The organism is Sphingomonas sp. ABOLH (genome assembly GCF_003951715.1).
GTDB classification, from domain to species: Bacteria; Pseudomonadota; Alphaproteobacteria; order Sphingomonadales; family Sphingomonadaceae; genus Sphingomonas; species Sphingomonas hankookensis_A.
The window spans coordinates 1-57671 of the sequence record NZ_QQWV01000018.1 but is presented as its reverse complement, the minus strand read 5'-3'; the positions used below and the strand labels follow the sequence as shown (position 1 = coordinate 57671).

Here is a 57671-nt window from a genome sequence, read left to right as displayed (position 1 = left end):
ATGGCGAGGGCTGGCAGGACGCCGCCCATCCGGTCGCATGGTTCGGCCGGCGCGAGCGCGACGTCCACGACATCTGGCACATCCTGACCGGCTATACCGCTGAGGAACATCTGGGCGAGGCGTGCCTCGTCGCCTTCTCCTATGCCCAGACCGGCGGGTTGGGCTGGGCGGCGATCGGTCTGGGCGCGGCGCTCAAGTCGCTGCGGATCACCGGCGAGCGGGCCTTCGCCAAGGCGGTATGGGAAGGATATCGCCACGGCCGCAAGGCGCGCTGGCTGCATGCCGAGGATTATGAGGCGCTGCTGGCCGAGCCGCTCGACGCGGCGCGCAGGCGGCTGAATATCGCCGAGCCGGTGGCCTATCACGCGGCGCAGAAGCGGCTGCGCGAGCAGGGGCTGGCGGGGATTTAAGGGCGGAACGACACCCACCACGGCACCCCGGACTTGATCCGGGGTCTCGCTTCTTCTTCTATCCCGACCGCAGCAAAAAGCGGGACACCGGGTCGAGTCCGGGATGGCGAATGTGGGAGGGACGGCCTTACTTCGCCAGCGCCGCGCTCGCCTGCGCGTCGCCCCGGTCGCGAACCGCTTTCGCGCGCGCTTCGGCCTGCTTCTCGACCAGCTTGGCTTCCTCGCGGATCGCCTCGGCGCGGACCTTCAATCGTTCGGCGTCATAGCCACCGGCCTGTCCCGCCTGATTGACCAGCCCTTCCGCCTCGACCTTCATCTGCGCGGTCTGGTTTTCGGCGGCCGCCTCGATCGCATCGGCTTCGGCATCGGCCTGATCGCGCAGCTGGTCCGCGCGCTGCTGTTCGGGGCTTTGCGAGCCGCAGGCAGTCAGCGCGAAGGCGGCGGCGGCCATCAGGACGAAACGGGGCATCGGCGGTTCCTGTCGTAAGTCGAACCATCCAAATCCCCGAACCTGCGGAAAGTTGCGTTCGTATAACAAAGCGGCGGCCGCCCAAGGGTTTCGCGGCGGCCTTCGCACCGCTAACGATCACGGACCGATGCTGACCCGCCTGACCCTCACCGATTTTCGCAACCATGCGGACGGCACCATCGAACCGGGTGCGGGTTTCGTCGTGCTGAGCGGACCCAATGGCGCGGGCAAGACCAATGTGCTGGAGGCGGTGTCGCTGCTGGCGCCGGGTCGCGGGCTGCGCCGCGCCGCCCTGTCCGACATGGCGCGCGAGGGCGGGGCGGGCGGCTTCGGCGTCGCAGCCGATCTGGGCGACGATGTCCGGATCGGCACGGGGACGCAGGCGGGTGCGCCCGAACGGCGGATCGTGCGGATCAACGGCGCGGGCGCGGCGGCAACCGCGCTGGCCGAATGGCTGTCGGTACTGTGGCTGACCCCGGCGATGGACCGGCTGTTCGTCGAGCCGGCCGGGGAGCGCCGCCGCTTCCTCGACCGGATGACGCTAGCGCTGAACCCGGCCCATGCGACGCAGGCGACGCGCTACGATGCGGCGATGCGCCAGCGCAACCGGCTGCTGGCGGAGGAAGGGTCGCCCGATCCCGACTGGCTGGCGGCGCTGGAGGCGCGGATGGTCGAACATGGGCTGGCGCTGGGTGCGGCGCGGGCGGAGTGCGTTGCGATGCTGGGCGACCGGATCGCTGCCTTGCCGGCGACCGATTTCCCGCGCGCCGCGCTGGCGCTGGAGGGGTGGCATGGCGATGCGGCGCTGTTCGCGCGCGAACTGGCGGCGGGGCGTGCGCGCGACGCGGCGGCGGGGCGGGCGCTCAGCGGACCGCACCGCGCCGACCTGATCGTCACCGACCGCGACCGGGGGATGGCGGCGGCGCGCTGTTCGACCGGCGAGCAGAAGGCGCTGTTGCTGGGGCTCGTGCTGGCGCATGCCGAGCTGGTGGCAGAGCGTGCCGGGCGGCGGCCGATCCTGTTGCTGGACGAGGTTGCCGCGCATCTCGACCCCGGCCGGCGCGCGGCGCTGTTCGCACGGGCTTGCGGCGCGGGGCAGGTATGGCTGACCGGGACCGAGGCCGCTTTGTTCAGCGACATTCCGGGCGATGCCACCCGCTATCATGTCGCGGACGGGCGGATCGAGCGGGTGTAGCGCGTGCGGGGCATGCAGCGAACCGGTGCCCCGTCGTCACCCCGGACTCGATCCGGGGTCCCCCTTCTTCTTCTCCACCGCCGTAAAAAGCGGGACCCCGGGTCAAGCCCGGGGTGACGGAAATGACTGTTACGTCGACCGCGTCGATGCCGATCATCGACGGGCAAGTCGCAACTAGTAAAAGCGCAACTCGGCCGGCACGCGTTCCGGTTCGCCGCCGTGCAGCCGGATCAACGCAGCCTCGATCACCCGCCCCAACGCGGCGGTGTGGAACGGCTTGGCGACGCAGCCCAGGATCAGCGGATGGTCGGAGCTGTCGGGGCAATTGCCGCTCAGGAACAGGCAGGGAATGCCGCGTTCCGCCAGCGTCGTCGCCACGTCGCGACCGCAATCGCCGCGCGCCAGCCGCACGTCGCACAGCGCCAGGTCGGGACGATCGGCATCGGCCAGCGCCAGCGCATCGGCGCGGGTATCGGCGATGCCGGTGACGACATGGCCGTGCAGGACCAGCGCGTCCTCGACCAGCATCGCGACCAGCGCTTCGTCCTCGACCAGCAGGATGCGCAAGGGGTCAGCCATAATGCGGCACCGGCACGGCGATGGTCAGCCGGTCGCCGCCGTCGCGCGCCACCTCGGCCCGCAGCTGCCGTGCCAGCCCGCGGACCAGCCGCCCCTCGTCCAGTGCCGGGCGCGCCGCTCCCATGCCCGGCCCGGTCAGCGTGATGCGCAGCAGATCGGCCGCCATGTCGATCGCGACATGGGTCACGATATCGGGATCGGCGGCTAGGAAGGCGTGGGTCAGCAGCGCGACCGCCGCCGCCTGTTCGACCGGCAGGGTCGGGGTGCCGCTCACCGTGACCTCGACCACTTCGTCGTCGCTGCGATCGACGAGCGATTCGATCAGCGCGGCGATATCGATCCGGCTCGGGCTGTCGGTCGCATAAAGCGGGCGATGCGCGGCGGCGAGCACTTCGAGCCGTTCGGCCGCCCCTGCCAGCGCGGTGCGCGCGGCATCGTCGCTGCTGTCCGCCGCGCCCAGCCGGACGACCGCCACCGCCGCCTGCAACGCGTTGCGTACGCGGTGGTTGAGTTCGCCCAGCAGCCGTTCGCGCGACGCGATCCCCTCGCGCAGCTCCGCCTCGATCTTCAGCCGGTATTTGGCCAGCGCGACATAATGGCAGATGGTGTGGAGGAAGGTCAGTTCGTCGGCGTCGAACTGATCGGTCCAGCGCCGCCCGAAGCCCAGCGTGCCGAGCAGTTCGCTGCCATGCACCAGCGGGGTACAGGCATAGGCGTCGATGCCCAGCAGGCGCACGAAATCGGTCAGCGGGTCGTCGGACGACTGGATGCCGAACGCCTGGATCGGGCGGCGCTGGCGCGCGGCGCAACCGCAGACTGCCTGACCCACGGCCAGTTCCGCGCCCGATGCCGCTTCCGCCTCGGTCAGTCCGGCATGGGCGACCAGCGTCAGCACTTCGCCGTCGAGCCGATAGTTGAAGAATACGTCGAGCCGCAGTTCCTCGGCGATCAGCGCGAAGAGGTCGTCGACCATCCCCGCCGGGTCCTCCGCCGCGAGCAGCCGGTCGGCGGCCTCGCCCAGCAGACGCAGGTGACGGCGGGGCAATTCTTCGACGGGAATGTCGGCCGATACGGTTTCGGACATGCGGTGGTTCTAGGCGCGAGAATCCGCCGTTGCCAGCGCGAATTGGCGGTGGCGTACAGCATCTTCTTGACCTGCGTCAGGGTTTCGCCTATTTGCCGCAGCGCAGCGACGCTTTTTCAGGCAGCGTGATCGGACCTTATGGTCTCGGCTCCGCGTCGCTTAACCCGGCTTCCCTAGTCACGCGGGTCGCAATTTTTTGCCCCGCCATCCGTGCGCCATTGTCGTCGGCGTCCACGGCTGCCGGACCTATTTGCAGGAACTGTCATGTCCTTCCAGTCGCTTGGCCTGTCGAAGTCGATCCTCGACGCGCTCGCCGCCAAGAATTACGAAACCCCCACCCCGATCCAGCGCGATGCCATCCCGCTCGTGCTCGAAGGGCGCGACCTGCTGGGCATCGCCCAGACCGGCACCGGCAAGACCGCCGCGTTCGTGCTGCCCTCGATCGACCTGTTGGTGAAGGCCAATGTCCGCCGCCGCCCGATGCGCTGCCGCATGCTGGTGCTGGCCCCGACCCGCGAACTGGTCAGCCAGATCGCCGACAATGCCCGCGCCTATGCCAAGCACAGTAAGCTGACCGTCGCGACCGTGTTCGGCGGCGTGCCGGTGCCGCGCAACATCCGCGATGTGGCGGCAGGCGTCGACATCCTCGTCGCGACGCCGGGCCGGTTGCTCGACCTGATCGACCAGAAGTGCCTGGGGCTGGGCGAGCTCGAGATCCTCGTCCTCGACGAAGCCGACCAGATGCTCGACCTGGGCTTCATCCACGCGCTGCGCCGCATCGTGTCGATGGTGCCGAAATCGCGCCAGACGCTGTTCTTCTCGGCGACGATGCCCAAGGACATTCGCGAGCTGGCCGACAAGTATCTGACCGATCCGGCGACCGTGCAGGTGACGCCGGTATCGTCGACCGCCGAACGCGTCGAGCAGTACGTTACCTTCGTCCAGCAGGCGGAGAAGCAGACGCTGCTGACCATGTTCTTCCGCAATACAAAGATTGACCGAGCCCTGGTATTCACCCGCACCAAACACGGCGCCGACCGCGTCGTGAAGCTGCTGGCGGCCAACGGCATCGCGTCGAACGCGATCCACGGCAACAAGTCGCAGCCGCAGCGTGAGCGGGCGCTGGCGGCGTTCCGCGACGGCACGGTGCCGATCCTGGTCGCCACCGACATCGCCGCGCGCGGCATCGACGTGTCGGGCGTCAGCCATGTGGTGAACTTCGAACTGCCCAACGTCTCGGAGCAGTACGTCCACCGCATCGGGCGCACCGCACGCGCGGGTGCGTCGGGTGTGGCGTTCAGCTTCTGCGCGGACGACGAGCGGCCGTACCTCAAGGGCATCGAGCGGCTGACCAAGCAGAAGGTCGAGGTCGTGCCGCTGCCCGACGATTTCCTGCAGCAGAGCGCGCAGATCAAGGCGAGCCGCGCGCCCTATGCCCCGGATCGGCCCGAGCGCCTGCCCAGCGAGCGCGGGCCCGCGCGGCCGCGTGCGACCCATGCCCATGGCGCCAAGCCGGTCCATGGTCGCGGCGGTCCGGTCGGCAATCCGGCACGCGGCGGCGGTCAGCCGCAGCGCGGTGAGGGGCAGGGCGGTGGCGGTCGTCCGCCGCGTGAAGCCGGTGCCGGCGGTGGCGGGCGTCCCGGTGGCGGTGGCCGTCCGGGTGGCGGCGGCGGTCGCGGCCGTGGCGGCCGTGGTCGCGGCGGCGCTCCGCGCGCAACGGCGTAATCCCAGACCCTCCCCGCCGTGCGGGGAGGGGGACCGCCGCGAAGCGGTGGTGGAGGGGGGGTGTCGGCGAAACGCGATCGTGCCGTATGCGGACCCCCCCCTCCACCAGCCTGCGGCTGGTCCCCCTCCCCGTGCCGGGGAGGAGTTACAGCTCCCTGAGCGCCCGCGCCGGCCGCGCGCTCAGGATCGGCAGCGCCCCCAACAACCCGATCCCCACCGTTACCCCGACCCCGACCGCCAGCGTCGCGGCGATCGCGCCGTAGTCGGGCAGCCAGTCGAACGCGAACAGCTCGACCACGACATACCAGGCGCCCGCAATCCCGATCGCCGCCGCCAGCGCGGCGAGGATGACCGCCAGCAGCAGATATTCCAGCGCCTGCGCCGCCAATATCTGTCCGCGCGTCGCGCCGAGCGTCTTCAGGATCACCGAATCATAGGTCCGCGTCTCGCGCGCGGCGGCGATCGCGCCGACCAGAACGGCGATGCCGGCAAGGATCGCGATGCCCGCTGCCGCTGCGATGGCGGTCGCCATCTGCGAGACGATGGTGCGGACCTGCCCGATCACCTCGCGCACCTCCACGACCGAGGTCGAGGGGAAGCCGGCGGACAGCGCGCGGACGACGTCGCGCTCGCGGCCCGGAGGCATGGTAATCGTCGCCGCGAGATTGTGCGGCACGTCGGACAGCGCGTTGGGGCTGAACACCATCACGAAATTGAAGCCCATCGTGTCCCACGCGATCTTGCGCAGCGAGGCGATGCGCGCGGTGCGTTCCTGTCCGGCGACGCTGATCGTGAGCGGATCGCCCAGCTTCAGGTCCAGCGCCTGCGCCATGCGTTCGTCGACCGAGACGAGCGGCGGGCCGGTATAGTCGGCCGGCCACCATGTGCCCGCGACCAGTTCGCTGCCCGGCGGGAGGGTGGCGGCGAAGGTCAGGCCGCGTTCGCCGCGCAGTGCCCAGGCGCCTTCGGGAATGGTCTTCAGGTCGGCGACGCGGGTGGTGCCATAGGCGGTGATGGTGCCGCGCATCAGGGGCACGGTCTGGACGTCGCCGTCGGGCTGGATGTTGGCGATGGTGTCGCGAAACGATGATTCGCGGGTCGGGGGCACGTCGAGGGCAAAAAGCGCGGGTGCGCGCGCCGGAACGGTCCGTTGGATGTTGGCGTCCAGGCTGGTGCGGATGGCGGCCAGCAGCACGAACAGGGTGAGGCCGAGGCCCAGCGCCACGACCAGCGCGCCGGTGCGGGCGCCGGGGCGGTGGAGCGCGGCCACGGCGAGGCGCCATAGTGGCCTGCGCGAGCGGGGCAGGCGGGCGGCCAGCCTGCGGATCAGCCAGCCAAGTGCCGACAATAGCAGGAGAAGTCCGCCCGCCGCGCCGAGGAATGCCGCGCCGAACCAAGGGCGTTCGCTAGTCGCGAGCACCAGCGCGACGATGCCGGCAAAGGCCGCGCCCATCCACGCCGCCGCCTTCCACCGGGGGGCGGAGCGCCCGTCATGGACCCCGCGCAGCAGCCCGGCGGCGGGCACCGCGCCTGCCGCCAACAACGGCGGGGCGGCAAAGGCCAGCGCGATCAGCAGGCCATAGGCGGCGGCCTGAACCAGCGGCAGCGGATGGATCGCGAAGGCCGGCGCGACCGGCAGGACATCGCCCGCCAGCGCCACGATCAGCGGCACGGCCGCGATTCCGATCGCCAGCCCGATCGCGATGCCGATGGCGGAAACGGCAACGATCTGAAGCAGATAGACCCGCGCGATCAGGCCGGAGGTGGCGCCCAGCACCTTTAGCGTGGCGATGCTGGAGCGACGGGTGGCGAGGTAGCTCGACACGCCGTTGCCGACCCCGATGCCGGCGATGACCAGCGCGGTCAGCCCGACCAGCACGAGGAATTCCCCCATCCGCGTCAGGAAGCGTTCGGCACCGGGCGAGGCGCGGTCGCGGGTGCGGCTGTCCCAGCCCTGCGCGGGATAACGCTTTGTAAATGCAGCGATAGCCTGCGCCGGATCGTAGCGGCTGGCGATGCGGTATTTGCTCTCGTACAGGCTGCCCGGCGCGATCAGGCCGGTGCGTTGTAGCCCGTCGAGCGACACCAATGCCACCGCGCCCAGCGTGAAGCCTTCGCTCAGCCGGTCGGGTTCGTCGGCGATGATCCCGGCGACGGTGAAGCACGCCGTGCCGTAGCGGACGGAACCGCCGACGCGCAGTTTCAGCCGTTCGACCAGTGCCGGTCCGACATAGGTCTCGGTCGGCGACAGCGGACGGGCGGCGCCGTTTTGCAGGGTGAGCGTGCCGTAGAGCGGATAGGCGGTGTCGACCGCCTTCAGCTCGATCGGGGCGGTCTGGCCGTCGAAGTTGACACCCATCGACTGCATGCGCAGCGTTTCGGACACGCGGCCGAGCTTCGCCATCGCCCGGCGCTCGGCGGGATCGGCGGGTCGCTGCGACACGGAGAGTTCGAGATCGCCGCCCAGCAGGCTCTGCCCGCGTGCGGCGAGTTCGCCGGTGATGGAGCGGGTAAGGCTGCCGATCGCCGCCAGCGCGCCGACGCCGAGGATCAGGCAGACGAGGAGGAGGCGCAGGCCGCGGAAGCGCGCGTCGAGTTCGCGGCGGGCGAACGTCCATGCGAGGCGCCAGTCGGTCATGCGGCGGCTTCGCAAGGGTCTGCTTCACCGTATCCCCGCGCAGGCGGGAATCCAGAGCCGCCTAGACCACCGGTTGTTTTGCTTGGCTCTGGACCCCCGCCTACGCGGGGGTACGGGTTCGTTTTGAAACAGGTCGGAGCCTTTAGCACCGCGCCCGTCATACCCCGCTATCCCGCGCGATGCGGCCGTCGGCCAGTTCGACCACCCGGTCGCAGCGTTCGGCGAGCGCCGGGTCGTGGGTGATGACCAGCAGGGTCGCCTTGGTCGCGGCGCGGCGTTCGAACAGCAGGTCCATGATCGCATGGCCGGTCGCGCGGTCGAGATTGCCGGTCGGTTCGTCGGCGAAGACCAGCGCCGGCCGCCCGGCGAGCGCGCGGGCGATGGCCACGCGCTGCTGCTCGCCGCCCGACAGCTGCGTCGGATAATGGTGGAGGCGGTGGCCAAGGCCGACCGACGCCAGTTCGGCCTCGGCCCGCGCAAAGGCGTCGGCGACGCCGGCCAACTCCATCGGCACCGCGACATTTTCGAGCGCGGTCATGGTGGGGAGGAGGTGGAACGCCTGCAACACGATGCCGATCCGCCCCCGCCGGGCACGCGCCAGATCATCCTCGCCCATCGTGCCGAAATCGGCCCCGGCGACCCGCACCTGCCCGCCGCTCGCACGTTCGAGGCCGGAAAGGACCGCCATCAGCGACGACTTGCCCGAACCGGAGGCTCCCAAGAGTGCGACGCTGGTCCCTGAGGGGACGGCCAGGTCGATGCCGTGGAGAATGCGGGTGGCAGCGTCGCCGGTGCCCAGCGTCAGGGTGACACCGCGCGCGTCGATGACCATATCGTTCGAAACGGATTGCATGAAAGGTTGTCGCCGGTGACGAAGCAGGGACCCATATATGCTGGCGGCATCGCGCTTCTCCAAGGCGCTTTGCTGCTGTCGGGCTGTGGCGGGCCGGATTTGTCGGAAACGAACGACGCGACGGCGGTGAACGTCGCCACCGACGCGACTCCGATACCGGCCGGATCGCAGGCGCCGGTCGCGGGGCCGGAGCGGCTGGTGCTGGCGTTCGGCGACAGCCTGTATGCCGGCTACGGCCTCGGGCGCGGCGACAGCCTGCCCGACGACCTGCAGGACGCCTTGCGTGCCGACGGGATCAATGCGCGGGTGGTGAATGCCGGGATTTCGGGCGACACGAGTGCGGCGGGGCGGCAGCGGCTGGCCTTCACGCTCGACAAGCTCGACCGCAAGCCCGACCTCGTCCTGCTGGGGCTGGGCGGCAACGACCTGCTCAGGCAGATTCCGCCGGCCGAGACCCGGGCGAATTTCGTCTCTATGCTGGACGAACTCAAGAAGCGCGACATTCCGGTGGTGCTGACCGGCATGATGGTGCCGCCCAATCTGGGGCCGGACTATGCCGCGCAGTTCAACCGCATCTGGCCGGACCTGGCAAAGCAATATGACGCGACGCTCGATCCGTTCATCCTGGCCGGGGTCATCGGCAACCGGGCGCTGATGCTGCCCGACGGCATCCACCCGAATGCGCAAGGGGTCGACCGGATCGTGGCGCGGCTGGGCCCGGTGGTGGCGGGGCGGTTGCGGGGGTAGGGCTTCCCGTTTTGCCGTGCGGACCGGCGGTTGCGGGAATTTGGAAGCGAGAACAGGTTTTGGGAAATAACAACCCGCAGGCGGCCGTGAGCGCGACCGGCGCGGCCGGATTCTCGTTGTTGGTTCCCAATCGGGAATGAAGGGTGGGGCTTCAATGCTTGCCGAGGCGGGGGTATCTCCGGACTATGACAGATGTTGCGAGGGTCGATCTTGAGTTGAATGATTGCCGGGCGGTCGCGGGGTATGCGGCGCTGTGCGCTCATTCTGTCCTTTCGGTTTTCGAGCAACTGCACCCAAACGATCAGCGGCTGCACGATGCCATTGACGCCGCGCAACTGTTCGCGGGAGGCGCAAAACGAACCAAGGTCCTCCGGGACAGGGCTTGGTCTGCGTTACGGGCTGCGGGCGAAGCGGCCGAAAACGGCGAGATTGCTGCTAGCGAGGCAGCGCGGGCCGCCGTTGCGGCCGCCGGCGCTGCCTACCTGCATCCGCTGGCTAAGGCGACTCAGGTAAAGCACATTCTTGGATCGGCGGCTCATGCAGTGCGGGCAATCGAACTTATACGCCCGAGCAATGCGGAATTGCATTTAACGATGTTGGTTGGCCTCGCCACGTCGCAGGTGTCGGAGGTTCTCCGCCGCTATCCAGCCGCCCCTTCGAAAGGCGGTCGCATTGGCGAACTGGTTCGCGAGATCGACGCGGCGCTTCGTTGATCGGTATGTGACCAGCAGACGCAGATTTCCCGAAAATCGATCCTTTGCGGGAAACCCGCCCCTACCCGAACGGCCGGTCGATCGATGGCTGCGGCTGGGTGAACCACTGCGCGCCGGTGTCGGTGACGTGGAAATGATCCTCCAGCCGGATGCCGAATCGGTCGGGGACGACGATCATCGGTTCGTTGGAAAAGCACATGCCGGGCTGGAGCGGGGTCGTGTCGCCGCGCACCAGATAGGCGGGTTCGTGGATCGACAGGCCGATGCCATGGCCCGTGCGGTGCGGCAGGCCGGGCAGGCGGTAGTCGGGGCCGAGCCCTTCGCGTACCAGCACCGCGCGCGCGGCGGCGTCGACCGCTTGCGCCGGCACGCCGGGGGCGGCGGCGGCGAAGGCGGCGGCCTGCGCGGCATGTTCGATGTCCCAGATAGCGCGGATGTCGTCATCGACCGCACCGAAGGCATAGGTGCGGGTGATGTCGCTGTGATAGCCCTCCACCCGGCAACCGGTGTCGATCAGCACCAGCTCGCCTTCGTTCAGCGCGCGGTCGCCGGGCAGGCCGTGGGGAAAGGCGGTGGCGCGGCCGAACTGGACGATGCAGAAGGTGGAGCCCCCGCCGCCGATCGCGCGGTGCGCGTCGTCGATGAAGCGGACGACCTCGCTGGCGAGGATGCCGGGGCGCAGGATGCGGGCGGCGGCGGCGTGGACCGCCAGCGTCATGTCCTTGGCCTGTTGCAGCAGGGCGAGTTCGGCGGGCGACTTGATCCGGCGGCAGCCATCGATCGCGGGCGCGCCATCGGTCAGGATCAGGCCATGGGCGGCCAGCTTCTGCCCCCAGGCGAAGGGCAGCAGCGGATCGACGGCCAGCGTCGCGCCGGCGGGAAGCGCATCGCGGACCAGCGCGGTCGGGTCCTCATCCTCCTCCCACAGCAGCAGGTCGGCGGCGATGGTCAGGTCCGCCTCCAGCGTGCCGCGCTCGAACGCCGGGCAGAGGATGCGCGGGCGACCGGTAACGGGCAGCAGCAGCGCGACCATCCGTTCGCTGGCTCCCCAGGGAATCCCGGTGAAATAGCGCAGCGAATCGCCGGTATGGACCAGCAGCGCCTGCGCACCCGACGCTTCGGTCAGCGCGCGGGCACGCTCGATCCGGGCGAGGCGTTCGGCGGGGGTGATGGCGGGGGCGGGCGTGGCCCATGGGGCGATCGCCGCCAGTTGCTGCGCCGCGTTCGATCCGCCGATGGTCATGGTCCGCCCTTTCGATCCCGTTCGGCCTCGCTGTAGCGGCGTGCGCGCGGCATTGCCACGCCGGGTGCGCATATCCTAGCTGGGCGCGACGCTACCGGAGACCGAATGCATGCTGACCGACCGCCGTACGATGATGATGCAGGGCGCGCTGCTGGGGGTCGGGCTGGCGAGCGGAGGGCTGGCCGGGGCGCAGAGCAAGGCCGCGTTTCCGAGCAGGCGCCCGGCGTCCGCCGACCGCCGCTTCGTCAGCAAGGCGGTCGAGCAGGAGATTGCGCGCGTCAGCCGTATGATCGCCGATCCGGAACTGGCGTGGCTGTTCGCCAACGCCTATCCCAACACGCTCGACACCACGGTGCGGATGGGGACGGTCGACGGCAAGCCGGACAGCTTCGTCATCACCGGCGACATCCCCTGCCTGTGGCTGCGCGATTCGGCGGCGCAGGTGAAGTCGTACCTGCATCTGGCACCGAGCGACGCGAAGCTGCGTGAGCTGTTCCGCGGGCTGATCGCGCGGCATGCGCGCAGCGTGCTGATCGACCCCTATGCCAACGCCTTCATGGAGGACCCGACCGCGCGGACGTCGCTGTCGTGGGCGAAGGAGGATGTGACCGACATGAAGCCCGGCGTGGCCGAGCGGAAATGGGAGATCGATTCGCTGTGCTATTCGATGCGGCTGAGCCACGGATATTGGACGACGACGCGCGATGCGACGCCGTTCGATGCCGAGTGGTCGCAGGCGATGCGCGCGATCGTCCGCACCTTCCGCGAACAGCAGCGCAAGGACGGACCGGGCCCCTACAAGTTCCAGCGCGCCAGCCGCCAGCCGACCGAGACGCTGCTGGCCGGTTATGGCGCGCCGACGCGCAAGAACGGGATGATCCATTCGGGTTTCCGCCCGTCGGACGATGCCTGCCAGTATCTGCTGTTCGTGCCGGCCAATCTGTTCGCGGTGACGACGCTGCGCGAGATGGCACAGGTCGCGAACGAAGCGCGCAACGATGCGGCGCTGGCCAACGATGCGACCGCGCTGGCGAACGAGGTCGCGGCCGCCGTGGCGCAGCACGGGACGATGCGGCTGGCCGATGGCAGCGACGTATGGGCCTATGAAGTCGACGGCTATGGCAATGCGATCTTCATGGACGACGCCAATGTTCCGTCGCTGTCCAGCCTGGCATGGCTCGGCTGCGTGCCCGCGAGCGATGCGCGGTGGCAGCGGACCGCGAAGGCGGCGTGGAGCGAGGCGAACCCGTGGTTCTTCAAGGGGCGCGCGGGCGAGGGGATCGGCGGGCCGCATCAGGGGATGGACTATATCTGGCCGATGTCGCTGATCGTGCGGGGATTGAGCGCGACCGACGATGCGACGATCCTGCAATGCCTCGCCACGTTGAAGCGCACCCATGCGGGTACGGGCTTCATCCACGAGGCGTTCGAGAAGGACGATCCGGCGAAGTTCAGCCGCGACTGGTTCGCCTGGGCCAATGGCCTGTTCGGCGAGTTCATCCTGCATCTGGCGGCGACGAGGCCGAAGCTGTTGCAGGCGCCGCTGGAGAATGTCCGGGTCTGAGGGGGCACCATCATCGACTGCCGATCGGCATGCATGAAACCGTCGCCCCAGCGAAGGCTGGGGCCTCTTGCGGTTCCTGCTGCGCGCTACAACCGAGAGATCCCAGCCTTCGCTGGGATGACGCTCGGGTGAGGTCGATCAGGCTCCAAGAAGCGCGCACCCCCCCCCGATCACGGCCGTAGGCCCACACCCTGCGCGTTGTAGGCGTCGCGAAATTCCTTGGCGAACATGTCGAGGAACGCTTCGTCCGAGCCCTGCGCCACGCCGCCGAACTCGCGTTCATAGGCCTGCCACAGCGCGGCGTCGCGCGCCGAGGGGAGGACGCGTTCGAGCACGCCGCCGTCCTTGGCCCGCGCGCGGATCGCCGACGGCGCGAAGCGTTCGAGCGTGGTGCGCAGCGCCCCCTGCATCGCGCGCAGCGTCGCGACCTGATGCGATTGCAGGTCGCGAAACGCATCCTCGACCGCGCGGTCGGGGGGCATGAAACCGGGCTGTTCGGTGCCCAGCAGCATCGCCAGCGCATCGTCGGGGCTGCGCGCGAATTTCAGCGGGTTGTGGCCTTCGGGACTATAGGCGGTGGCCTCGGCCCCCAGTTGCGCCTTCGCCCGTGCGCGGGCCTCCAGCATCACCACCAGCCCTGCCACCAGCTTGCGGAACAGCAATGCGCCGCGTTCGGCGGCGTCGGGCGACAGCTTCGCCGGATCAAGCCCGAGCGCGGCGAGGAAGGCATCGCCGGCGCCGGTCGCAGGCGGCGGCGGGGGCGCGGCCGGCGTTGGAGTAGCCTGCGGGGCCGGTGGCGGCGGGTTGAGGCCCAACGGATCGCGTGGCGGTTCGACCGGCTGGCCGAAGCCCCCACGCGCCCAATCGACGACATTGCCCTCCGCGATGCGGCCCCACAGATCGTCGGGGGAGGGCGCGGGCGGGCGGTCGGGTGCGGCGCTGGACCAGGCGGAGGCCGGATCGGGCGCGGGCATCGCGCTGTCCCAGGTCGATACCACCGGCGCGGCGGGGGTGGCAGGGGCGGGCGCCGGCCAGCCCGATGCGCGCTCGGGCGGCGGACCCCAGCCGGTCGCCGGGGCGCGATGTGCTTCGGGGCGGGCGAGCGACGGGCCGGTCTGCGGTTGCCAGCCGGCATTGCCGCCGCTGCGGGTCGCGGCGGGGAGCGGGCCCCAGCCGGCGCTGGCCCCGCCGCCGGTGTCGGCGGGTGCCCAGCCGTCATGGGGCGAGGATGGAGCGGGCGGCGCGGTGTCGTTCCACCCGCTCCACCCGGTCGCCGCGCCGCCGGAATCGATCCGGGCGAGGATGGTGAACGGGCCGGCGGTGAAGCGGTCGCCGTCGCGGATCAGATGGTCGGGCGACACGCGCTGGCCGCTATCGGCCAGGAAGGTGCCGTTGGTACTGCGATCGGTCAGGCGATAGTCGCTGCCGTCGAAGCGGATGTCGAAATGGCGCGACGACAGATGCCGGGTCGGATCGGCCAGCATCCAGTCGCATCCCTCCGCCCGGCCGATCGTGGCGGAGCGACGGTCGATGGCGAGCGGCGCGGCGGTGGCGGGGCCGGCGACGACCGACAGGGTCAGCGTCATCGGCTGCCATCACCCGCCGCCGGGCCGAGCGCTTCGGGCGCGCCGAACGAACCGCCGCCATCGGGATTGATGTCGGTCCGCCCGCCATTCAGCAGCAGCGTGGCCGAACCATTGATCCGCGTGTCGGGCGCGTTGACGACCGCCTGATCGTTCGCCTGCACGTTGATCGTCGGCGACTGGATGGTGATGCTGTCGGGACCGATGGTGATCTTCGAATTCTTCACGCGGATGGTGATCGCCGTCTTGGATTCGATCGACAGCGCGCCATCGACCAGCAGGCCGTCGGTGCCGATGACATGCGTCTCGCGCTTGCCCTGCACCTCGGTCTTGCTGTCGCCGACGACGGTGCGGGTTTCGTTGCGACCGATGGTGCTGGTATCGTCGCGACCGATATTGGTGGTGCGGTCCAGCCCGACGCGACGGTCCTGGTTGTGGCCGACATGGCGCGATTCATCGAAGCGGACGCGGCTGTTCATGTCGCGCTCTGCATGGATGAACAGTTCCTCCTGCCCACCCTTGTCCTCGAACCGGATTTCGTTCGACGTGCGCGTCTGCCCGCTGTCGAGCGCCTCGGTCTCCGGATAGTCGCCCGATGCGCCATAGGTCAGCGTGCGCCACACCGCGCGCGTCTTGTTGGCGGGCAGGTCGTAGACCGGCATGTGCGACCGGTTGAACACGCGGCCCATCACGATCGGCCGGTCGGGATCGCCGTCGAGGAAATCTACCAGCACCTCGTGCCCGACGCGCGGCAGGATGACGTTGCCCAGCCCCCCGGTCTGCGACACGCGGATCCAGCAGGTCGATCGTTCGCCCGGCGTGTCGGCACGGTCCCAGGGGAAGCGGACCTTCACCCGGCCATATTCGTCGGTGTAGATCGTCTCGCCGGTCGGCCCGGTAACCATCGCGGTTTCGAGACCGGTGGTGCGGGGGCGCGGCGTCTGCGGCGGCGACTGGTACACGGTGTCGGCCGGGATCGCCTCGAACCGGACGTTGTACGGCTCCTCATCCTCCTGCTCGCCCGAGCGATAGGCTTCCGCGGCGATCGAATGGGTCGCGGCGATCACCATGTACGATCCGTTCAGCCGGTCGGCGGGATGATCGGCCACGTCGAGCCGCTGTCCGGTGGTGATGCCCGATGCCTGGCTGGTGCCGGTGAACACGCGACGGTTGGCGCGCTGTGCATCGAGCAGCGTCTGCCCACGCTCGCGCCCGACCTGTTCCTGGTCGCCGCGCCCGGTCTTTTCGCGGACATGGCGGCCGGGATAGACGAAGATTTCGCGGTCGTCGCGCGGGTGGCCGCCCTGTCCGGCGGACTCGCTGGCGAGCGGCTGGTCGGGCGATTCGAAGTCGTAGTCGCGCACCGTCACCCGTGCCTGCCCACTCGATGCGACGCGTTCGACCCAGCTCTGCAATATGTCGCGCGGGGCGTCGAAGCGGCTCTTCGAATTGGCGGTGAACACCGACATCGCGTTGGCATTGAAGCGCAGCTGCGGCGGGTTGCCCGGCTGGTGCGACGCCGGCCCCTCGCACAGCACCATCACGTGCCGGTCGGCATCGTGGCGGAAGAAATAGTAGATGCCTTCCTCTTCCATCAGCCGCGACACGAAGTCGAAATCGCTCTCGCGATACTGGACGGTATAGCCCCGCGTGATGCGCGGCTTGGCGAGGCGGGTATAGTCGACGTCCTGGATGCCGGCGCCCTCGATCACCTCCTGGATGATCTCGACCGCGGTCTTGTCCTGAAAGATCGCCATCTGGCGGTTCTGCGCCAGATAGTAGGTCCAGGGTTCGATGCGGAGCCGGTAATGATGGCCGTCGGGCTTTTCCTCGACATATTCGCCCGCCGTCACCAGGCCGTGGAAGCGGCGGAGCAGTTCGCCATCCTCCAGCACGGCGAGGCCGGCGGGCTTGCCGAGATGGGGATAGAGGTCGAGTTCGAGCGGCGAAATGATCGTCGCCTGTACCAGAAAGGGACGGCCGAGCCGTTCCTCGCTTTCGATCCGTTGCAGCACGACCTGTTCGTCGCCCACGTCGATCGACATCTGGGTAAGCCGTTGCCCTGCGTCCGCCACCGGTTACTCCTGTGTGCGACAGCCTGCGATCCGCGGCTGTGAACTGCTTGGTTCTCCACCGCAAACCTATCGGTCTGGCCGTCGCCGTACAATGCCTTGCCAAATCAAACGGTCGTTTCGGGATTGTGATCCATCGCGAATCGCGGCTAGAATATGGCAACAGGGCGGGGGCCTAATCGTATCGGAACCGATAAGGGGACGAGACTATGACGCTACGTATCGCACTGGTTTCCATGGCAGCGCTGATCGCGACTCCGGCACTGGCCGGACAGGCGCCGGCCGCGCGGACACCGACGGTAGAGGGCTATTTGTGCACCTTTGCCGGCAAATGCGACGGGGCGACGCCCGACCGGGTCACCCGCGACGCACCGGACACGCGCGGCTTCCGCCTCGCCCGGCCAGGCGAGGGGTCGGAGGCGTCGTCGGCGACCCCCGCACCGGTCGCGCGGACCCAGCGCCGGCCGGCGCGCGGCGCGGTCGCCGAACGCTCGGGGCGTAGTGGCCGCAGCGTCGGCACGCGCGCCTATGCCGCCGCCGCCGCGCCGACCGCCAACCCCGGTTCGGGCCGCCGGGCCGACCTGATGATCGGGTTCGAACTCAATTCCGACCGGCTGACCCCGCAGGGCGAGGCGGCGGCGCAGGTCTTCGCCCGGTCGCTGCTGATGCCCGAACTGCAGGGCCGCCGCTTCCGGATCGAGGGGCATACCGACGAGCGCGGCGGGCGCGGCATCAACGTGCCGCTGTCGGTCCGCCGGGCGCAGCGGGTCGCCGACTATCTGATCGCGCGCGGCGTCGCACCGTCGCGGCTGGAGACGCGCGGATTCGGATCGTCGCAGCCGCTGCCCGGACGCAGCGCCACCAGTCCCGCCAACCGCCGGGTCGAAGCCGAGCTGATCTCCTGATCGCGCCGGCGGCGGCCGTGACCATGATCGACCGGGAAACCCTGTTGCAGCCGGTGTCGGACGACGCGCCGGCCGGCCCCGACCTGTCCTACGACCCCGCGCGGGAAGTGATCGAACAGGCGTTCGCATCGCCACCGGACGAGGTCGACTGGGACGCGACGATCCGCGCGATCGTCGCGCAGATGGGCGAGACCCGCGACCTGTGGCTGGCGGTGTATCTGGCGCGGGCCGGCGCGCGCGCCGGGCGGCTGGCGGTGGTCGGCGACGCGCTCGACCTGCTGGCGGGCTATGTCGAGCGCTTCTGGGACAGCGTGCATCCGAGCGTCGAGGAATATGGCGTCGAGGGGCGGCGCGGGGCATGCGAATCGCTGGTGCGGATCGGCGAGTTTCTCGCCCCGCTGCGCCGGGTGCCGCTGATCGACCATCCGCGGCTCGGCAGCTTTTCCGGCGGCGATTTCGAACGCTTTGCCGCGGAGGGCGCGGCGGCCGACGGCTATGGCCCGTTCCGCGCGGCGCTGGCCGATACGCCGGTCGACCGCATCGTCGAGGAACGCGAACAACTGGAAGCGCTCCGTGCCGCGATCCTGCGCACCGACCGGGTGTTGTCCGAACGGTCGGAAGCGGTCGGGCAGACCGGCACCAACTTCGCCGCGACCTATGACACGATCGATTCGATCCTCGACGCGATGCGCAGCTTCGGCGCCGCCGAACCGGCCGAACCCGCGGCAGGGGACGCGGGCGATTCGCCCGCAATTGCAATCACATCACCTGCATCGGCGCCAGGGCGGATCGCGTCGCGCGACGATGTGGCAAGGGCAATCGATTCCATCATCGACTATTACGGACGTGCCGAACCATCCAGCCCGATTCCGATAGCACTCGTCCGAATCAAGGGGTGGATCACAATGGACTTCGTTTCGATCCTAGATGACATTGCACCAGGGAGCCGAAACGAGGCCTTGAGCGTATTACGTTCCAGAAACGAAACGGACGGGGGATCCGACCTCATGTGATTGCGGTGCGACAGCAGGGCGCCGGGTCAGAGTTCTGGTCCGGCCGAAACGTCAGAAGGGATGCGGATACATGGCGATCAAGAGCGGGCAGCGTTTCATCAGGGAAAATCGCAAGCCCCGGGTGCATATCGAATACGAAGTGGAAACTTACGGCGCGCGCCAGAAAGTCGAACTTCCTTTCGTCATGGGCGTGATGTCCGACCTGTCGGGCAAGAGCCTGAAGGACAAGAAGGCCGCCGAATCCCGCGAATTCGTCGATTTCGACATGGACAATTTCGACCAGCGGATGGAGGCGATCGCTCCGCGCGTCGCCTTTGCCGTCGACAACACGCTGACCGGCGAGGGCAAGCTGGCGGTCGACCTGACGCTCAATTCGATGAATGACTTTTCGCCCGGACAGATCGCCAAGCGTATCGAACCGCTCGCCAAGCTGCTGGAGGCCCGCACCCAGCTGGAGGACCTGCTGTCGTACATGGACGGCAAGCACGGGGCGCAGGACCTGCTCGACAAGGTGCTGAACGACCCGGCGCTGCTGAAGGCGCTGCTCGCCGAACGCGCGGCGGCCCGGAGCGAGGCTGACGGCGCCCCGTCGGCACCCCAGGCCTGAACCCCGGTAGCGAACAGGAGCGGACCATGGCCCAGGAAGCCTTCAGCCAGAGCAACGACACCGCGCCCGCCACTTCGGAAGAAGTGAGCGATTTCCAGGCGCTGCTGCAAAAGGAATTCAAGCCCGCGACCGAGGAACGCCGGTCGCGCATCGAACAGGCGGTGCAGACGCTGGCCGAACAGGCGCTGTCGAACGCGCAGATCGTCGGCGGCGACGTGTTCGCGACGGTCGACGCGATGCGCGCGGCGATCGACCGCAAGCTGACCGAACAGATCAACCAGATCATCCACCATCCCGAATTCCAGGCGATGGAATCGGCATGGCGCGGCCTCAACTACCTCGTCATGAACACCTCGACCGGCAAAGACATGAAAATCCGCGTGATGAACATGTCGAAGGAAGAGGCGCGGCGGATGTTCCGCCAGTATCGCGACGCGGCGTGGGATCAGAGCCCGCTGTTCAAGAAGATCTACGAGAACGAGTTCGGCCAGCTGGGCGGACAGCCCTATGGCGCGTTCGTCTGCGACTACAGCTTCGACCATAGCGCCCCCGATCTGGAGGTCATGCGCGGGCTGTCGCGGATCGGGGCCGCGGCCCATGCGCCGTTCATCGCCGCCGCCGCGCCGTCGCTGCTGGGCATGGACAGCTGGACCGAGCTGTCGAACCCGCGTGATCTGGGCAAGCTGTTCGACGCGACCGATTACGGCGCATGGCGTTCGTTCCGCGCGTCGGAGGACAGCCGCTATCTGGCGCTGACCCTGCCGCGCTTCCTCGGGCGTCCGCTATACGGTGCCAAGACCGAACCGGTCGAGGAATTCGATTTCGAGGAGGATGCCGGCGGCGCGCACGACCATCATCTGTGGTTGAACGCCGCCTATGCGATGGGCACGCGCATTACCGAAGCGTTCAACACCTATGGCTGGACCACCCGCATCCGCGGCGTGGAATCGGGCGGCACCGTGGAGGAGCTGCCGACGGCGGCCTTCCCGACCGACGAGGGCGGCATCGATTACAAATGCCCGACCGAAATCGCCATTTCCGACCGGCGCGAGGCGGAGCTGTCCGCCGCCGGGCTGATGGCGCTGGTCCATCGCAAGAATACCGACCAGGCGACGTTCATCGGCGCGCAGACCGTCCACCGGCCCGCCGCCTATGACAAGAAGGAAGCGACCGCCAACGCCAATCTGTCGGCGCGCCTGCCCTATATCTTCGCCAGCTGCCGCTTTGCACATTATCTGAAGTGCATGGTGCGCGACTGGGTCGGCGGATCGCGGGAAGCCGAACAGCTTCAGCGCGATCTCAACAATTGGGTCCTCCAATATGTCGACGGTTCGCCGACGACGTCGAACGAGGAGACCAAGGCCCGCCTGCCATTGAAGCAGGCCAAGATCGAGGTGATCCCAGACGAGGAGAACCCGGGATATTACAAGGGGAAGTTCATGTTCGTGCCGCACTACCAGCTCGAAGGGATGGATGTGGCGCTAAGCATGGTTTCACGCTTGCCCAAGTCCTGACGTAACCTTTTTCCGTCCGGGCTTTCACGGTTTGTAACGGGAGTAAGTCAATGGCAGTCGATCTGTTTCTCAAAATTGACGGTGTCCAGGGTGAATCGTCCAAGAAGAACCACCAGGGCGAAATCGATATCATCTCGTTCGATTTCGGCGCGGTGCAGCATGGTTCGTTCCACAGCGGCGGCGCCGGCGGTGGTTCGGGCAAGGCCGAAATCTCCGACATCCGCATCCAGAAGGAAGTCGACAAGTCGTCGCCGCTGCTGTTCAAGCATTGCGCTTCGGGCAAGCACATCAAGGAAGCGATCATCTATTCGCAGAAGGCGGGCGACGGCAACAACCCGCTGACCTATTACAAGATCAAGCTCGAAGACATCATCGTGTCCGACATCCATAACAACGGGGCGTCGGGCGGCGATGCGATCATGGAATCGGTCACGTTCAACTGTGCGAAGGTGACGTTCGACTATCAGGCGCAGAACGCGCAGGGTGGCAAGGACGGCGGCGTCGTCACCGCCTATTACGACATCCGCCAGAACGAGGCGGGCTGACGCGATGGCGGCGGTCGTCGATACTGGTTCGCAGGCCGACGACCTGCTGCGTGCCGGCGACTTCGACGGGGCGCGCCGCGTCCTGGTCGAAGTCGTCAAGGCCGATCCGGGCCATGTCCCGACCCGGCTGTTCCTGTGGCAGTTGCTGGCGGTGCAGGGCGACTGGGCCAAGGCCAAGACCCATCTCGCCGCGCTGGCGCAATTGTCGCCCGAGGCGCAGATGCTGTCGGTCGTTTATGGACAGGCGATCGATGCGGAGGCGACGCGCGCGGCGGTGATGGCCGGTCGCGAACGCGCAATCATTCATGGCGGATCGGACTGGGCCGATGGGGTGGCAGAGGCGCTGCAATTGGCGGCGACCGGTGCCGCCGAACAGGCCGACGACGTCCGCGCGGCGGCGTTCGACGACGCGCCGAACACGCCGGGCACGCTGGACGGCGTGGCGGTCGACTGGATCGCCGATGCCGACCCGCGCTTCGGCCCGGTGATCGAGGCGATCATCGGCGGGCGGTATGGATTGCTGCCGTTCGATGCGGTGGCGAAGATCACGTCGGAAGGGCCGAAGGACCTGCGCGACATCGTGTGGTATCCGGTCGAGCTGACGCTGAAGGCCGGACCGCGCATCGCCGCGCTGCTGCCCGCGCGCTATCCCGACCTGTCCGCCGATCCGGCTGAGCTGGCGGCCAGGGCGACCGGATGGCGCGATGACGGGCATGGCGTGGGTCAGCGGCTGTGGACCGCGTCGGATGGCGAGGATCGCGGGCTGTTGTCGGTCCGCTCGGTCGAGCTCGGCTGACCCCGTGGCGGTGCAGCAACGGCTGACGCCGACGCTTTACGACAAGCTGGTCGCCGATCTCGATATCTCGGGAATGCGCGACGATGACGAGGCGGTGCCGGCGGTCGCGCGCGAGAAATTCCGCTATTATTCGGTGCCCAAGCTGGAACGGTTCAACGAAACCGCGCTACGCGCCACGATTCGGCGCGATCTGGCGTGGCTGTTCAACACCACCAGTCTCGAATCGCTGGTCGACCTCGAACCCTATCCGCACGTTCGGGAATCCGTGCTCAACTATGGGCTGAGCGACCTTGCCGGCCGCACGCTCGACCGGCGCGCTTTGCTGGCGCGCGCGCGGGAGATCCGGCGCGCGATCCGGCTGTTCGAACCGCGCCTGTCGCGCGAGGGGCTGACGGTCGATCCGGTCGAGGACCCGAGCGATCCGCACGCGCTGACCTATTTGATCCAGGGCGATATCACCGCGGCGGCGCAGACGATGCCGGTCAAGTTCCGTACCGAGGTCGAGGCGGAAACCGCGTCGGTCAATGTCCGCGAATGAGCGCATGACCACCGGCATCGATCCGCGCCTGCTGCGCTATTACAACGACGAACTCGCCTATCTGCGCGAAGAGGCGCGGGCGTTCGGGATCGAACATGAGGCGGTGGCCGGGCGGCTGGGGCTGAAGACGCCGACCGATCCCGACCCCTATGTCGAACGTCTGCTGGAGGGGGTCGCCTATCTGGGTGCCCGCGTACAGCTGAAGATCGCGGACCAGTATCCCGAATTCACCCATCACCTGCTGCATGCGGTCCAGCCGCATTATCTGGCGCCGACGCCGTCGATGTGCATCGCCGGGTTCGAGCCGAAGGACGGCGATCCCATCCTGACCAAGGGCTATGTCGTCCCGCGCGGCACGCCGCTGACCGCGACCGCGACCGAACAGAATGGTGTGGCGGTCGAATTCCGCACCGCGCATGACGTGACGCTGTGGCCGCTGAAGATCACCCAGGCCGAATATCTCCCCAGCCGTGCGGCGGTCGCGCCCTTTGCCACCGCCGCCGATGTGCGGGCGGAGGCGGGGCTGCGGCTGCGGTTCGAGGCGACCGGCGGCGCGGCATTGCCGCAGGTTCTGCCCGATACGCTGCCGCTCTATCTGGCGGGGTCGGAGGCGGTGCCGGCCGAACTCTATCGCCAGATCGTCGGCGAAACGGTGGCGACCATCGCCCGGTCGGCCGATGCGGCGGCGGGGCCGGACGGGTGGATGCGGTTGCCCGAACCGGGCCAGGTCGGGTTCGACGACGATCAGGCGCTGTTGCCACCCGAATTGCGCTCGTTCCGCGGCTATCGGTTGCTGACCGAATATTTCGCCTGTCCCGAACGTTTCCTGTTCGTCGACCTGAAGGGGCTGGGCCGGGCGTTCCGGGTCAGCCCGACCGCGTGCGACGTGGTGCTGCTGTTCTCGCGATCGGCGCAGATCCTGTACAATGCGCTCGACCCGTCGAACTTCCGCCTGTTCGCGACGCCGGCGATCAACCTGTTCGAAAAACAGCTGGGCCGGGTGCGGGTGTCGCGTTTCGAACATGAACATCATGTCGTGCCCGACCGCGCCCGCCCGCTGGATTACGAGGTGTTCCGCATCCTCGATGTGCAGGCCTATGCCGCGAACAATGTCGATGCACGCACCGTCGCTCCGCTCTATGCGCCGGGCGCGTTGCTGTACGACTGGAACGAGGCGCTGTTCTACACCACGCAGTTGCGGCCGCGCCGGCTGTCGACCCGCGAACGGCGGCTGCGGCGGCGCGGGGAATATACCGGGACGGAGACATGGATCGCGCTGACCTCGCCGGGCGATGCCGCGCGGCTGGACGGGGTGGACGAACTGGCGGTGCGGGCGCTGGTGACGAACCGCGAGCTGCCCGAACTGCTGACCTTTCGCGGCGACCATCATTTCACCGTGTCGGGCGTGCCGGCGCGCACCGTCAGCGTGCTGCGCGCGCCGACCCGGCCGCAGCCGCCGATGGGGCTGGGCGATGCGGCGTGGCGGCTGATCGGCCATCTGACGCCCAACTACACGACCCTGGCGCCGCAGGACGGCAGCGATCCGGGCGTGCTGCGCGATCATTTGGCGCTTTATGGGCGGCAGGACGATGCCGCGTCGCGGCGGCAGGTCGACGGGGTGACCGCGATCCGATCCGAACGGGTCGCGCGGCGGGTCCCGGGGATGGACCGCATGTCGATCGCGCGCGGGCATCGCATCCATGTGACGCTGGACGACGCGGCGTTCGACAAGGGGCGGATGTTCCTGTTCTCCGCCGTCCTCGAACGCTTCCTGGCGGAATTCAGCAGCATCAACAGCTTCACCGAAACCTGGGTCACGAGCGCCAATGAAGGGGAGTTTCAGCGATGGCCGCTGAGGATCGGTCGCCGACCGACCATCTGACCTTCCTGGGCGAGGCGGCGGCCGAAACCAAGCGGTTCGGCCTGTTCCCGATCGTCCGGGGGGCCGAGGCGCGGGCGCGGCACCTGCCGCGGGTCGGGCGGGCGCGGCGGCCGGCGCAGAGCGTTGCCGACCTGACGCAGGTGCCTTCGCTCGCCTTCCCCGATTCGACGCTGGCCGAGGTCGAAATCCGCGACGGGCGGGCGCGGGTCGGTGGATATTGGCTGGGACTGACCGGGCCGATGGGGCCGTTGCCGCAGCATATCACCGAGTTCGCGACGTTCGAGCGGCGCTACGCCCGGTCGCGGCCGTTCGGTCGCTGGCTCGACCTGCTGGCCGGGCGCATGCTGCAATTCTTCTTTCGCGCGTGGAGCGATTCACAGCCCGCCGCGCAGGCCGACCGGCCGGAGGATGACCGCTTCGCCCAAGGGCTGGCGCGGCTGACCGGGGCCGGCGACGGCGTGCGGCCGGATGCTGCGTTCCCGGCGGCGGGGCGGGTGCATTATGCCGCGTTGTTCGCCGGACGGCGCAGCGCCGGGGCGATCGAGGACGCGCTGACGCATCTGCTGGGGCAGGCGGTGCGGATCGAGGAATATCAGCCGCGCTGGCGCGACATCGATGCCGACGACCGCACCCGGCTGGGTCGGCAGTTCGCGCGGCTGGGTGACGAGGTGATGCTGGGCGGGCGGGCCAAGGTGGTGAGCGATGCGTTCCGTGTCGTCATCCGGGCAAGGTCGCCGGCCGATTATGCCGCGCTGCTCCCCTCGGGCAGCCGCTTCGCGATCCTGTCGGAGGCGCTCGACGCCTTCGCGCCCAGCCATCTGGAGTGGGACGTCGCGCTGGAGATCGACGCGGCACATGCGACGCCGGCACGGCTGGACGGCGCGACGCGGCTCGGGTGGAGCGGCTGGCTGGGCGGCGGTGGTGCAGGGGTGCGCCGTGACGCGCATCTCAGGCGGGGTGGGGGCGTGGCAACGGGGGCGACACGAAAGGAAGCGGAACGATGATGATCGCAACGCCGGTTGGTCCACGGCGACCCAATCGCACGGCCGATGTCCGCACGATCCAGAGCCTGTTGAACCGCGCGCGCGGGCGTGTTGCCGGACAGGAAGTCCTGCGCGAGGATGGCATTTTCGGCCCGCGCACCGCCGCCGCGATCGCGCGGTACCAGGCGCAGGTGCTGCGCTTCGGCAAGCCCGATGGCGTGGTCGATCCCGGCGGCCCGACCTTGACCGCGCTCAGCCGCGCGCCGGCGGGGCCACGTCCGGCCGCCCCGCCACCCGCACCACGACCGGCAGGTGGCGCGCCCGCGACCCCCGCACCGCGGCCGGCCGCTGGCGGAAAGGCAGGGCCGGGCGGGATCAGCGAGGCGACCTATGTCGACATCGCCGCGCGGCTGGGATGCGAAACGGCAGCGGTGAAGGCGGTGGTGGAGGCCGAGGTCGCCATTCGCGGTCCGTATGACTCGCAGGGCCGCCCGACGATCCTGTTCGAACGCCACAAATTCCACAAACACACCAATGGCCGCTTTGCCGCCGCCCATCCCGATATCTGCAACGCAACGCCGGGTGGCTATGGCCGCGATTCCGAACAATATCCCAAGCTCGAGCGGGCGATGGCGCTCGACCGTGCCGCCGCGCTGAAATCGGCGAGCTGGGGCGCGTTCCAGATACTGGGCGAAAACCATGTCCAGGCGGGCCATTCGTCGGTCGAAGCGTTCGTCGCCGCGATGAAGAAGTCGCTGCTGCTGCAGGTCGAGGCGTTCATCGCCTTCGTTCGCGCCGACCGGCGGCTGTTGTCGGCGATCCGCAACCGCAGCTGGTCGGAGTTCGCGCGCATCTACAACGGGCCGAGCTACCGGAAATACAAATACGACGAAAAGATGCGGACCAATTACCAGAAATATGCCGCGCAGTGAGGAGGCCGATCATGCCCAAATTCATGCTGTATCTGGCCGGGCTGTCGCTGGCCGCCTGTGGCGCCGCGCCGGAGGGCCAGTCGGCCGAAGGGGTCGCCGACAATGCCGCGTCGCCTGCGGTCGTCGACGAAACGCCAGCGCCGGCACCCGCCCCGACACAGGCGGCGACGACGGTCAAGCTGTCCGGCGCGGCAAGCGCGGCCAGCCTCGCCGCGGCCGAAGCGGGCGCCAGGCGCAATGGATGGAGCGAGGTAGAGGTGAGCCGGTCCCAGTCGTTCCGGTTGGTAGCGGGTGAGCGCGAGGTCGCGACGCTGGTGACGGGCGAGGCGACGCTGGCGCCCGATGTGCCGGGATGCTTTGCGGGCGTGATACAGGGCGACCGCGTCACGCTGGTCCCGACGATCGGGCAGGGCGATTATGAAGCCACCGCCTGCGGCGGGCCGGTCGCGGCGGGCATATTGTCGCCCGGCGAACCGACCAGCATCGGCGTGGTGTTCAAGGCCTATTCGCCGAATGCCGAGGTGCTCGAACCGATCGCCTTTACCTGGGACGCCGCGACCAACCGCTTCGCGATCGATGCCGCGCGGTCGGAACAGGCGTCGCTGGCCGGCGCACAGTCGATCGCCGACATGAAACGCACCGTGCGATAACCCGTCCGACCCGCGTCCCGCCCATCGACCGACAAGGATCCGCATGACCGATATCAGCCGTACCGCCCTGTTCGGCCGCCTCGACGCCAGCGCGCTGCAGGCGATCGAATCCGCCACCGGCTTCGCCCGGATGCGTGGCAACCCCTATGTCGAGCTGGTCCATTGGCTGCATCTGCTGGTCCAGGATTCGACCGGCGACATTGCCGCGATCCGGGCGGCGTTCGGCATCGACGATGCGGTGCTGGCGCGCGATATCGTCGGTGCGCTCGACATATTGCCGCGCGGGGCGTCGGCGATCTCGGACTTCGCGCCGCAGGTCGAGGAGGCGATCGAGAAGGGCTGGCTCTATGCCTCGCTGCAATTCGGTGCGGGCAAGGTGCGCACCGGGCATCTGCTCTACGGGATGCTGCGCACGCCGACGCTGCGCAACGCGCTGTTCGCGACGAGTGGCGAGTGGCGCAAGATCGCCGCCGACCGGCTGGGCGCGGAGTTCGATGCGATCGTGAAGCCATCGGCCGAGACGACGTCGGTCGCGTCGATCGAACCGGGCGCTCCGGCGGCGGCGAGCGGTCCGGCCCCGGCGGGCGAGGCGCTGGCGCGCTACTCCAGCGACCTGACCGCCAAGGCGCGTGCCGCCGAAATCGACGCGGTCGTCGGGCGCGACGGCGAAATCCGCCAGCTGATCGACGTGCTGCTGCGGCGGCGGCAGAACAACCCGATCCTGATCGGTGAGGCAGGCGTCGGCAAGACCGCGGTGGTAGAAGGGTTCGCGCGGCGCATCGCCGATGGCGACGTCCCGCCCGCGTTGAAAGGAGTGACGCTGCGCGCACTCGATGTGACACTTATGCAGGCCGGCGCGGGCGTGAAGGGCGAGTTCGAGAAGCGGCTGCGCCAGGTGATCGACGAGGTCGAGGGCGCGGCCAGCCCGGTGATCCTGTTCATCGACGAAGCGCATACGCTGGTCGGCGCGGGCGGGCAGGCGGGGACGGGCGACGCCGCCAATTTGCTGAAACCGGCGCTGGCGCGCGGGCGGCTGCGCACCATCGCCGCCACGACCTATGCCGAATATCGCCAGTATTTTGAAAAGGACCCGGCGCTCACCCGCCGGTTCCAGCCGGTCGACGTGGCCGAGCCGGAGACGGATGTCGCGGTCGACATGCTGCGGTCGGTGGTCGGGGCGATGGAGCAGCATCACGGCGTCGTCGTGCTCGACGAAGCGGTGAGCGCGGCGGTCACCCTGTCGCAGCGTTACGTGCCCGCGCGGCAACTGCCCGACAAGGCGGTCAGCCTGCTCGACACCGCCGCCGCGCGCGTCGCGGTGTCGCAGCACGCCACCCCGGCGGCGGTCGAGGACCGGCGGCGGCGGCTGGAACTGCTGGAGGCGGAACGCGGCGTCGTCGAGCGCGAGACGCAGCAACGTTATCGCCGCGACGACCGGCTGGCTGAACTGGACGAGGCGATCGAAGAGGCGCGGGCTGCGGTCGAGGCGGTCGAGACGAAATGGACCGCCGAGCGCGAGGCACTGGACGCGGTACGTGCCGCGCGGGAGGGCGATGACGGCGATGCGCTGGATGCTGCGCTGACAGCTGCGCGTGAGGCGGCGGGCGACGATCCGATGGTCTTCGGCGTGGTCGATGGCGATGCAATCGCGGCGGTCGTCGGCGACTGGACCGGCATCCCGGTCGGGCGGATGGTCAAGGACGAGATCGAAAGCGTGCTGACGATCGGCACCGCGCTGAAGGCACGGGTGATCGGCCAGGATCATGCGATGGACGCCATCGCCAAGCGCATCCAGACCAGCCGCGCGAAACTGGACAATCCGGCCAAGCCGGTCGGCGTGTTCATGCTGTGCGGCCCGTCGGGCGTCGGCAAGACCGAGACCGCGCACGCGTTGTCCGAGCTGCTGTTTTCCGGCGACGATTCAATGATCGTCATCAACATGAGCGAGTTTCAGGAGGCGCATACCGTCTCGACGCTGAAGGGCGCTCCTGCCGGCTATGTCGGGTATGGGCAGGGCGGGGTGCTGACCGAAGCGGTGCGGCGGCGGCCCTATTCGGTGGTGCTGCTCGATGAGGTCGAGAAGGCGCACCCCGACGTCCATGAGATGTTCTTCCAGGTGTTCGACAAGGGGTTCATGAACGATGCCGAGGGGCGGCATATCGATTTCCGCAACACGGTGATCCTGCTGACCTCCAATGTCGGGACCGACCTGATCGCGACACTGACCGAGGATGAGGAAACGGCGCCGACGCCCGATGCGCTGGCGACGGCGCTGCGCCCCGAATTGCTCAAGGTGTTTCCGCCGGCGTTGCTGGGGCGGCTGTCGGTGCTGCCCTATTATCCGCTGAGCAAGGACATGCTTGCGGGGATCGTCCGGCTGCATCTCGGCCGGATCGAGCGGCGCATCCGCGACAATCACGGCATCGCGCTCACCATCGATCCGGCGGTGGTCGACCATATCGTCGAACGCTGCACCGAAGCGGCGTCGGGCGGACGGATGATCGATGCGATCCTGACCAATTCGATGCTGCCCGACATGTCGGTCGCGCTGCTCGAACGGCGGATGCGCGGGGACGAGGTGCGCTCGATCGCGGTCGCGGTGGATGGCGACGCGCTGACCTATCGGTTCGATGGTGCTTCCGGCGCGGCGGATGGGGCGGTCGCGTGATTGCAGCGAGTTACGGTCGCGACCTATCCTCGGGGGGATCGAGAGGAGCGTTATATGCCTCAAGACCGATATGCGCATGAGCGCGGCGATCCGGCGGTGCCGCAATGCGGCCGGTCCCCGGTGCATATCCTGTTCGACGGGCGCACGCTGACCCTGCGTGGACCCAGGCTTCAATATTCATGGTCCGCGGTATCGGGAAGGCCCGATGCGCGCGGCAATTTCGACTACTCGGCCGAACGACAGCGTCTGGGCGGCGAGGGACCGATCCCCGCCGGTGAATATTGGATCAACCCGGCCGAACTGTGGGAACGGTCCTGGTATCGCTACGATCAGGCCGCGCCTTGGGGCGATTACCGCGTCACGTTGCACGTCATGCCGGCGACCGTGACGCACAGGCGCGGCGGCTTCTTCATCCATGGTGGTTCGACGCCGGGCAGCGCCGGCTGCATCGACCTGACCAACGACATGAGACGTTTCGTGGCGCGATTGCGGGAGATGGTCGGGCCGTCGCCCGATTGCTTCGTGACGGTCACGGTGCGTTACTGATGCGCGTGCTGCGCTGGATATTGGCGGCGCTCATGGTCGCCGGGGCGGTCTGGATCAGCGCAGACATGCTGAACGAGGCCTATGGCGCCGGGCCACCCTATTACGGGCGGACGGTCAACATGGACAAATGGACCAGCCCTTGGCTGGCGCTGGTCGCCATCGACTCGCTGGTGCTGCTGATCGCGCTGACTCTGTTGCGGGGGCGGACCGACAAAAGACGGTAAATGATGCATCCATTGCGAAGGCGGAACGTTCAACGTTGCGCCTATTGAAAGGCGGAGACGGAATCGTGCGATTTGGAGAGATCGATCGAGGCGCCCGGGGCCAGCAGGTCCAGATGTTGCAGCATCTGTTGAACACGACGGCACGTCCCCGCCCACCGTTGGACCTCGACGGCGTGTTCGGCACGGCGACCGAGCGTGCAGTTCGCAGTTTTCAGCAGAGCCGCGGGCTGGAGGTCGACGGCGTGGTCGGTGCGAAGACGTGGTCCAGCCTGGGCATTACCGGTGCCGCGCTGCCCCGCACGCCGTCCGCCGCGCGATCCTCTACCGGCACGCCGACCCGTGCGGTGACGGCGCCGTCGATCCGCAACCTGCCGATCGGCGATGCACCTTTGGGGCGCGGGATGGGCGGTACAGCGACCGCGACCCGGCGTGCACAGGCGCGTCCCGCAGCCGCTGCACGTCCGGCACCGCATCGCAGCGCGCAGCTGGAGCCGCCCGGATCGACCATCGGTGCACCGTGGATGCGGGTGGCGTTGGCCGAGAAGGGCGTGTCCGAAGTCGCCGGGCGCAGCCATAATCCGCGCATCGTCGAATATCACGCCACCACCACGCTGGCCGCCAAGACCGACGAGGTTGCGTGGTGCGCGTCGTTCGTGAACTGGTGCCTCGAACAGGCCGGCATTCGCGGCATCCGCAGCGCGCGGGCGGCGGATTGGGGCAAGTTCGGCACGGCGCTGCGCGAACCGCGCTATGGCTGCATCGTCCATATCTATCGCACGCCGCGCGGTGTCGACGGCGCGACCGGATCGTCGTCGGGAAATCACGTGGCGTTCTTCGTCGGGCAGACCGCGACGCATATCCAGTTGCTGGGCGGCAATCAGGGGAACCAGGTAAAGGTCTCCAGCTACCCGCTCAACAAATATACGGTGAAGGCCATGCGCTGGCCGGAGGGACGATGAAGGGACCGGGAACGATGACGATCGGGCTGGGCGCGCTGCTGTTGCTGTCAGCTTGTGGCGGCGCAGAAACGGCGGTCGAGGCGAACGCGACGGACGCCGCGGTGCCAGTGGAGGCGCCGGCCGAGGCCCCGGTCGCGCCGGTTACGCCGCCGGTGGAGGCGAGTGCGACCCCGTCCGCTGCGGCGACGGGCCAGTCGTTGGACGAGTTCTGGACCAGGTTCCGCACGGCGGCGCTGGCGAACGATGCAGCGGGGATTGCTGCGCTCAGCGCACCGACGGTGATGCAGCATGGCGATCTGGACGACAGCCCCAAGCATCGCCTGACGCCTGCTCAGGTCGGGCCGGTGCTGAAGAAGCTGCTCGACAACCCGAACAACGTCGATGGTGAGGGCCAGACCCAGCGCCAGCTGCTTGAAGCCACGCGCACGGTAAAGGTGGATCCGACCTGGGCGAAGGACCGCATTCGCATCGGCGACATGGAGTTCGCGCTGGGCAGGAACGGGTGGCAGCTCGATCAGATATATTACGAAGACTACGATTAATCGGGCAAAGATCGTCGGCGACACGGGGTCAACCGGCGCCGGCAACAAGGGGGAAGATAGTGTTGCGGAAGCCGGGTTCGGGACGTTGGAAGCTGCTGGCGGGGGCGGTCGCGTTGGCCGTTCCCGCGACCGCATGGGCGCAGGTGGCACCACTGCCCAGCCGGCAGGAGGTGACCCCGCCCGTGCCGGAAACGGACCGGGCGCCGCGCGCCGATGTGGATTCGCGCGGTGCGTTCGCGATCGGCAACTGCCCGTTCGCGGACTCGCCGCTGCGCGTGTCGCTGAACCGGGTGGCATTCAGCCGGGCCGATGGCGCACCGTTGCAGCCGGAAATCGCCCAGGCGCTGACCAAGGTGCAGGCACCGACTGGTGACCAGTCGATCGCCACGGTGTGCGAGATCCGCGACCGCGCCAACGCCGCGCTGCGGTCCGAAGGCTGGATCGCGTCGGTCCAGATTCCGGCGCAGGAGATTACGGGCGGCGTGCTGCGGCTGGAGGTGGTGACCGCGCGCATCGTCGAACTGCGTGTGCGCGGCGATGCCGGACGTTATGAACCGTTGCTGCGGCGCAGGCTGGCGCAGATCCAGGCGATGGACCCGCTGAACGAGCGTGAGGCGGAGAGGCTGCTGCTGCTGGCCGGTGACGTGCCGGGGCTCGACGTGGCGCTGTCGCTGCGCGCGTCGGGCGGCAAACAGGGCGATGTGATCGGCGACCTGACGGTCAGCTCGCGCCGCTTTGCCCTGTTCGCCAATGTCCAGAATTACAATTCGGCGTTGCTCGGTCGCGAAACGGTCTATGCGCGCGGTGAGCTGTACGGGCTGACCGGGTTGGGCGACATCACCTATCTGGGCGCGTCGGCGGCGGTCGATTTCCCCGAACAGTTCATCGTGCAGGGCGGCCATATCTTCGAGGTCGACAGCGCCGGCACCAGCTTCGGCGCGCGGGCAACCTATGCATGGTCGCGGCCCGATCTGGGGGCGCTCGACCTGCGCACCAATACGCTGATCGCCGGGTTCGACGTCGCGCGGCCCTTGGCGCGGTCGATCCGGTCGAATGCGCGGGTGCGCGGCGGGCTGGACTATATCGACCAGATTTCGCGCGTCGGCGGTGGCAGCGATGCGGTGACGCTGACCCGCGACAAGCTGCGCGTGGTGTTTGTCGGGCTGGATGGCGACAAGCAGTTCGTCGATGCGAACGGCAATGTCTGGCTGTCGATCGCGGCGAGTGGCGAGCTGCGCAAGGGGCTGGGCATCCTCGACGCCAGCGAGCGTCGCTTCGCCGACGGTGTGCTGACGTCGCGGCTGAACGGCAACCCGCAGGCGCTGGTGTTCCGCAGCGCGGTCGACGCGACCGTCAGCGTGGGGCCGATTTTCAGCATCGCGGCGCAGGGGCAGTTCCAATGGTCGAACGACCCGCTGCTCAATTACGAGGAGTTTGCGCTGGGCAGCCTGACGATCGGGCGCGGTTATGATCCCGGTTCGAACAGCGGCGACCATGCGGTCGGCGGCCGGTTCGAGGCGCGGGCCGATGTGCCGCTCTGGTCGCCGGTCCAGGCACAGTTCTTCGGCTTTTACGACCATCTGTACCTGCGCAATCTCGACCGTACCGCGATCGAGGGGCCGCGCAATTTCAAGAGTGTCGGTGGCGGCGTCCGGCTGTCGCTGCCCGGCAGCGTCGTGCTCGACGTCGCCTATGCCAAGCCGCTCGACAAGGCGCTGCTGCTCGACGAACGTCGTCCGCCAGCGCGTGTGCTCGTTTCGTTGACCGCGCAGCTGCGCGATCGCGCCCGATAGGAAATGCCGATGCCCGTCGTCGCCACCGCCCGCCGCCTTCGCGCCGCTCTCGTGCTCACCACCGCCTGCGGGGCGCTGTTCCCGGCATTGGCGGTGGCGCAGAGCGCGCAGGTGCGGTTGCCGACCGAAAGCGACGTGCGCGACGTACGGACCGACGGGCTGCGGCCGGATTTCAAGGACAGCAGCAACCGGTTGCGCGTCGACCTGCGCGGGCGGAACACCGTCATCGACTGGAACGGGTTCAACATCCCTGAAAGCAAGGAGGTCAACTTCACCGACGGCCGGCTGCTCGGCGGGCTGCGCGGGGATATTGCGGTGCTGAACCGTGACGTGTCGGGCAACCCATCGCAACTGCTCGGCAAGCTGACCAGCGATGCCAATGTCGCGGTGTGGGTGCACAATGCGAACGGCATCCTGGTCGGGTCGAAGGCGGCGTTCAACACCGGGTCGCTGGTGCTGACCACGCTGGACATATCGCCTGAGGATTTCGTGCGGGCAGGCGACAGCTATCGGTTGCAGGCCAGCGCAGGCAGCCAGTCGGCGATCACCGTCGAACAGGGCGCGAAGCTGCGCGTCGACGGCAGCACGCGCGGGCTGGTGATGCTGGCCCCCAAGATCGACGCGCATGGCGAGTTCGTGGCGGAGGGACAGGATGTCGCCTTCGTCACCGCCAGCGACGTGACGCTCGACTATCGTTCGGGCAGCCCGTTGTCGGTGACGATCAACCGGGGCAGCGCGGTCGCGGGCACCAGCCAATATGTGCGCGGCACGGTGGCGGGCAACAACGCCATCTTCGCGCTGGCATCGCAGGATACGCTGACCGATTCGCTGCTGCAGGTGTCGGCGGCGGTGACCACCGCCAGCGCCGGGTCGCGCGGGATCGTCCTGTCGGCGGGCAAGCCGGCGGCGGCGGTCAACGGCGTGACGGTCGCGGGCGATGCGGCGGCGACCGGCGGCGTCGCCCGGCTGCTGGTCGACGGCGCGCTGCGCGCCGACAATCGCGACGCGGACATCGTCGCCGGCGCCAGCGGTTCGGCGAGCTTTGGCGGCGCGGTGCAGACCCGCGACGACTTTTCGGTCGCATCGGGCGGGGCGCTGAGCATCGCCGGCAACGTCACCGCCGGTGGCGACGTGCTGCTGTCGGGACGCGGCGTGACGCTGGGCGCGACGGACCCGGTGACGCAGCGCGCGGGTGGCCAGTTCCGCGTCAGTTCGACCGATGGCGATATCGTCGGGATCGGTACGGTGACGCTGCGGTCGGGTGATACCGGTGATGACGGCCTGCTGCTCGAAACGCTGGGTAGCAGCGCGGGGAATATTCGGCTGGGAAGCCGCAGCCGGTTGATCGCGGGCGACGACCGGCGTGGCGGGCTGACGCTGGCGCGGCGGGACGGTGCCACTGCGATCGATATCGGATCGGTCGAGGCGCGGGCACTGCGCGGCGCGGTGGGCAGCGGTGCAATCGGCACCGGCGATGTGAACCTGCGCGAGGCACTGTCGATCGGCGGGTCGACCATCGTCACGGGCGATCTGGCATCCGACCGCGCGATCGACGTTCGCGGCAGCGGCGCGGTGACGACCGGCGGGATCGATAGCGGTGCGGGTGCGACCGTGGTCGCGGGCACTGCGCTGACTGTCGGCGGCGATGTTGCGGCATCCGACGGCGTCAGCCTGCGCGGCGGTTCGGTCACGCTGGGTGGCAGCGCGTTGCGCAGCGGCGGCGGGATCGACGTCACCGCGTTGACCGGGGGTATTACTGGCTCGCGCGCGCTGGCGATCGCGTCGGGCAGCAGCCGGCGCAGCGACGTCATCAAGCTGCAGGCGGCGGGTGCGGACGGTATCGTGCTGGCCGATGGCAGCACGATCACCGGCGGCACCAACCGCGCGCTGGACGTCCGGGTCTTTACCGCCAGCGAAGCGCCGCTGAAGCTCGGCGACGTGACCGCACGGTCGCTGGGCACCATCGCGACGCTCGACGGCGATACGGGGCCGGGCGGTGCGTTCCGGTCGGCGGGATCGCTGACCTTCGGGCGGCTCGATCTGGTCGACGGCTTCGCGGCGGAAAGCACCGGCGGCAATCTGACGGTCGGCCGGATCGCGGTCAGCGGCGCGTTGCAGGGAATCGATCTGCGCGCGGCGGGCACGCTGTCGGTACAGAGCGATATCAGCACCAGCGGCGCGGTGACGCTGGCGAGCGGGACGGCGCTGACGCTCGGCACGATCGAGAGCCGCGACCGGGCGGTGACGCTGACCAGCGGTGGCACGTTGCGTGCGGGGCGCGTGTCCGGCGCGACCGGCGTGACCGCCAGCGGGACGGCGGTGACGCTGGGCGATGTGCGCGGTGGGACCGGGGCGGTGACGCTGGGTGCGACATCGGGCGACTTGTCGGTGGCGAGTGCGGCCGGACGCCGGGTCGCGCTGGATGCCGGGGGTGGCATCGGCGTGACCGGCACCCTGACAGCCGATGCCGGCGCGGTAGAATTGAACGCGGGCGGTGCGATTGCGGTCGCGGGGACGATCCGCAGCACGGGCGGCAATGTCCGCGTCGTGTCGACCGGCGGTAGCGTGGGAGTGACCGGCGGGCTGACGTCGGACGGGGCGGCAACGCTGTCGGGAACGGCCATCACGCTCGGCGGCACGCAGACGGCACGCGGCGCCTATAGCGCGACCGCGTCGGCCGGGGGGATTACGCGCAGCGGCAATGCGCTGTCGATCCGCGCCGACAGCGATGCGACCGGTGGCGAAGGCGTCACGCTGGGCGCGACCGGTGGTGCAATCGACTTGGGCGACAGTCGGATCGATGCCGGCGGCACGGTGCGGCTGACCACCGATGGGCAGGGGATCACGATCGGCGGCGTGCAGGCCGCCGGACTGGTGGCGACCGGAGCGACCACGACCGGGGCAGCGATCCGCACCGGCGACCTGCGTCTCGGCGGACCGGTAACGCTGCGCGCGGCGGGCGACGTGACGACCGGCGCGATCAACACCGATGGCGCAGTGACGCTCGGCGGCAATGCGGTGCGGTTCGGCAATGCGCGCGCGGCGAGCCTGTCGGCGATCGCCGCCGGGGGGGTGGTCACCGGCGGCAATATCGACACGAGCGGCGATGTGCAGGTGCAGGCGGCGAATGGCGTGCTGACCCTGGGGCGGATCGCGACGACCGGTGGCGACGTCGCGCTGGGCGCGCTCGGCCCGGTGTTCGTGCAGGGCGTTGCGTCGGCTGGAACCGCGTCGGTGATCGGGACGGGTGCCGGCAACGACGTGTCGGTGGCCGATGGCGTCGCCGCCAACGGCGCGGTCACGGTGCGATCGGGCCGCGACATCCGCACCCCGTTCGTGCGCAGCGCTACGGGTGCGCTGACGGTGGCGGCGCCCAATGGACGACTGGCAGGGTTCGTCACGGGCACCGGGACCAGCCTGTCGGCAGGCGCCGGCCAGCCCTTCTCGCTGACGGTCGGCACCGATGCGGTGCTGGGCGATGTGGTCGGCGGCAATATATCGATCACCGCGACCGCGATCACCGCCAACCGGATCGATGGCGGCAGCTTGCCGGTCGCGCTGCGGGCGACGGTGGGCGACCTGACGGTTTCCGGGCCGGTGACGGGCAGCACGGTATCGCTGACGGCGGCGGGACGGGCGCTGCTGGGATCGGTCGATGCGTCGGGCGCGGTGACGTTGGGCGGGGCGCAGGGGCTGTCGTTTGGGCGCGTGTCGGGTGCGTCGATCGACGCGAGCGGCGGTGCAATCCGCGGCGATGCGCTGTCGTCGACTGGTGCGATCACGCTGAGCGGCGCCGACGTGACGCTCGACCGGATCGACGCGGGGACACTGACTGCCGATGCGACGGGTACGCTGGCGATCGGTACGATCGAGGCCACGGGCGACGCGGTACTGACCGGCGCTTCGGGCAATTTCGGCGACGTTACCGCCGGGGGAGCGCTCGGCATCACGACGAGCGGCGCGACGCGCTTCGGCCGGTTGACCGGACAGAGCATAGCCGCCACGGCGCGGGGTGGCGCGCTCATCGGAACGGCGGTGGTCGCGCGCGGCAACGCGACGCTGACCGGGCAGTCGATCGATCTGGGTTTGGCCGAGAGTGGTGGATCGCTGTCGGCGAAGAGCGACGCCGCGCTGGCGATCGGCACGGTCCGGGCGACCGGGGATGCGACCCTGACCGGCGCGACCGGCACTTTCGGTACCGTCACTGCCGGCGGAGCACTCGGCCTTTCGACGACGGGTGCCACGCGCTTCGACCAGCTGACCGGGCAGACGGTCACGGCGACCGCGCAGGGCGGGGCGCTCAATGGAACGGCGGTGGTCGCGCGCGGCAATGCGACGCTGGCGGGCCAGTCGATCGATATCGGGTCGGTCGATAGCGGCGGGGCGCTGTCGGCCACGACCGGCGGAGCATTGACGCTCGGTACCGGCAAGGCGGTCGGCGACGCGGTGTTGTCCGCCGGTACGACCGGCAATTTGGGTACGGTGACGGCCGGAGGCGCATTGCGAGCGACGTCGGCCGGCGCGTTACGGTTCGACCGGTTGGCGGGACGGGCGGTCACGGCGGCGTCGCAGGGCGGTGCGCTGAGCGGCGGCACGGTGAGCGCGACCGGCGATGTTACGCTGGGCGGCCAGTCGATCGCGGTCGGGCCGGTCGCCGGAGCCGGCTCGCTGGCTGCCGATTCGACAGCGGGCGCGTTGCAGCTTGGCGCGGTGGCGATGGGCGGGAACGTCACCGTCCGGGCGAGCGGCGCGGCGACACTGGCGAACGGCGTGACCGCTGGCGGTGCGTATCGGGTGACCGCAGGATCGATCGCGCTGGGCGGTGAGCAGCAGGCGGGCGGCGAGGTTCGGCTGAGCGCGACGAACGGCGCGATCGGCGGGGCGTCGGGGCTGACGCTGGTGAGCGGTACGGCAGGCGGTACGGCACCGATCATACTCGACGCTACCGCCGGCATCGACCTGTCGGGCGCGAGCTTGCGCACCGGGGCGGGCTCCGCGCTGGCGCTGCGGGCAGGGCGCGGGCAGGCGATCCGGCTGGGATCGGTCGAGGCAGGGTCGCTCGGCGGCTTCGACGGGAGCGCGCCGGTCGACCGGCTGACCCATGATGGCAGCGTGACGACCGGTGACCTGACGGTCGGGCGCATGGCGGTGACGCTGAGCAGCGGCGACCTGACGACCGGACGAATCAGCGCGACGGGGCCGGTGTCGTTGATCGCGAGCAGCGGTTCGGTTCGGGGCGGCGACCTGACGGCGGGCACGCTGGAGGCGAAGGCCGGATCGACATTGGCGCTCGGTACGGCGACGGTCGGTGGCACGGCAACGCTGGAAGCGGGCAATATCGACCTGCGCGCGCTGACCGCGCAGGCGCTGACGATCAAGACCGCCGGGACGCTGGGTGCCGGGAATGGCGGCGCGACGGCGCTGCGCACGACCGGCGGCGATCTGACGGTGGAAGCGGGAACGGCGCGGCTGGCCAGCGTCGAGTCCGCCGGGTCGGCGACGTTGCGCGGAACCTCGGTCGAGGTGCGGGACAGATTGTCGGCGGCACGGGCGCTGCTGGTCGAGGCGCGTTCGGCGCTGACGCTGCAGAATGCGGCGGCAGGCGGTGATGTGTCGCTCGCATCGACAGGTGCGGTGAATGCGGGTGAAGTGTCGGCGGGTGGCGCGCTGTCGGTCGATGGCGCCGGCGTTACGTTGGGCGCGGTGCGGGCCGGCGGGGCGTTGAAGGCGACCAGCAGCGGCGGACTGTCGCTGGCGTCGGGTAGCGGCAACGGCATCACGCTGGATGCGGTCGGGTTGGTGCGCGCGGGTGCGCTGAGCGGCGGGCCGTCGATCGCGATCCGCGGTGCCGATGCCGAACTGTCCGGCGCGATCCGGGGGAGCAGTGTCCGCTTCGCCACGCGCGATCCGGCGACGACCGCGCTGCGCATCGGTGACGGGACGCAGGCCAACGGCTTTCGCCTGTCGGCGGCGGAGGTCGCGCAGGTCGCGGCCGACAGCGTCGCGTTCGACGGCGGCGCGGGCGCGATGGAGATCGGCAGCGTCGCGCTTGCCCCCTCCGTTGGGCGATCGGTCGAGATGCTGTCGACCGGCGATGTCCGCGTGACCGGACAGGTAAGCGCGACCGGGGCCGGCCGCAGCATCCGCATCGGCGGCGATGGCGCGAACGGCAATGCCGCGACGATCCACCTGATCGCGACCAGCGATGCGGGCGGTCGGCTGTTGGTCGGCGACAACGACCTCGACCTGCGCGGCAACCGGATCGCGGCGGGGCTGTCGACCGGGTTCCTCGATACGTTGCAGCCGGGCGATGCCGGACGCGCGCAGGCGCAGGCGCTGATCGGCAACCCCAATTCGGCGCTGTACAATACGCAGCTGGGCGGCGGCTTCTTCGCGCCCGATGCGACGACGATGATCGCCGCGCGGTCGCTGACCGTCCGGTTCGGCGATTATGCGCTGTTCCAGAATACGGCGGTGCCGGGGCGGTCGTCGGGCGTCTCCGTGGGATCGCTGACCGCGCCGGTCACGCCCGCGCTGCGCATCGCGACCTATGGCACGCCAGCGGCGGCCAGCTTCGCGTTCTTCGGCGACATCAACGGCATCACCGGGGCGGGCGCGGCGCTGCTCGGAAATCCAGTGATCGATATCCAGCCGCAATTGTTGCCCAACAGCCGGATCAACGGCTGTCTGGCCGGGTCGGGTGCCGGGTGTCTGACGACGATCGTCATCCAGCCGACCTTGCAGGTGTTCGATTGGGACAGCCAGGCGGTGTTCGGCATTTTGCAGGACGTGTCGCTGCCCTTCACCCCGATCATCGGCGGCAATAACGAAGCGTTGCTGAGCGGGCTGCCGGCACTAGTACCCGAAACGCCCGCCGATGCCGCCGCGCCCGCCCCGACCGTCGTGCCGTCGCAGGAGCCGAAGCCTTGATCCGTCGCCCCATCGTCCCGTTGCTGTCGGGTGCTGCCGCCGCCGTGCTGGCAGGATGCACCGCCACGCCGCCCGCGCGGCTCGACAGTTTCAACCTGGGCAGCAATGCCGCGGGCGAGCGGTGCGCGGCGGCGCGCAACTGGAGCGACGCGGCGACACCCGATCCCTTCTCGCGCGCCTATGCCATCACCTGTTCGAGCGTCGCGGCGAGCCGGCCGCTGGGCACCGTCCGGATCGTGCCGGCCGAAGCAGCGGCGATCGAGGCGGTCGATGCGCAGTTCGATTGCGGCGACCGCCGCGACCTGACCATCAGCGGCAATCCCGCCACCGCGGCGCGGTGTTTCGACAAGCAGACCGGGCTGGAATCGATCCGGCTCGACCTGACGCGCGGACAGCGGCGCTATGTCGCGGCGGGCACCCCGGCGATCCTGCCGCAGGTCGAGGAGGCGCTGGCCATCGCTGCCGGGCTGCGCCAGCCGGCGGTCGCCGCGACCTATGTCGCGACCGCGAGCGTCGATGCCGCCAGCCTGCCCGTGCGGGCAGGGGCGCTGGCGGCCGATGCCGCGCCCGCCCAACAGGCGACCGCCAGCGCCGCGCTGACGCAGGGCATCGCGCTCAACCACAAGGGGCTGCATGTCGAGGCATCGCGCGTGCTGAACGATGCGCTCGCCCGGCTGACCCCCGACGCACCGCCTGCGCTGAAAGCCGAATTGCTGCTGGAAGCGGGCCTTGCCGACTCCAACATCCGCTTCCCCGACGCCGCCGCCCAGCATTTCGAGGGGGCGCGCGCAATCTTCGTCGCGGTGCCGGCGACGCGCACGCCGTTCCTGCTGCGCAAGCTCGACACCTATCGCGCGCTCGATGCGATCAACCGCGCCGCGTTCAACGAGGCGCTGGCGACGCTCGACCGCAGCGGCGGGACGCCCGGCGCGACCGACCGGCCGCTGGAGGATGCGGCGACGCTGGTCGCGCTCAACCAGCCGGCGGCGGGCGATCGGGGGATGCCGGCGCTGGCCGATACCGCGCACCTGTCGCGGCTCGTGCTCGATGCGCAGTCGCATTATGCGCGCAGCATCGCATTGCTGGGGACCGGTGATCGTCCGGGAGCGCTCAGGGAAATCGATGCTGCCGCCGCCATCTATCGGCCGCTGACCAACCAGCGGCTCGACCAGACGCAGCTCTATTGGCTGGGTGCTCGGATCGCGCGGCAGCAGGGGCGGTTGCGCGCGCAGGCGGGGGATTATCGCGGCGCGCTCGACCATTATACGACGACGGTCGAGTTGCTGCGGCGCGGGTCGATCGCCAATGCCGGGACGGGCAGCGAGCCGGCGATTGCCGAGGCGGAACTGGAACGCGCGGCGGTCTATGCCCGGGCGGGTGCATCGCGGGCCGAAGCGCGCAGCGCGTTCCGCGATGCGGTCGATGCGGTGATCGCGTCGGGTGGGACCGCGCCCAGCGGCGCGATCGGCATGGAGGATTATCTCGACCTGCTGGTCGCCGAATCCGCCAGGCCGGCGGCGGACACCTATGACCTGTTCTTCCGCGCGGTGCAGGCGGCGGGCGAGCCGGCGGTCGCGCGGCAGATCACCGAACTCCGCGACGTCGTCACCGCCGATCCGGCGGTGGGCGCGGCGGTGCGCGAGCGGGCCGATCTGGAGCGTGAACTCACCCGGTTGCGCTTTGCGCTGTCGAGCGGGGGCGAGGGGGCGCCGGGTAGCTCGACCGCCGAACTGAACCGCGCGCGGGAGGCGGCGGAGAACCGGCTGCTCGCGGTCGATGCGCAGCTGGCCGCCGATCCGCGCTACCGCACGCTCGACGAAAGCCCGGCGACGTTGGCCGAACTGCGCGCCGCGCTGCGCCCGGGCGAGACGTTCCTGAAACTCACCACGCTCAACCGCCGCATCTACGGCATGGTCGTCACCGCCGACCGGACCTATCTGTATCAGGTCGCCGAGAGCGAGGCGGCGCGCGGTGCGGTGCTCGAACTGGCCGGGCAGTTGCGGCAGTCGATCGATGGCGATCTCGGCTTGGGCAAGCTGGTGCCGTTCGATGAAGCCCGCGCCTATACGCTGTACCGGCTGGTCAGCGGGCCGGCGGCACCGGTACTGGCGGCGTCGCGCGCGATCGTGGTCGATCCGTCGGGACCGTTGCAGCAATTGCCGGTCGGGGTGCTGGTGACGCGCTATGCGGCTGATGCGTCGAAGAGCGATCCGTTCGACTTCTCGCGCACCGCGTTCCTGGCGGCCAATGCCTCGATCTCGACCGCGTTGTCGCCACGATCCTTCCTCGTGTCGCGTGCGCTGCCGGCGTCGCGGGCGCAGCGGGCGTTTCTGGGCTTCGGGCAGAACCAGCCCGGATCGCCGGTGCCGGCACCCGGCTCGAACGGCCAGATTCGCGTCGGCTTCGGCTGCATGGTCGCCGCCGACCGGTTGAACAGCATCGCCCGCTCGCTAAAACCAATCGACGCCCGCGAACTTAACATTGCCGCCGGGGCGCTGGGCGCGCGCGATGCGCAGTTCGTCACCGGTCGGGCGTTCAGCGATACCGGTGTGGAGGGACGCCAGGACCTCGACCAATATGAGGTCGTCCATTTCGCGACGCATGGCATCGAGGAAGGGCTGTGGGGCTGTTCCAAGTCGCCGCCGGCGCTGGTCACGTCGTTCGGGCAACCGGGGTCGGACGGGCTGCTCGACTTTTCCGAGATCGCAAAGCTGAAGTTCGACGCGAATCTCGTCGTGCTGTCGGCATGCGACACGGCGGCAGGCGTGCGGGGCGAGGCGCTGCGCCGCGCGGTCGGGCAGGAGGAGCCGGGATCGACGCTGGAAGGACTGGTCCGCGCGTTCCTGACCGCCAATGCCCGGTCGGTGCTGGCAACCTATTGGCAGGTGTCGGCCGAGCAGGAGAGCAAGGAGTTCATGCGCAGCTTCTATAGCGAGGCGCGGACCCACAGCATCGGCGAAGCGCTGCAACGCGCGCAGCGGACGTTGATCGCGCAGCCGCAATATTCGCATCCCTTTTACTGGGGGCCGTATTTCCTGGTCGGCGACAGCGCGAAGTCGATGCTGAGTGGCGGGGCGGGCGCACGGATCGCGGCGCGCTGATCATGCGCGCGATCGCGCTGGCCGGGGCCGGGGTGCTGGCGACCTGGATCTGCCTGTGGGGGGCGGCACCGTTCGCCGACCATCTGGTGCAGGGCCTCTCGCCGGTCGCGGCGGACGCGGGGTTCGGCGTGATCGTGTTCGGGGCGATCCTGATCCTCGCGCTGGGTCTTGCGAGGGTGGCTGGCGTGCCGTTGCGGCCGGTGGCGCTCAAAGGATTTGGCGGCGGTTTCGCCATTGGTCTGGCCGGGTTGCTGCTTGCGATCGGCTATTGCGCGCTGGCAGGGACGCTGGGGCGGGGTATCGGACCTGCGGCACGGATCGCGCTGCCGCTGGGCGTGCTGCTGGTGCTGCTCCAGGTGACGGCGGAAGAGGTCATGTTCCGGGGCTATGTCCAACCGCTGCTGATCCGCGGGGTCGGGGCGGGCGTGGCGGTGCCGCTGACGGCGCTCGCGTTCGCTGCGTTGCATGCGCTGTCCGGCGGCGTCGAGCCGGTGATGCTGACGAACATGCTGCTGGGCGGCGTGCTGTTCGGGTTGCTGGCGCTGGTTCGCGGGCTGGGTGCGGCGATCGGCGCGCATTTCGCGTGGAATGTCGTCGAACAGCTGGGCGTGGGGCTGGACCCCAATCCCGGCACCGGCGCGTTCGGATCGGTGATCGACCTCGACCTGGTCGGCGCTTTGCGGTGGGGCGGATCGGCGGCGGGGTTGAACGGCAGTTTCGCCATGGGGATCGCGCTGCTGGCCGTAATCCTGCTCGTCGTCGGGCGGCGACCGGTATGAGGCTACATCGTCTCCGCCCGTTTCGCGTCGATCGCGTCGCGAATCTTGCGGAACCCGACCATCGCAGCGGTGGGAATCGACCGGCCGCCGCCGGTTTCGATCGACATCGGGTCGACCGCCTGCCCGTCGATATGCACTTCGTAATGGAGGTGCGGGCCGGTCGAGCGGCCGGTGGTGCCGACCTCGCCGATCTGCATCCCCTGCGCCACCCGGCTGCCCGGGATGATCGCGGGCGCGATGCGGTTCATGTGCAGGTAGAGTGTTTCCCAGCCATTGTCGTGGCGCAGCCGGACGAAATTGCCATTGGCGCCCTTCATGCCGGCAAAGCTGACCGTCGCGTCGCCCGCCGCGAAGATCGGCGTGCCGGTGGGGGCGGCGAAGTCGGTGCCGCGGTGCATCTTGCGAAAGCCCAGAATGGGGTGACCGCGCATCCCGAAGCCCGAACTGATCCGCGCCGCATCGACCGGGGTGCGCATCAGCGCGCGGCGGCTGCTGCGTCCGCTGCTGTCGAACCATTCCGCCTCTGCATCGCCGGGCAGCTGGTACAGGTAGAGCGCGCGCGTCTTGGCGGCGGTGGCGAGCGAGGCATAGACGAGGCGCGGCGCGCCGACCGGTTCGCCATCGGCGTTGACGCGCTCCTCGAACCCCGCTTCGAAGATGTCGCCCGGCGCGACCTCACGCTGGATGTCGAAATCGTAGCGAAAGGCGTTGGCGAACGGGCCGACCAGCACATCGCTGACCCCCGCCGCCACGGCCGAGCTGTAGAAGCTTTCGCCATCCAGCTCGCCGCGCACGAAGCGCAGGCGACGGGTGAGTTTCGCCGACAGCGGCTTGGCGGCGAGCGTCCCGTCGCCGGCCCGCTCGATCGCGACGCCGCCGCCATCGGCATGGGTGAGCGTGGCGGCGTGCAGATTGCGGCCTGCCAGCGTGACGTCGAGCCGGAGCAGGCCCGGTGTGTCGCCCAGTGCAGCCTGCCCCAGTTCGGCAGCGCGGGTGGCGTCGGCTTCGGCTACGCCCAGCGAGCGGAGGGTCGGGGCGATGGCGGCAGGGCCGGCGATGTTGAGCACGCGCTGGTCGTAGGATGCGCCAGGCGTGGCGGTGGCGGCGGGGCTGGCGAGGTCGTCGCCTGCCGGTCTTGCCGTGTAGGCGAGGATCGCTCCGCCCAGGGTTACCACGACGCTGGCGATCAGCGGCGTCCGGCTTCGCCCGCGCGCGACCGGTATCGGCGGTGGTGGCGGGACCGGCGCGGGACGCGGGCTACCCCAGGAGCGCGGGTCGTAGGACGGGTCGGAATCGTCGCGATGCTGCATGGCCTGCCCTTGGAACCAATAGCAGCGTCGGGCGTCACCTTGGCAGCTATTGCTGTGGCGAAACGATCTGGCATGCACTTGGCTCCGGCGCGCTGTTTCCGGCCAGAAGGGGGGAGAGGTTGGTGAAGAACCGGGTGGCGTGGTCCGAGGGTATGTTCCTGCGACCGCAGCATTTTCAGGCGCAGGACCGCCATGCCGAAGCGCAGCTGAACGCCCGCATCGCCTCGATCCGCCCTTGGCCCTGGGGGCTGACCGAACTGGTCATCGACGAGGATGTGGCGACGCTCGGCAAGTTCGCGGTGACGCGCGCGACCGGCATCCTGCCCGACGGCACGCCCTTCGCCATTCCCGACGATATCCCGCCGCCTCCGCCGCTCGATATCCCCGCCGATGCGCGCGACGCGCTGATCTCGTTGACCCTGCCGGTCGCGCAGCCGGGTGCCGTGCAGTTTCGCGAGGCGGACAGCGACAGCCTCGATGCGCGCTTCCTGGTCGACGATGCCGAGGTCGCCGACAGCTTTTCCAGCGACCGGACGAGCGAGCCCGTCGGCCTTGCCCGCCCGAACCTGCGCTTCGGCGTAACCCGCGACCAGACCTATGGCCGGGTGACCCTCGGCCTCGCCAAGGTCCGCGAGGTGCAGAACAAGCGGGTGATGCTCGACGACCGCTATATTCCGGCGACGCTGGACATTGCGGCGGCGGCGCGGTTGCGCGGCGGGCTGTCGGACATTGCCGGGCGCGCCGGACAGCGCGCCGGCGAACTGGCGCTGCGTGCGGTCGAGGCGACCGATGGCGGGTCGGACACCTTTGCCGGGTTCCTGCTGCTGCAGGCGCTCAACCGCTGGCTGCCGGTGCTCGACCATCTCCAGCATCTGCCGATGGTGCATCCCGAACGGCTGTTCGAGGCGCTGGTGTCGATGGCGGGCGAGCTGGCGACGCTGATCCGCCCCGAACGCCGCGCGCCGCCGCTGCCGCGCTACGACCATGTCGATCCGCAGCAATGTTTCGATCCGGTGTTCGACCTGCTCCAGTCGATGCTGTCGGCGGTGTTCGAACGCTCCGCCGTGCAGCTGCCGCTCGATCAGGCGGGGCCGGGGGCCTATGTCTCGCGGATCACCGACCACGCGCTGTACCAGACCGGCTATTTCTACCTCGCGGTATCGGCCGCCGCGCCGGTCGAGGAAATTCGCGGGCTGTTCCCCTCGGTCGCGAAGATCGGCGCGGTACAGCGGATGCGGCAGATCGTCGATTCGGCGCTGCCCGGCGTGCCGCTGCGCCATACCCCGACGCCCCCCCCACAGCTGCGGGTGTTGCCGGGCTTCGTCTATTTCGAGCTGGATCGCGGCGTGCCGGACTGGGCCGAGTTCCAGCAGGCGACGGCGCTGGGCCTGCATGTCGCGGGTGACTGGCCGGGGCTGAAGCTCGAACTATGGTGCGTGAAGCGGAGCGCGCGGTGACCGAAGACGGCGACGAGGGCGACAAGACGGTCTTCCGACCGTCGCCATTGCAGGGGCTGCGACAGAATGCGGCGTCGGGCGCGGGCTATGGCGCGCCGCCGCCTTTGTCGCGGACCGGCCATGCACCGGGCAGCGCCCCGCTCGCGCCATCGCGGCTGGCCGATGACGACGTGCCGCTGCCCGCGACACCGCCAAAGGTCCGCAACATCATGCTGGCCGAGGCCGAGCCGGTACTCGCGCTGCTGGCGGCGGTGCGCGCCGGGCGGGTGCGGATGCCGATGCCCGAATTCCACCGCGAATGCGCCAAGGCGATTGCGACGTTCGAGCGCGCTATCGCGCCGCACTATCCGGAGGAAAAGCGCCAGCGCGCCAAGTATGCGGTCTGCGCCACCGCCGACGACATCGCGCAGAACCTGCCCGGCATCGGCACCGATGGCGCCGAATGGGCGCGGCGGTCGATGGTCGTGCAATTCTTCCATGAGAATATCGGCGGCGACCGGTTCTGGCAGCTGGTCGACGACATGCTGCGCACGCCGAACGACAATCTCGACCTGATCGAGCTGTTCCATGCGTGCCTTGCGGCCGGGTTCGAGGGACGGTTCCGCGTCATGCCCGACGGGCGGCGGCGGTTGCAGGAGATCATGACGCGGCTGTACGGCGCGCTGCCGCATGTCCGCGCGCTGTCGCAGGTCGAACTGGTCCCGAACTGGCGCGGGGAAAAGGCCCCGCCCGCGCGGATCGGGATGAATATCCTGGCACTGGCGGCGGCGGGCGCGCTGGCGCTGCTGGTGCTGGCCTATGCCGTGTTGCGGCTGATGCTGGCGTCGAGCGGCGATTTGCCGACCGATCGGCTGGCCGCGCTCAACCCCGACAGCCGACTGACCCTGTCGCGTCCGGCCGAGGCGATGGCGGCGGCGCGCAGCGAACAGGCATCGCGCCTCGCCAAATTCCTCGAACCCGAAATCCGCGAAGGGCTGGTGACGGTCGAGGAGGATGCGCAGACGGTGCGGGTGCGCACCACCGTCGGGCAGCTGTTCGAATCCGGATCGGACGAACTGGAGGCCGGCCGCGAGACGCTGTTCCATCGCATCGGTCGCGCGATCGAGGGAGAGCGGGGGTCGGTGCTGATCGAGGGCCATGCTGATAACGACCGCGTCGCGACGGTCCGCTTCCCCGACAATATGGCGCTGTCGGAGGCGCGGGCGGAGACGGTAGGGCGGCTGATCCGCGACGACCTGTCCGATCCGTCGCGCGTGACGACCAAGGGGCTGGGGGAAAGCGTGCCGATCGCGTCCAACGATACGCCGGAGGGCAAGTCGCAGAACCGCCGGGTCGAGATCATCGTGCCGAGGCGTTCATGATGCGGCGGTTCTTCACCAACTGGTATGCGGTGACGCTGCTATCGGCGCTGGTGCTGGCGCTGATCATTGTCTTCGCACTGCCGCTGTTCTTCGCCTTCTTCCGGCCGTGGAGCGTCCGGATCGCGTTCGTCATCGGCATCGCGCTGCTCTGGGGCGCATGGTGGGGTTGGCGGCGGTGGCGCGCGAAGAAGCGGTCCGACGCGATCGCCAAGGAACTGGCCGGACCGGACGCGGCCGAGGAAGAGGGCAAGGCGCTGGGCAGCCGGATGGGCGATGCGCTGGCCAAGCTGCGCAACGCGTCGGGCAATCGCCGCGACTATCTCTACAGCCGCCCCTGGTATGTCATCATCGGCCCGCCGGGTGCGGGCAAGACGACGGCATTGCTCCATTCGGGCCTGCGCTTCCCGTTCGTCGAACAGGCGGCGAAGGGCGTTGGCGGCACCCGCAACCTCGATTTCTGGTTCGCCGACGAAGCGGTGCTGGTCGACACCGCCGGCCGCTATACGACGCAGGATTCGGACGCGACCGTCGATGCGGCGGGGTGGAGCGCGTTCCTGAACCTGCTCAAGCGCCATCGTCCGGCACAACCGATCAACGGCATCATCGTCGCGATCGGCGTCGATACGCTGGTCGGCAGCGACTGCGCCGCGATCGACGCGCATGCGAGTGCCGTGCGGCGGCGGCTGGTCGAGCTGCGCCGCACGCTGGAAACGGCGGTCCCGGTCTATCTGATCGTGACCAAGGCCGATCTGCTCGCCGGGTTCGGCACCTATTTCGACGATCTGGATGTCGAGGGTCGACGCGCGGTGTTCGGTGCGACGCTTCCCTACGCCGATGGTCGCCCGAGCGCCGAGGCGCTGGCGCAGGCATTCGACATATCGGCACAGGCGATCGCCGACCGGCAGGCGCGGCGATTGTTCGAGGAAGTCGACCAGCGCCGCCGCGGCATGATGCTGGGCTTCCCGGCGCAGTTGCGTAGTCTGCGCGCGCGGTTGATGCGCTTTGCCGAGGGCGCGTTCGTCGCTGGGGACGATGCCCCGGCGCAGTTGCGCGGTTTCTATTTGACCAGTGGCGTGCAGGAAGGGGCGCCGCTCGACCGTATCCTCGCCGCGATGGGCGATGTGTACGAAACGCCTGCCGGGGGGATGGAGACGCGCAGCCGCGCCTATTTCCTCAACCGGCTGTTGACCGAGGTGATGTTCCCCGAAGCCGGGTTGGGGGCGACCGACCTGCGCGCGCGCACCCGGCACCGCGCGCGGCTGATCGCGGCGTTGGCGGCGATCGGGATCGTCACCGCGCTGGTGCTGACCGCATGGGGCATCAGCTATGCCCGCAACCGGGCGTTTCAGAACGAATTGGCGGCACGCGCGCAGCTGGCCGAGAACCAACTGCGCGAGGCAGGGGTCGATCTGGTGCAGGTGCGCGAGGATGATGCCGATCTGCGCGCGGCGCTGCCCGCGCTCGACACGCTGCGCAACCTGCCGCGCGGCTATGCCGAACGGCGTGCGGGCGGACCGCCGCTGATGATGACCTTCGGGCTGTACCAGTCGAGTCTGAGCCAACAGGCCGAGGAAAGCTATCGCGTGGCGCTGCGCCGGATCCTGCTGCCGCGCCTGTTGCTGCGGCTGGAGGCGGTGATGCGTGCCGATGGGCGCGATCCGATGCGGCTGTACGAACCGCTCAAAGTCTATCTGATGCTGGGCCAGCAGGGGCCGATGGATGCGAAGGCGGTCAAGGCATGGGTCACCGCCGACTGGGCGGGCGAACTCTATCCCGGGGCCGACAGCCAGGCCGAGCGCACCGCGCTGACCAAGCATCTCGACGCGCTGCTGGAGGATCGCGACATTGCGTCGGTGTGGCCCAACCGTCGCCCGCCGCTCGACGCCGGGCTGGTCGCGTCCGCCCGCGCGGCGGTACAGACGCTGAGCCTTGCCGACCGCGCCTATGCGGTGATGCGGCAGAAGGCGGCATCGGCGGGTCCGGCGTGGGAGGCGGCGAACATATTGTCGCAGGGCGATGTGCTGGCCTTTGCCAATCCGGACGCGGTCGCGGCCTATCGCATCCCCTATTTCTTCACGCGCGCGGGTTATGAGAAGGCGTATCTGCCGGGATTGGCGACGGTGCAGCAGGATCTGAAGCGCGACCTGTGGGTGCTGGGCGGTGCCGGGGAAGCCGGGGTCGGCGAGGAATTGTCGAACGTCCGGCCGGGCGTCGCCGGCCTCTATGCCAAGGACTATATCGCGGCGTGGGACGGCATCATCGCCGCAATGAAGCCCGGCGCCTATTTCCGCGATCCCGCCGCGTTCGGGGCGCTGACCAAGAGTCCGTCGCCGCTGAAGCGCGTGCTGCTCGAACTGCGCAAGAACACGATCTTTACCGGCGGGGTGCAGGCCGGGCTGGCGCGGGCCGGGCGCTATGGCATGAATCGCTCGCGGCTGGGCCGGGTCGCCAACGAGATCGGCCGCGATCGCGCCAGCGGGATCGATGCGGGCGACGAGATCACCGCCTATTTCGCCACCCTCCACGAATATGTCGGCGACGGGCGCGGTTCGGCCCCGGTCGACGAGTTCATCGGCGGGATCAAGGCGGCGGGACAGGCAGTGATCGCGGCGCAGTCGGTCGGCGGCGGCGGCGGATCGGATGCGACTCAGGCGGCGATGGCCACCGCACTCGCCACGGTCAAGGCATCGGCGGCGCAGGCTCCGCCGCAGTTGCAATCCTTCGTCAATGCGGCGGCAGGTGGCGGGGCGGCGGCGCAGATCGGCGCGGCGAGCGGCGCGGTGACCGATGCCTATGCCCAGAGCGTCCTTCCAGCCTGTCAGGGGGTTGCCCAGGAGCACTACCCTTTCTTCGCAAATGCCCCGGACGCGCCGATGGCTGAAACGCTGCGCGTGTTCGGGATGGGCGGGGTGATCGATTCCTTCGTGCAGCAGCGGCTGGCGAAGATGATCGACACCGGCGGGCCGGTGTGGCGCTGGCGTGAGGGTGATCCGGTGGCGGCGGCGCTCAACCCCGCGACGCCGGAAGCCTTTGCGCGAAGTGCCGAGCTGCGCGACCTGCTGGCCGGCGGGCTGCCGATCAAGGTCGCGGTGGCGCGGTTCGGGCAGGGGGTCGGCACGGTCGAACTGTCGAGCGGCGGCACCCGCTATCGCTTTACGCCTACAGCCAACCAGCCACGTCCGCTGCTGTGGTCGGCCAATGGTGGCCTGCCCGAGGCGTCGCTGATCCTCTACGGCCCCGCGACGCCGGGTGCCGCGCCGGCTGGGGGCGATGCGCCGCCGGGACCGGAGATCGCGCGGATCGAGGCGGAAGGGCCGTGGGCGCTGTTCCGGTTGATGGACCGTGCCGAGAAGCGCAATGCCGGCGAGCAGCGGATCGAGGCCGGGTTCGGCGACGGCGCGGCGCGCAGCACGCTGGCCATCGCGCTGCCGACGAAGCGTAACCCGTTCAGCCGCGCCGGGCTGTGGTCGTTCCGTTGCCCGAGGGCGCTATGATGGCATGGGTTTTCGGCAAGCTGCCCGCGCATGGCGATTTCGTGGCGCGCGGCATGGATGCGGCGACCCGCGGGATGCTGGACGACTGGCTGGCGGCGGCGATGGAGGCGGCGCGGGTGCGGTATCCGGATTTTGCGGACCGGTTTGACGCGGCGCAGCCGTGGCGTGCGGAGGGTAATGGCGTAGCCGGGGCGATCGCCGCGTCCCAGGATGCGGTGGGTCGGCGCTTTCCATTGCTGCTGCTGACCGATGGCGACCGCCATGATCCGGCGGCGTGCGAGGAACTGCTCTACGCCGCGATCACCGAAGGCTGGGACGTGGACCGGCTGGCGGCGGTGGGGGCACCCCCTCGCCGCCCGGTGGCACGCTGGATCGGCGAGGACCGTTCGCTGAATGGTGCTCGCCCGGTCGACCTGATCGGCGAGATGCTGGCATGAGCGGCGCGGTCCGTGCGCGCGGGGTCGCCGCGACCCATCCGGGGCTGAAGCGCCGCATCAACGAGGACCGCTTCTGCGCCCGCCCCGATCTGGGGCTGTGGGCGGTGGCCGATGGCATGGGCGGCCATGCCCATGGCGACTGGGCCTCGAACGCGGTGGTCCAGGCTTTGGAAGGGGTGGCGCTGCCCGCCGATTTCCACGACGCCACGCGCACGGTTGCCGATGCGGTGCACAGCGCCAACCGCCGTATCTGGGCCGAGGCGCAGCGGCGGACGCAGCAAATGGGGTCGACCGTCGTCGCGCTGCTGGTGCAGCAGGGCTGTTTCTCGGCGATCTGGGTCGGCGACAGCCGCGCCTATGTCCTGCGCGACGGTGTGCTGCACCCGCTGACCCGCGATCACAGCCAAGTGCAGGAAATGGTCGATCGCGGGCTGATCTCGCCCGAACAGGCGCGCGACCATCCGCGCGGCCATGTGCTCGCGCGCGCCGTCGGCGTGGGCGCGCGGCTGGAGGTCGATGTCGTGACCGACGATGCGCTGCCGGGCGACCTGTTCCTGCTGTGCAGCGACGGGCTGACTGCGACCACCGACGAGGCGACGATTGCCGCCGTGATGGCGATGCCCGACCGGCAGGCCGCGCTCGACCGGTTGATCGAAGGTGCGTTGGCAGGCGGGGCGCCGGACAATGTGACGATCGTGCTGGTCGCGGTCGAGGAAGCGACGACGCTGTCGCTCGGGCGAGGCGTCGCATGATCGGCGAGGATGACCACGACCGCACCGTGTTTCAGCCGGGCGACGGCGATGGCGATCGCACCGTGTTCGAACCCGTAGGCGGCACGGTGTCGCAGCGCAGCGCCCATATCCAGCCCGGCGACGTCCTGAACCACATGTTCGTCGTGCGCCGTTTCCTGGCACGTGGCGGCATGGGCGAGGTGTTCGAGGGCGCGAACCTTGCCACCGACGAACGCGTCGCGATCAAGGTGATGCTGCCCGCGCTGGCCGCCGATCCGAACGTCATCACCCTGTTCAAGCGCGAGGCGCAGACGCTCACCCGGCTGCATCACGAGGCGGTGGTGCAGTACCGCGTACTGGCGATGGAGCCGGAACTGGGCGTCCTCTACATCGTCACCGAATATATCGACGGGACCAGCCTGTCGGACATGCTCGCGACGCTGAACCCCGATCCGGCGGCGCTGGGCGCGCTGTTGCGGCGGCTGGCATCCGGCCTTGCGGCGGCGCATCGGCTGGGGGCGATCCACCGTGACGTGGCACCCGATAATGTGCTGCTGGGCGGCGGCGACCTGAAGCGGGCAAAGCTGATCGATTTCGGCATCGCCAAGGACCTCGACCCCGGTACGGCGACGATCGTCGGCGACGGGTTCGCCGGCAAGCTGGGCTATGTCGCGCCCGAGCAACTGGGCGATTTCGACCGGGCGCTGGGGCCGTGGACCGATGTCTATAGTCTCGGGCTGCTGATCCTCGCGGTCGCGCGCGGCGCGGATCTGGGGCTGGGTGGCACGCTGGTCGATGCGGTCGACAAGCGACGCGCGGGGCTGGACCTGTCCGCCGTCCCGCTGCCCTTGCGCGGCGTCGTCGAGCGGATGGTGCGACCCGACCCGGCGCAGCGGCTGCGCGATATGGATGCGGTGCTGGCGGCACTCGACGCGGCGGAAGTGCCGGGGGCCGCGCCGAGCGGTCTGCCGCGGCGCTGGCTGTGGCTGGCGGGGGCGGCGCTGCTCGCCATCGTCGTAGCGGTCGCGCTGTTCCTGTCGGGGCGGGGGGGCGACGATCCTGCCGAGGGCGGCACGCCGGTCATGGTGCCGGGCGACCCGGTGCAGAACGCGCGCTCCGCGATCGATTCCGCGCTGCCGTCGGTCGGCTGTACGTGGCTGAGCATTACCGACATCGCGGCGGCGGGCGGTGGGGTCGATGTCGCGTTGACGGGCGTGGCGGGCGACCCGGCACAGGCGCAGCGCGAGATTGCCGAGACGCTGCGCGATCGGGGCATCGCCGCGCGCAAGATGGATTTCGCCGACGTCGCCGTCATCACCCCGGCGGGATGCGCCGCACTGGACGCCTATCGTCAGATCCGCGCGAACGGTCGCAACCGGCTGAGCGTGCCGCAGCGCCGGTTCGAGATGCGGGCGCAGGACGACGGGTCGGCCTATGCCGGGCGGCAGGCGGCGAGCGCGATCGTCGGGATCGATATCGGCGATCCGACGCTCGACTTCGCGCTGCTCGGGATCGAACCGTCGGGGCGGATCGCGATGCTGATCGAGAATCGCCGTGCCTTTGCGGAGGCGCTGCGGGCGTCGCGCAACGAGGTGCCGATCAAGGACCTGGGCAACGATCGCTACCGGTTGCAGATCGACCTGGATCATGCCGGATGGTCGGGGCTGCTGCTGGTCACCGGCAAGGGGCCGTTCGAACCGGCGGTGCTCGCCCCGCCGCTCGGCAGCCGCGGTAGCGACTGGCGCGACAAGGTGGCGACGCTGGCGGGCGAGCGCGGCTGGCGCACCGAGATGATCTGGTTCGAATCGGTCGCGTCGCGCTGAGACTGTCGCTCAGCCGGATGGGTCGCTTCATCGATGGGGAAGTGATGGTGCCCAGGGACGGGATCGAACCGCCGACACTGCGATTTTCAGTCGCATGCTCTACCAACTGAGCTACCTGGGCACGCCCGGATGTCCGGGAGAGCGCGCCTGTTAGCGGTGCGAATCGTCGCTGTCCAGCCCGGTTTCACCTTTTTCGTCGGACGAGGCGGCCGGACCGGGAATCCGATATCCCTCCCCCATCCAGTTCAACATGTCGCGGTCGCGACAGCCGCGGCTGCAAAAGGGACGATAGGCAGCGTCCGTCGGTGCGGAACACAGCGGGCAGTTGTTACGGGAAGCGGGCCTGGACATGGCCGGCGGATATGGCGAGGCCGGCGTCGCCCCGCAAGGCGAGCGTGGCGCCGAGCGTGCGTTCGACCGCCTGCACCCAGTCGGGCCGCGCGGCGATGGCGGCGATGACGGAGGGATGTGCGGTGAGCGTGCGTTCGCCGCTGCCCCGGTCGCGCTCCGCCTGACGCAGCAGCGCGCGGGCATGGGCGGGGACATGGGCGAACAGTTCGGGCAGCGACGCGCGGCTGCGGCGGCGGACGATCTGGAGAAAGCCGAAGCCGTTGACGGCGGTCCGCTCGAAGGGTTGCGGCAAGGTGGCGTCGATCGCCTCGGCGGCAGCGAGGCGCACGGCCTTGTCGCCGACCGTCGGCAGGTCGATGCCGATCGATCCGGCAAGGTCGAGCCGGGCGATGGCCCGCGCCGCCGCGCGCGCGCCGGTAATCGCGAGGTCGGCGGGGGCCACGTCGCCGTCAACGTCGATCAGCGTCATGGCGGGGGTGAGCGATATGCTCAGCGCCCCGCCGGGAAAGCCGACCTGTCCGGTCATCGCCTCCTCGATCAGCAACGGCCAGCCCGCCTCGCCCAGCAGGTCGCGGTCGAACGGGCCGACGATGCGGGCACCAGGCAGAGCAGCGAGCGAGGGGCCATCGCCCGGAAAGGCGTCGGGCAGGGCGGGGCGGGCGCGGGCGCGCTTGGGCTTGCCGGGTTCGGGGGTGGCAGGCCGGGTAATCTCGACCAGCAGCGTCGCCCCTTCGGTAACCGCACGGGGCAGGGGGTGGAGCAGCGCCTCGCCGCCGTCCCACGCGACGATGCCTTCGTTGCGCACGGTAATGCGGCGGACGAGGCGGGCGGGGAGAATCGTGCCGGCGAGCAGCGCGTCGTCCGGTTCGATCCGTGCTTCTACGATCTCGTCATCGACGATGCGGGCGGCACGGATTTCGCCGATGCCGCGCTCGACGATCCAGTCAGCCAAGCGGGACGCCGGCGGTTTCGAGCAGCGCGCGCGTGTCGAACAGCGGCAGGCCGATCACGCCTGAATGGCTGCCCGACAAGAATCGGACGAACGCTTCCGCGCGGCCCTGGATCGCATAGCCGCCGGCCTTGCCCAGCCCCTCGCCGCAGGCGATGTAGGCGTCGATCTCACGCGGCTCGAGCCGCTTGAAGGCGACGATGGTGTCGGCAATGCGGATTCGCGCCTTGCCATCGGGCATCAGCACGCAGACGGCGGACAGGCAGTGGTGACGCCGGCCCGACAACAGTCCGAGCAGTTCGCGCTGGACGTCTTCGGTGGTGGCGGGCGGCAGGATGCGGCGCCCAAGCGCGATGGTCGTGTCGCCGGCCAGCACGACCGCGCCGTCCTGAGGCCCGATCGCGCGCGCCTTCGCCTCGGCAAGGCGCAGGGCGTAGGGGCGCGGGAGTTCGCCCTTCAGCGGATTTTCGTCGATATCGGGTGCCTCGACCCGATCGGGCACCGCACCGATCCGCGCCAGCAGGTCGCGGCGGCGGGGCGAGGTCGAGGCGAGAATCAGGCGCATGGCCGTCGGTCCGGACACGCGGGGGCCGCTTACTTGAAGCGGTAGGTGATGCGACCCTTGGTCAGGTCATAGGGGGTCAGTTCGACGAGGACTTCGTCGCCGACCAGCACGCGGATGCGGTTCTTGCGCATCTTGCCGGCGGTGTGCCCCAGGATCTCGTGATCGTTCTCGAGCCGGACGCGGAACATCGCGTTGGGCAGCAGTTCGACCACCTGGCCGCGCATTTCGAGAAGTTCTTCCTTCGCCAAACAGATACCTCGTGAAATTATGGCGCACCGGCAACCGGGCGGGTTCCCATAGGCGCTAAACGCAAAAAAGGAAAGCACGAACGACCGGACCCGTGGCTGGCACGGCCGGTCGATGCTGTGGGGGGTGAAATAGGGGGCGGCGGCGGGTACGGCAAGGGTTGCT

Annotated in this window: 45 protein-coding genes and 1 tRNA gene (1 of these 46 running past the window's edge); 32 read left to right on the top strand and 14 right to left on the bottom strand. The window is 69.3% G+C overall.

The window, feature by feature from the left end:
- Positions 1–410, top strand: partial view of a Coq4 family protein gene (locus CA237_RS10385; RefSeq protein WP_066688761.1) — the 3' portion only. Its footprint begins 340 nt before the window's first position; only the last 410 of its 750 coding nucleotides appear in the window; the start codon falls outside the window, past its left edge; it ends in the stop codon at positions 408–410.
- A 127-nt stretch (positions 411–537) separates the two neighbouring features.
- Here CA237_RS10385 and CA237_RS10380 read toward each other — a convergent pair whose 3' ends face one another.
- Positions 538–879, bottom strand: coding sequence for a hypothetical protein (locus CA237_RS10380; RefSeq protein ID WP_066688760.1), 342 nt, complete (start codon positions 877–879; stop codon positions 538–540).
- Positions 880–1006: 127 nt separating this feature from the next.
- Between CA237_RS10380 and recF the strand changes: the two genes are divergently transcribed.
- Positions 1007–2074, top strand: a complete 1068-nt coding sequence (gene recF / locus CA237_RS10375; protein ID WP_066688759.1) for a DNA replication/repair protein RecF — start codon at positions 1007–1009, stop codon at positions 2072–2074.
- 174 nt (positions 2075–2248) lie between these two features.
- Here the strand turns inward: recF and CA237_RS10370 are convergent, their stop codons facing one another.
- Both CA237_RS10370 and CA237_RS10365 read right to left on the bottom strand, forming a co-directional pair.
- Positions 2249–2653 carry a response regulator gene (locus CA237_RS10370; RefSeq protein WP_066688757.1) on the bottom strand — a complete coding sequence of 135 codons (405 nt, stop codon included), beginning with the start codon at positions 2651–2653 and terminating at the stop codon, positions 2249–2251.
- Positions 2646–3737: a histidine kinase dimerization/phosphoacceptor domain -containing protein gene (locus tag CA237_RS10365; RefSeq protein WP_066688755.1), complete on the bottom strand. Its 1092-nt coding sequence runs from the start codon at positions 3735–3737 to the stop codon at positions 2646–2648. Before CA237_RS10365 ends, CA237_RS10370 begins: the two co-directional genes overlap by 8 nt.
- A 264-nt stretch (positions 3738–4001) precedes the next feature.
- On the opposite strand from CA237_RS10365, the gene CA237_RS10360 reads away from it, so the two are divergent.
- Positions 4002–5462, top strand: a complete 1461-nt coding sequence (locus tag CA237_RS10360) for a DEAD/DEAH box helicase (RefSeq protein ID WP_066688751.1) — start codon at positions 4002–4004, stop codon at positions 5460–5462.
- Positions 5463–5607: 145 nt separating this feature from the next.
- Here CA237_RS10360 and CA237_RS10355 read toward each other — a convergent pair whose 3' ends face one another.
- Positions 5608–8100 (bottom strand): FtsX-like permease family protein, encoded by a 2493-nt coding sequence (locus tag CA237_RS10355; RefSeq protein WP_066688749.1) that lies wholly within the window; start codon positions 8098–8100, stop codon positions 5608–5610.
- Positions 8101–8257: 157 nt separating this feature from the next.
- A complete protein-coding gene (locus CA237_RS10350) occupies positions 8258–8953 on the bottom strand; it encodes an ABC transporter ATP-binding protein (RefSeq protein WP_066688745.1) in 696 nt (231 codons plus the stop codon).
- A 15-nt stretch (positions 8954–8968) separates the two neighbouring features.
- On the opposite strand from CA237_RS10350, the gene CA237_RS10345 reads away from it, so the two are divergent.
- Both CA237_RS10345 and CA237_RS10340 read left to right on the top strand, forming a co-directional pair.
- The gene (locus CA237_RS10345) at positions 8969–9700 is read left to right on the top strand and encodes an arylesterase (RefSeq protein WP_066688983.1); all 732 of its coding nucleotides are present in this window, start codon (positions 8969–8971) and stop codon (positions 9698–9700) included.
- A 185-nt stretch (positions 9701–9885) separates the two neighbouring features.
- Positions 9886–10413: a putative immunity protein gene (locus CA237_RS10340; RefSeq protein ID WP_066688743.1), complete on the top strand. Its 528-nt coding sequence runs from the start codon at positions 9886–9888 to the stop codon at positions 10411–10413.
- 61 nt (positions 10414–10474) lie between these two features.
- Here the strand turns inward: CA237_RS10340 and CA237_RS10335 are convergent, their stop codons facing one another.
- Complete coding sequence (locus tag CA237_RS10335; RefSeq protein ID WP_126013992.1) at positions 10475–11656, bottom strand: Xaa-Pro peptidase family protein; 1182 nt, start codon at positions 11654–11656, stop codon at positions 10475–10477.
- Positions 11657–11765: 109 nt separating this feature from the next.
- On the opposite strand from CA237_RS10335, the gene CA237_RS10330 reads away from it, so the two are divergent.
- The gene (locus CA237_RS10330) at positions 11766–13220 is read left to right on the top strand and encodes a glycoside hydrolase family 125 protein (RefSeq protein WP_206432969.1); all 1455 of its coding nucleotides are present in this window, start codon (positions 11766–11768) and stop codon (positions 13218–13220) included.
- 170 nt (positions 13221–13390) lie between these two features.
- Here the strand turns inward: CA237_RS10330 and tagH are convergent, their stop codons facing one another.
- Both tagH and tssI read right to left on the bottom strand, forming a co-directional pair.
- Positions 13391–14806 (bottom strand): type VI secretion system-associated FHA domain protein TagH, encoded by a 1416-nt coding sequence (gene tagH / locus CA237_RS10325; protein WP_066688739.1) that lies wholly within the window; start codon positions 14804–14806, stop codon positions 13391–13393.
- Positions 14803–16848, bottom strand: coding sequence for a type VI secretion system tip protein TssI/VgrG (gene tssI, locus CA237_RS10320; protein ID WP_066688734.1), 2046 nt, complete (start codon positions 16846–16848; stop codon positions 14803–14805). The genes tagH and tssI overlap by 4 nt, the downstream gene beginning before the upstream one ends.
- A gap of 236 nt (positions 16849–17084) precedes the next feature.
- Here tssI and CA237_RS20140 point away from each other — a divergent pair, with 236 nt between their 5' ends.
- The 20 genes from CA237_RS20140 to CA237_RS10220 all read left to right on the top strand — a co-directional run bounded on the left by CA237_RS20140 (position 17085) and on the right by CA237_RS10220 (position 44782).
- The gene (locus CA237_RS20140) at positions 17085–17780 is read left to right on the top strand and encodes an OmpA family protein (RefSeq protein ID WP_084401338.1); all 696 of its coding nucleotides are present in this window, start codon (positions 17085–17087) and stop codon (positions 17778–17780) included.
- Between the two features lie 23 nt (positions 17781–17803).
- Positions 17804–18793 (top strand): type VI secretion system ImpA family N-terminal domain-containing protein, encoded by a 990-nt coding sequence (locus CA237_RS10310; protein ID WP_066688731.1) that lies wholly within the window; start codon positions 17804–17806, stop codon positions 18791–18793.
- 70 nt (positions 18794–18863) lie between these two features.
- The gene (gene tssB, locus CA237_RS10305; protein WP_066688729.1) at positions 18864–19400 is read left to right on the top strand and encodes a type VI secretion system contractile sheath small subunit; all 537 of its coding nucleotides are present in this window, start codon (positions 18864–18866) and stop codon (positions 19398–19400) included.
- Between the two features lie 26 nt (positions 19401–19426).
- Entirely contained in the window at positions 19427–20914 is a 1488-nt protein-coding gene (tssC, locus tag CA237_RS10300) for a type VI secretion system contractile sheath large subunit (protein WP_066688728.1), read from the top strand.
- Positions 20915–20964: 50 nt separating this feature from the next.
- Positions 20965–21459 (top strand): type VI secretion system tube protein Hcp, encoded by a 495-nt coding sequence (locus CA237_RS10295; RefSeq protein WP_066688726.1) that lies wholly within the window; start codon positions 20965–20967, stop codon positions 21457–21459.
- A 4-nt stretch (positions 21460–21463) separates the two neighbouring features.
- Entirely contained in the window at positions 21464–22255 is a 792-nt protein-coding gene (locus tag CA237_RS10290) for a type VI secretion system accessory protein TagJ (RefSeq protein WP_066688724.1), read from the top strand.
- Between the two features lie 4 nt (positions 22256–22259).
- Positions 22260–22793: a type VI secretion system baseplate subunit TssE gene (tssE, locus tag CA237_RS10285; protein ID WP_126013988.1), complete on the top strand. Its 534-nt coding sequence runs from the start codon at positions 22260–22262 to the stop codon at positions 22791–22793.
- Between the two features lie 4 nt (positions 22794–22797).
- The gene (gene tssF / locus CA237_RS10280; RefSeq protein WP_232307871.1) at positions 22798–24675 is read left to right on the top strand and encodes a type VI secretion system baseplate subunit TssF; all 1878 of its coding nucleotides are present in this window, start codon (positions 22798–22800) and stop codon (positions 24673–24675) included.
- The gene (gene tssG / locus CA237_RS10275; RefSeq protein ID WP_126013986.1) at positions 24639–25679 is read left to right on the top strand and encodes a type VI secretion system baseplate subunit TssG; all 1041 of its coding nucleotides are present in this window, start codon (positions 24639–24641) and stop codon (positions 25677–25679) included. Before tssF ends, tssG begins: the two co-directional genes overlap by 37 nt.
- Positions 25676–26590: an N-acetylmuramidase family protein gene (locus CA237_RS10270; protein WP_126013984.1), complete on the top strand. Its 915-nt coding sequence runs from the start codon at positions 25676–25678 to the stop codon at positions 26588–26590. Before tssG ends, CA237_RS10270 begins: the two co-directional genes overlap by 4 nt.
- Before the next feature lie 11 nt (positions 26591–26601).
- The gene (locus CA237_RS10265; RefSeq protein WP_066688719.1) at positions 26602–27240 is read left to right on the top strand and encodes a hypothetical protein; all 639 of its coding nucleotides are present in this window, start codon (positions 26602–26604) and stop codon (positions 27238–27240) included.
- A 43-nt stretch (positions 27241–27283) separates the two neighbouring features.
- Positions 27284–29908, top strand: coding sequence for a type VI secretion system ATPase TssH (gene tssH, locus CA237_RS10260; RefSeq protein ID WP_066688718.1), 2625 nt, complete (start codon positions 27284–27286; stop codon positions 29906–29908).
- A gap of 54 nt (positions 29909–29962) precedes the next feature.
- On the top strand, positions 29963–30454 hold the full coding sequence (locus tag CA237_RS10255) for a tlde1 domain-containing protein (protein ID WP_066688715.1): 492 nt from the start codon (positions 29963–29965) through the stop codon (positions 30452–30454).
- Complete coding sequence (locus tag CA237_RS10250) at positions 30454–30678, top strand: hypothetical protein (RefSeq protein ID WP_066688713.1); 225 nt, start codon at positions 30454–30456, stop codon at positions 30676–30678. The genes CA237_RS10255 and CA237_RS10250 overlap by 1 nt, the downstream gene beginning before the upstream one ends.
- Positions 30582–31637: a TIGR02594 family protein gene (locus tag CA237_RS10245; RefSeq protein WP_084401332.1), complete on the top strand. Its 1056-nt coding sequence runs from the start codon at positions 30582–30584 to the stop codon at positions 31635–31637. The genes CA237_RS10250 and CA237_RS10245 overlap by 97 nt, the downstream gene beginning before the upstream one ends.
- A gap of 14 nt (positions 31638–31651) precedes the next feature.
- Positions 31652–32179 carry a hypothetical protein gene (locus CA237_RS10240; RefSeq protein ID WP_126013982.1) on the top strand — a complete coding sequence of 176 codons (528 nt, stop codon included), beginning with the start codon at positions 31652–31654 and terminating at the stop codon, positions 32177–32179.
- A 59-nt stretch (positions 32180–32238) separates the two neighbouring features.
- Positions 32239–33972, top strand: coding sequence for a ShlB/FhaC/HecB family hemolysin secretion/activation protein (locus tag CA237_RS10235; RefSeq protein WP_126013980.1), 1734 nt, complete (start codon positions 32239–32241; stop codon positions 33970–33972).
- 9 nt (positions 33973–33981) lie between these two features.
- Positions 33982–40902: a filamentous hemagglutinin N-terminal domain-containing protein gene (locus tag CA237_RS10230; RefSeq protein WP_164523861.1), complete on the top strand. Its 6921-nt coding sequence runs from the start codon at positions 33982–33984 to the stop codon at positions 40900–40902.
- Positions 40899–44003, top strand: coding sequence for a CHAT domain-containing protein (locus CA237_RS10225; protein ID WP_126013976.1), 3105 nt, complete (start codon positions 40899–40901; stop codon positions 44001–44003). Before CA237_RS10230 ends, CA237_RS10225 begins: the two co-directional genes overlap by 4 nt.
- Positions 44004–44005: 2 nt before the next feature.
- Positions 44006–44782 (top strand): CPBP family glutamic-type intramembrane protease, encoded by a 777-nt coding sequence (locus tag CA237_RS10220; protein ID WP_084401330.1) that lies wholly within the window; start codon positions 44006–44008, stop codon positions 44780–44782.
- Between the two features lie 2 nt (positions 44783–44784).
- Here CA237_RS10220 and CA237_RS10215 read toward each other — a convergent pair whose 3' ends face one another.
- A complete protein-coding gene (locus CA237_RS10215) occupies positions 44785–46092 on the bottom strand; it encodes a M23 family metallopeptidase (RefSeq protein WP_066688699.1) in 1308 nt (435 codons plus the stop codon).
- A gap of 122 nt (positions 46093–46214) precedes the next feature.
- On the opposite strand from CA237_RS10215, the gene tssK reads away from it, so the two are divergent.
- The 6 genes from tssK to CA237_RS10185 are packed head-to-tail and all read left to right on the top strand — an operon-like array spanning position 46215 to position 55395.
- Positions 46215–47549 (top strand): type VI secretion system baseplate subunit TssK, encoded by a 1335-nt coding sequence (gene tssK, locus CA237_RS10210; RefSeq protein WP_232307870.1) that lies wholly within the window; start codon positions 46215–46217, stop codon positions 47547–47549.
- The gene (gene icmH, locus CA237_RS10205) at positions 47546–48910 is read left to right on the top strand and encodes a type IVB secretion system protein IcmH/DotU (RefSeq protein WP_066688975.1); all 1365 of its coding nucleotides are present in this window, start codon (positions 47546–47548) and stop codon (positions 48908–48910) included. Before tssK ends, icmH begins: the two co-directional genes overlap by 4 nt.
- A complete protein-coding gene (gene tssM, locus CA237_RS10200; RefSeq protein WP_232307869.1) occupies positions 48907–52404 on the top strand; it encodes a type VI secretion system membrane subunit TssM in 3498 nt (1165 codons plus the stop codon). Before icmH ends, tssM begins: the two co-directional genes overlap by 4 nt.
- Positions 52404–52841, top strand: coding sequence for a type VI secretion system-associated protein TagF (gene tagF / locus CA237_RS10195; protein WP_066688696.1), 438 nt, complete (start codon positions 52404–52406; stop codon positions 52839–52841). The genes tssM and tagF overlap by 1 nt, the downstream gene beginning before the upstream one ends.
- Positions 52838–53593, top strand: a complete 756-nt coding sequence (locus tag CA237_RS10190) for a protein phosphatase 2C domain-containing protein (RefSeq protein WP_066688694.1) — start codon at positions 52838–52840, stop codon at positions 53591–53593. Before tagF ends, CA237_RS10190 begins: the two co-directional genes overlap by 4 nt.
- The gene (locus CA237_RS10185; RefSeq protein ID WP_126013974.1) at positions 53590–55395 is read left to right on the top strand and encodes a serine/threonine-protein kinase; all 1806 of its coding nucleotides are present in this window, start codon (positions 53590–53592) and stop codon (positions 55393–55395) included. The genes CA237_RS10190 and CA237_RS10185 overlap by 4 nt, the downstream gene beginning before the upstream one ends.
- 45 nt (positions 55396–55440) lie before the next feature.
- Here the strand turns inward: CA237_RS10185 and CA237_RS10180 are convergent.
- The 5 genes from CA237_RS10180 to infA all read right to left on the bottom strand — a co-directional run bounded on the left by CA237_RS10180 (position 55441) and on the right by infA (position 57508).
- Positions 55441–55516: transfer RNA gene (locus CA237_RS10180), tRNA-Phe, on the bottom strand.
- A 29-nt stretch (positions 55517–55545) separates the two neighbouring features.
- On the bottom strand, positions 55546–55746 hold the full coding sequence (gene yacG, locus CA237_RS10175; protein ID WP_126013973.1) for a DNA gyrase inhibitor YacG: 201 nt from the start codon (positions 55744–55746) through the stop codon (positions 55546–55548).
- On the bottom strand, positions 55724–56698 hold the full coding sequence (locus tag CA237_RS10170; protein WP_066693961.1) for a ribonuclease: 975 nt from the start codon (positions 56696–56698) through the stop codon (positions 55724–55726). The genes yacG and CA237_RS10170 overlap by 23 nt, the downstream gene beginning before the upstream one ends.
- A complete protein-coding gene (locus CA237_RS10165; RefSeq protein ID WP_066693959.1) occupies positions 56691–57260 on the bottom strand; it encodes a nucleoside triphosphate pyrophosphatase in 570 nt (189 codons plus the stop codon). Before CA237_RS10165 ends, CA237_RS10170 begins: the two co-directional genes overlap by 8 nt.
- A 29-nt stretch (positions 57261–57289) precedes the next feature.
- Positions 57290–57508 carry a translation initiation factor IF-1 gene (gene infA, locus CA237_RS10160; protein WP_003049127.1) on the bottom strand — a complete coding sequence of 73 codons (219 nt, stop codon included), beginning with the start codon at positions 57506–57508 and terminating at the stop codon, positions 57290–57292.
- Positions 57509–57671: the final 163 nt, after the last annotated feature.

Bases quoted from the DNA above. Each gene is read 5' to 3' on its own strand.
- CA237_RS10380 (WP_066688760.1), bottom strand. From the start codon at position 879: ATGCCCCGTTTCGTCCTGATGGCCGCCGCCGCCTTCGCGCTGACTGCC.
- recF (WP_066688759.1), top strand. From the start codon at position 1,007: ATGCTGACCCGCCTGACCCTCACCGATTTTCGCAACCATGCGGACGGC.
- CA237_RS10370 (WP_066688757.1), bottom strand. From the start codon at position 2,653: ATGGCTGACCCCTTGCGCATCCTGCTGGTCGAGGACGAAGCGCTGGTC.
- CA237_RS10365 (WP_066688755.1), bottom strand. From the start codon at position 3,737: ATGTCCGAAACCGTATCGGCCGACATTCCCGTCGAAGAATTGCCCCGC.
- CA237_RS10360 (WP_066688751.1), top strand. From the start codon at position 4,002: ATGTCCTTCCAGTCGCTTGGCCTGTCGAAGTCGATCCTCGACGCGCTC.
- CA237_RS10355 (WP_066688749.1), bottom strand. From the start codon at position 8,100: ATGACCGACTGGCGCCTCGCATGGACGTTCGCCCGCCGCGAACTCGAC.
- CA237_RS10350 (WP_066688745.1), bottom strand. From the start codon at position 8,953: ATGCAATCCGTTTCGAACGATATGGTCATCGACGCGCGCGGTGTCACC.
- CA237_RS10340 (WP_066688743.1), top strand. From the start codon at position 9,886: ATGACAGATGTTGCGAGGGTCGATCTTGAGTTGAATGATTGCCGGGCG.
- CA237_RS10335 (WP_126013992.1), bottom strand. From the start codon at position 11,656: ATGACCATCGGCGGATCGAACGCGGCGCAGCAACTGGCGGCGATCGCC.
- CA237_RS10330 (WP_206432969.1), top strand. From the start codon at position 11,766: ATGCTGACCGACCGCCGTACGATGATGATGCAGGGCGCGCTGCTGGGG.
- tagH (WP_066688739.1), bottom strand. From the start codon at position 14,806: ATGACGCTGACCCTGTCGGTCGTCGCCGGCCCCGCCACCGCCGCGCCG.
- tssI (WP_066688734.1), bottom strand. From the start codon at position 16,848: ATGTCGATCGACGTGGGCGACGAACAGGTCGTGCTGCAACGGATCGAA.
- CA237_RS20140 (WP_084401338.1), top strand. From the start codon at position 17,085: ATGACGCTACGTATCGCACTGGTTTCCATGGCAGCGCTGATCGCGACT.
- CA237_RS10310 (WP_066688731.1), top strand. From the start codon at position 17,804: ATGATCGACCGGGAAACCCTGTTGCAGCCGGTGTCGGACGACGCGCCG.
- tssB (WP_066688729.1), top strand. From the start codon at position 18,864: ATGGCGATCAAGAGCGGGCAGCGTTTCATCAGGGAAAATCGCAAGCCC.
- tssC (WP_066688728.1), top strand. From the start codon at position 19,427: ATGGCCCAGGAAGCCTTCAGCCAGAGCAACGACACCGCGCCCGCCACT.
- CA237_RS10295 (WP_066688726.1), top strand. From the start codon at position 20,965: ATGGCAGTCGATCTGTTTCTCAAAATTGACGGTGTCCAGGGTGAATCG.
- CA237_RS10290 (WP_066688724.1), top strand. From the start codon at position 21,464: ATGGCGGCGGTCGTCGATACTGGTTCGCAGGCCGACGACCTGCTGCGT.
- tssF (WP_232307871.1), top strand. From the start codon at position 22,798: ATGACCACCGGCATCGATCCGCGCCTGCTGCGCTATTACAACGACGAA.
- tssG (WP_126013986.1), top strand. From the start codon at position 24,639: ATGGCCGCTGAGGATCGGTCGCCGACCGACCATCTGACCTTCCTGGGC.
- CA237_RS10270 (WP_126013984.1), top strand. From the start codon at position 25,676: ATGATGATCGCAACGCCGGTTGGTCCACGGCGACCCAATCGCACGGCC.
- CA237_RS10265 (WP_066688719.1), top strand. From the start codon at position 26,602: ATGCCCAAATTCATGCTGTATCTGGCCGGGCTGTCGCTGGCCGCCTGT.
- tssH (WP_066688718.1), top strand. From the start codon at position 27,284: ATGACCGATATCAGCCGTACCGCCCTGTTCGGCCGCCTCGACGCCAGC.
- CA237_RS10255 (WP_066688715.1), top strand. From the start codon at position 29,963: ATGCCTCAAGACCGATATGCGCATGAGCGCGGCGATCCGGCGGTGCCG.
- CA237_RS10250 (WP_066688713.1), top strand. From the start codon at position 30,454: ATGCGCGTGCTGCGCTGGATATTGGCGGCGCTCATGGTCGCCGGGGCG.
- CA237_RS10245 (WP_084401332.1), top strand. From the start codon at position 30,582: ATGGACCAGCCCTTGGCTGGCGCTGGTCGCCATCGACTCGCTGGTGCT.
- CA237_RS10240 (WP_126013982.1), top strand. From the start codon at position 31,652: ATGACGATCGGGCTGGGCGCGCTGCTGTTGCTGTCAGCTTGTGGCGGC.
- CA237_RS10230 (WP_164523861.1), top strand. From the start codon at position 33,982: ATGCCCGTCGTCGCCACCGCCCGCCGCCTTCGCGCCGCTCTCGTGCTC.
- CA237_RS10220 (WP_084401330.1), top strand. From the start codon at position 44,006: ATGCGCGCGATCGCGCTGGCCGGGGCCGGGGTGCTGGCGACCTGGATC.
- CA237_RS10215 (WP_066688699.1), bottom strand. From the start codon at position 46,092: ATGCAGCATCGCGACGATTCCGACCCGTCCTACGACCCGCGCTCCTGG.
- tssM (WP_232307869.1), top strand. From the start codon at position 48,907: ATGATGCGGCGGTTCTTCACCAACTGGTATGCGGTGACGCTGCTATCG.
- tagF (WP_066688696.1), top strand. From the start codon at position 52,404: ATGGCATGGGTTTTCGGCAAGCTGCCCGCGCATGGCGATTTCGTGGCG.
- CA237_RS10190 (WP_066688694.1), top strand. From the start codon at position 52,838: ATGAGCGGCGCGGTCCGTGCGCGCGGGGTCGCCGCGACCCATCCGGGG.
- CA237_RS10185 (WP_126013974.1), top strand. From the start codon at position 53,590: ATGATCGGCGAGGATGACCACGACCGCACCGTGTTTCAGCCGGGCGAC.
- yacG (WP_126013973.1), bottom strand. From the start codon at position 55,746: ATGTCCAGGCCCGCTTCCCGTAACAACTGCCCGCTGTGTTCCGCACCG.
- CA237_RS10165 (WP_066693959.1), bottom strand. From the start codon at position 57,260: ATGCGCCTGATTCTCGCCTCGACCTCGCCCCGCCGCCGCGACCTGCTG.